Here is a 55558-nt window from a genome sequence, read left to right as displayed (position 1 = left end):
TTCGCCGGCGCGCGCGGCTTCGATGGCGGCGTTCAGTGCCAGCAGATTGGTCTGATCGGCGATGTCCTTGATGGTCTGCACAATGCTGCCGATGCGCTCGGAATTGGCGCCCAGCTGCTGGACGGTGTCGCCGGCCTTGCCGATATCGCCGGCCATGTCCTCGATTTCATGCACCGCCTGCTGCACGCTGCTCACTCCCTCGTCGGCCCAGTGGCGGGTCTGCTGCGAGGTATTGAAGGCGAAAATGGCACTGTCCTGCTCCTGCTGCTGCCGTTTCACCGCCTGGGTGACATCGGTGGCGAACTTGATGATGGAGATGACCTTGCCTTCGCTGTCGAATACCGGATTGTAAGTGGCCTCCAGCCAGCGTTCGCTGCCGTCGCGGGCCAGGCGGGTAATGCGCCCGGAAAAGAACTGGCCGCTGCGCAGATTGTTCCACAAGCGCTGGTAGTCTTCGCTTTGTACCAGATCGCTGGGGCAGAGCTGGCGGTGATGCCGTCCGATCAGCTCATCCCTGCTGTAGCCCATGGTGCTGAGGAAGTTGGCATTGGCGTTGGTAATGGTGCCGTCGGGCTGGAATTCGATCACCGCCATCGAGCGGTCGATGGCGGTGAGTGCCGCCTGGTTTTTCTGTGCGGCCAGCACCTTGTCGGTCACATCACTGGCGAACTTGATAAAGCCGACCAGCTTGCCGGCACTGTTGCGCACCGGGTTGTAACTGGCTTCCAGCCACACCGGCGTGCCATCCTTTTTCAGCCGCTTGACCTGGCCGGTGAACGGCTGGCCGCGCTGCAGGCTGTCCCAGAAGCTGGTGTACTCGCGCGAGCTGGCATAGGCCGCCTCGCAGAAGTTGCGGTGATGCAGGCCAGGCAGTTCTGCCGCACTGGCATAGCCCATGGTGCGGGCAAAATTTTCGTTGGCATGCACTACCTTGCAATCCAGATCAAAACGGATGATGGCGGTGGAGGCACTCACCGCATCCAGCAAGGATTGAAGTTCTTGCTGGGTTTGTTTTTGGGCATCAAGTTCGGCCAGCAGCTTGCGATTGAACATGGGTTTCTCCCTGGTAACACGGTGTGTGGGCATATCCTTCCGTTACCGACTGTCATCGCTCCTGCTGACGGGGTCGTCTGCTCTGCCGGCATCGGAAAATCTGTTGTTGTGCTGATGTATAGACTTGATAGTGATGTTAGCCCGTGTTTGTACTGGTAATAAAGCCAGGGCGGTTCGCCGTGTTCTTGACAAAAAATCCAGCCTGCCCGGCTGCCGGCCAGTGCCGGTCAGCTGCGGCTGGGCAGGGGGATGAATTCGCTTTCTCCCGGTACGGCGGCAAAGCGGCCCTGCTGCCAGTCATCGCGCGCCTGGCGGATGCGCTCCATGCGGCTGGAAACGAAGTTCCAGTCCAGGATGCGGTGGGCATCCGGCGTGGGACCTGCCAGCAAGGCTAGCCGACTGGCTTGCCCGGCATGAATGCGCGCTTCCGGCATCTCCGCCGCCAGTAGTCCCAGTTCGCCGGCTTGCAGCGACTCGCCGCCCAGGCTGATGCTGCCGCTGGCCAGATATATGCCGCGTTCGGCAAAGCCGGCGGGTATCACCAGCTCGGCGCCGGCGGCCATCTCGATGACGGCGTACAGGGCCTCGCCGGGAAAGGCTACCGGCGAGCTGCGTCCCCAGGCCTTGCCCAATACCAGTTGCACATGGCTGCCATCCTGCTGCCATGCCGGCAGTGCCGTGCTGGCATAGTGCATGAAGGCGGGCTCGCACTCTTCCAGGGCCAGCGGCAGTGCCAGCCACAGTTGCAGGCCTTCCACCGCCTGGCCCGTGCTGCGGATGTCGTCCGGAATCCTTTCCGAATGCACGATGCCGCGGCCGGCCACCATCAGGTTGGCGGCACCCGGCTCGATGCGCTGCACGCTGCCCAGGCTGTCGCGGTGCAGCATGGCGCCGCTGAACAGATAGGTGAGGGTGGCCAGCCCGATATGCGGGTGTGGCCGTACATCATTGCTGCGCTCGTTCAGGTTGAAGTGGGCGGGACCCATGTGGTCGAGAAAAATGAAGGGGCCGATGTGGCGGGCCTGCCTGCCAGGCAGCAGGCGGCGCACCGGAAAGCCGATATCGCTGGTTTTGGCGCTGATACGCGCGCTCCATGTATTCATCTGTCTACCCTTTGTCATTCACCGGAAACGGGCCAGCCTGCTGGCTGGCCCGTTGCGGGTGCGTGGTGAAGTGCCGGCAACAAAAACGGCTGTTGCCTGCGTCGACGCGGTTTGCCCCGGCGACGCCAGGCTATTTTGCTGGCCGCTTTAAAAGCGCCCGTTGCGGAAGTCGTCGGCGGCGGCTTCCAGTTCGGCACGGGTATTCATCACGAACGGTCCCCACTGGGCAATCGGCTCGTTCAAGGGCTTGCCGGCCACCAGCAGGAAGCGGGCAGCTTCGCTACTGCTGACGCGGATGCCACTGGCAGCGCGGTCATTGGCCAGAATCGCCATTTGACGCTGGCGCACCACTTGCTCATGGCTGCCAGCCTGCAGCTCACCCTGATAAACATAGATGAAGGCATTGTGTTCTGCCGGAATGGCGAGAAATTCACTTTGCCCACCGGCCAGATGCACGTCCAGATACAGCGGCTCGCTATCCGGGCGCTGGATGGCTGCAAGCTGCTCGCCTACCTGTCCGGCAATCAAGCGCAAGTGGCTGCCATGCCCGGTTTGCTGTTCCGGAATCTCGGCACTGGGGATGTCGCGATACCACGGCGCAATCATCTTGTTCTTGGCCGGCAGGTTCACCCACAATTGAAAGCCGTGCATCAGGCCGTCTTGCTGCTCGGGGATTTCTGAGTGCACCAGGCCGCGACCGGCAGTCATCCACTGCACGCCGCCCGGTCCCAGCAGCCCCTCTTGGCCGGTGCTGTCGCGGTGGCGCATGCGGCCATCCAGCATATAGGTGACGGTTTCAAAGCCACGGTGCGGGTGGTCGGGGAAGCCGGCGATATAGTCATCCGGATTGTCCGAACGGAATTCATCCAGCATCAGGAAGGGGTCGAGCCGGCGTTGCAGGTCGTGGGTCAGTACCCGCAGCAGGCGGACACCGGCACCGTCTGAAACCTCCATGCCATTGACCAGGCGTTCTACTTCGCGGCTGATGGTGTGCATGCTCATCTTGCATCTCCTTGTCGGGGCCGGCGTTGCTGGGCCTGGCCGTTGATCATGGACTGCATTATTGCAGTGGATATTTGGATAAAAAAGCGCAAAAATCAGTAGTAATCAATCTGAAAATCAAATATATGAAACAGGCCAGAACCACCTGGGAGCAATGGCAGGTCTTGCAATGCATTGTCAGTGAGGGCGGTTTTGCCCAGGCGGCCAAGGCCATGCACCGCAGCCAGTCATCGGTCAGTTATATGGTGGCGCAATTACAGGAGCAGCTGGGAGTGGCGCTATTGCAGGCGCAGGGGCGACGCATGGTGCTGACCGCGGCGGGCGAGGTGCTGTTGCGCGACGCTCAAAACGTGCTGGCGGCATCATTGCGACTGGAAGAGAAGGCGCGCTCCTTGCTGCAAGGCTGGGAAGCCGAAGTACGCCTGGCGGTGGACAGCCTGTTTCCCACGCCGGCGTTGTTGCCTGCGCTGGGGCAGTTTGCCAGTCATTGCCCGAGTACCCGCTTGCAAATGCATGAGGTGGTGATGTCCGGCGCCGATGATGCCCTGCATGGTGGGCAGGTGGAGCTGGCGGTGGCGGGCCGGGTGCCGCAGGGTTTTCTGGGCGACTGGCTGCTGGATGCCGAGTTTGTCGCCTGCGCCGCGCCACAGCATCCCCTGCATGCACTTGGCCGGCCATTGGGCATGGATGACCTGCAACAGCAGGTGCAAGTGGTGTTGCGCGATTCCGGTCAGCGCCAGCCGCGCGATGAGGGCTGGCTGGGCGCCTGGCAGCGCTGGACGGTATCACAGCCGGAAACGGCCATTGCCGCAGTGGAGCAGGGCTTTGCCTTTGGCTGGCTGGCCTGGCACCGCATTGCCGATAGTGTGGCGGCGGGCCGGCTCAAGCCCTTGCCGCTGGCGCATGGGGCCTTGCGCAAGGCCGGTCTTTACCTGGTACTGGCCGATCCGCCGGCGGCCGGACCGGCCACCCTGCAGCTGGCGGACTGTCTGCGGGCAGAGGCTGCACGCTGGCGCGCGCAGTACCAGGCTTATCCCGCTACACAGGGCGCCAAATAAAACGACCAGCATTGCTGGTCGTCATGGCGGGGAGTGCGCAGCCGGCTCAGTGGCCTTGCTGGCCTTGCAGATAATGTTCCAGCGCATGTCCGGCGGACAGGATGTGGAAGCGGATGAATTCGGCCGCTTCTTCGGCAGCTCCCTGCTTGCACAGTTCCAGCAGCCGGGTGTGCTCCTCGTGGGCGCGCTCCATGGTGCGGGTAAACAGGATCTGCATGCGGGTGTAGCGGTCGGTCTTGTTGTGCAGCTGCTCGATCAGCGCCAGGGTATTGGGCCGCTTGGCGGCACGATACAGCGCCAGGTGAAAGCGCGAGTTGAGTTCGCCCCAGTGGCGGACATCGTTTTTTTGCAGGGCCACTTCGAATTCGTGCAGGGTCTGCTCGGCCAGCGTGATGTCGGCCGGGGTCTGACAGGGAATGGACGCCTTGAGCACCGAGCTTTCCAGCATGGCACGGATTTCCAGCAGTTCCAGCACATCATCCAGCGATAGCTTGGAGACGATGGCGCCCTTGTGGTCGATGATCTGGATCAGCCCTTCGGCCTCCAGCTGGCGCAGTGCTTCGCGCACCGGCACCCGGCTGACGCCGTATTCATTGGATAGCGCTTCCTGGCGCAATTGCTGGCCGTCGACGAATTCTCCCGAGAGAAGGCGCTGGCGAAGCGATTCGGTCACGGCACTGGTCAGCGTCTGGCGCTTGATCGGCTGCAGGGTAGTCATGGTTTTTAGTGTCTGTCAGTCAATCGGATAAATGCAAATGTATTCGATTATACGGGGCTTGTACTGTCAGACAAGAGGACATTGCGTAGGTTTTTGTCGCAAATGTGAAAGATTTTGCTGAAAACAAAAGAAAAACCCGGCCGAAGCCGGGTTTTTCTTATCAGACTGGGGTGGATGATGGGGCTCGAACCCACGACAACAGGAATCACAATCCTGGACTCTACCAACTGAGCTACATCCACCGCTGAAGCGGTGCGACACATCAGCGCGGGGCTGACTGTCTGAATAGGGTGGGGTGGATGATGGGGCTCGAACCCACGACAACAGGAATCACAATCCTGGACTCTACCAACTGAGCTACATCCACCACAGGGTACTGCATTCTACAACAACTTCGGTTACTGGTGCGCCCGACAGGAATCGAACCTGTAACCCCCGGCTTAGAAGGCCGGTGCTCTATCCGGTTGAGCTACGGGCACTCACATATCGGGCTTTGTCTGGTCGGGGCGGCGGGATTCGAACTCGCGACCCCCTGATCCCAAATCAGGTGCGCTACCAGGCTGCGCTACGCCCCGACGACAGAGAACGCAAATATACGGATTGGGCTTGAAGCTGTCAACACTGTGTTGCAATTTTTTTTGCCGTGCTGCGGGCGGTCCTTGGCCGGGTGCGCCAGCCGGCTGTCACGGGCCGGCAAGTAACTACATGATATATAGATGCTTATTTTGTGAATTTTGCTTTACGTGAAATTATTCCTAATGTATTTTTGTGGTTTCGTAAAAATCCAAAAAATGAGAAAATTGCCGCCTCTTTTCAAGTTCCATACGGAATCAGGCATGGCAGCGCAACTCATTGATGGTAAGGCAGTAGCAGAACAACTCATCGCCAAGGTTGGCGAGGGCGTGCAGGCCCGGGTGGCGGCAGGCAAGCGGGCACCGGCCCTGGCGGTGATCCTGGTGGGCAACGATCCTGCTTCCAGCGTTTATGTAGGCAGCAAGAAGCGCTCCTGCGAAAAGGCCGGCATCCGCTCGGTGGCTTATGATCTGCCGGCGGAAACCAGCCAGCAGCAGCTGCTGGACATTATCGATACCCTGAATGCCGACGCCACGGTAGACGGTATCCTGGTGCAGTTGCCGCTGCCCAAGCAGATCGACCCGCAAGCGGTGATCGAGCGCATCGATCCGAAAAAGGATGTCGACGGCTTCCATCCCTATAATATGGGCCGTCTGGCCATCAAGATGCCGCTGCTGCGTCCCTGCACGCCGCGTGGCGTGATGACGCTGCTGGAAGAATATGGCATCGATCCCAAGGGCAAGAAGGCGGTGATCGTGGGTGCATCCAATATCGTCGGTCGCCCGCAGGCGCTGGAAATGCTGCTGGCCCGCGCCACGGTGACGGTTTGCCACAGTGCCACGCAGGACCTGGCGCGTGAAGTGGGCGAGGCGGACATCGTGGTGGCTGCCGTGGGCATGCCCGGCTTTATCAAGGGCGAATGGATCAAGCCGGGCGCGGTGGTGATCGATGTGGGCATCAATCGCCTGGACACCGGCAAGCTGGTGGGGGATGTGGAATTCGCCGCAGCCGCCGAACGCGCCAGCTTCATCACCCCGGTGCCGGGTGGTGTGGGTCCGATGACCGTGGCAACGCTGTTGCAGAATACGCTGGATTCGGCCAATCTGAACGCCTGATCCCGTTTACCGGCAAGCAGCGCCACAGGCGGCAGGGGCAGTTTCCCTGCGGCATGTGGCGTTTGTCATTTTGCGGGCAGCGCGGACCAACCGTATTTGCAAGTGGTGGCCAGTTGGCCGCCGTTGATTATGTAAAGAAAAGAGACTGGATAATGAGCAATACCCGACAATCGGCCACGCTGCTGATCAGCGCTCCGGACAAGAAGGGCCTGGTAGCGGCCCTGGCCAATTTCCTGATGACCTATAACGCCAACATCATGCATGCCGACCAGCATCAGGACACCAGCGAAAACCTGTTCCTGATGCGCATCCAGTGGGAGCTGGATGGCTTTACCCTGCCGATGGATGCATTTGCCGCGGCTTTCCAGCCGATTGCCGCCGAGCACAACATGACCTGGAAGGTGTCGCTGTCCAGCCGCAAGCCGCGCATGGCCATTTTCGTGTCCAAGTACGAGCACTGCCTGGTGGATCTCTTGCACCGCTGGCGTATTGGTGAGCTGAACTGCGATATTCCGCTGGTGATCTCCAATCACGAGGATTGCCGCCGTCTGGTGGAATTCAATGGCATCCCCTTCCATGTGGTGCCGGTGACGCGTGACAACAAGGCCGAGGCCGAGGCCGAGCAGTTCCGCCTGCTGGAAGAGGCCGGTGTCGATTTCATCGTGCTGGCGCGTTACATGCAGGTGCTGTCCGGCGAGTTCGTCAAGCGCTACCCGGACCGTGTCATCAATATCCACCACAGCTTCCTGCCGGCATTTGATGGTGCCAAGCCTTACCACCGTGCCTTTGCCCGTGGCGTGAAGCTGATTGGGGCCACCAGTCACTATGTGACAGAGGATCTGGACGAAGGTCCGATCATCGAGCAGGAAGTGACGCGCATTTCGCACCGTGACGATGTGGAAGACCTGATCCAGAAAGGCCGCGACCTGGAAAAAGTGGTGTTGTCGCGCGCCGTGCGCTGGCATGTGGACGACCGCATCCTGTCCTACTCCAACAAAACCGTCGTTTTCGACTGAGCCGGCACCATGCATCGTCTGATTGATGATTTCATCGGCCTGCTGCGCTTCCGGGTCGGCCCGCTGGAGCAATACCAGTATCCACGCTGGTTGGCAGCCCTGCTGCTGACCGTGCTGGGGCTGGTGGCCAGCGGTGGCACCGCGGAGCTGGGCAATGATATTGCCGGGCGCATGGGTTTCATGCTGCTGTTCACCTGGCTGGAAACGCTGCTGTTCACCCAGTTCATGACCATCTGGCTGCGGCTGGCCAAATGGCAGCCCACGGCTTCGCTGTTCGGGCTGATCGTACTGTGCAACAGCCTGCAGTTTTTCGAGCCGCTGACCAGCTGGCTGCCGGACGATGCTGCGCTGGGGGCTGACCTGGCACTGTCGCTGCTGACCATCGCCCTGCTGGTGAATGGCCTGGCGGTGGTGTCCGGGGTGGGCCGGGTGCGTGTGCTGTTGGGGGTGATGCTGTTTGCCCCGGTGGCCATGCTGACCCTGGCCATGTGTTTGCAGCTGTCTGCATCGCTGGGCTGGGTCACCATTCCGCAGGACATGCTCAGCTCGGTGAGCGAGGCGACCGCGCCGGCTGCCGATGCCCCGGTCGACGGCGGCAAGAGCGATCTGTAAACCCCGGCCTGGCCGGTGGGCAGTAACAACAAGGGCAGCCCGCGGGCTGCCCTTGTTGCGTGGCAAGGCTAGATGGGCAGGGGCTGAAGTGCTCTGGAGCGCGTGGTGCGGTGGGGTGTCAGGGCTCTTCTTCTGCCGCAGTGGCCAGCAGGGCGTCCAGTGCCTGCTTGAGGGCCTGGGCCTGCAAGGGGCTGTGCAGCTGGCCGTGATACTGGCCATCGACAAACAGCAGCAAGGTGGGCAGGTGGAAGATGTCGAACTGGTGTGCCAGTGCCATGGATTGCTGCACATCGACATAGGCCAGTTGTTGCAGCGCAGGCGGCTGCCACTGGCTCAAGGCTTGCCGCCAGCTGCGACAGGCGGAACAGCCCGGCTGGCCGAACAGCACCAGTGTGTTGCCGGGCAGTGCCGGCAGGCGGTGATGGAAGTCGAATTCGTCCAGCGTCAGCCAGACGGGGGCGCTGGCTGGCATGGTCCGGTTCAGTCTACCTTGGCGATGTAACGCGCCAGCCCCAGGATGGCACGCAGCGCCTGACCCTTGGCGGTTTCCTCGCCGCGCAGCCGTGCATAGCGCCGCAGGATGGCTCGGCCCTCGACAAACAGGTCGACATCGGTATCCGGAGAGGAGACCAGGGCAATGCGTTCGATTTCCCCTTGCGGCTTGGGTTGGCCCTGGGCAATGCACAGGTAAACCTTGTGGGCGTTATGCGGGGTGATGTGGTCAAACAGGTAGAGCATGGAATTGATGCGCAGGCCGGTTTCTTCGCGGATTTCGCGAATCAGGGCCTGGGAGCGCAGCTCGCCCCGGCTGGCCTTGCCGCCCGGCAGATTGTAGCGACCGCCGCGTGCTGCCGTGACCAGCACGCCATCCGGCAGCTCGATGATGGCGGTAGCGCGTCTTGCCAGATCAGCCGGCAGCCGTTGATCCGGTTTTTTGTCGTCCAAAGTTCTCATTCGTCTCTATTAACAGATACGGGCCGCAAAATGGCGGCCCTTTTCTGCAATCTATTCTAATTGAAGGAACTGGCAGGAACAAACAGTCAATGCTTCTTTATGTCAGATGGCAGTTAAATAAACGTCAATCATACCAAAGTCGCTTTATTTTTTTAATTTAAACTTTCAACAGTTTAAATTAAATAAATTTCATCAGCAGGCCGCCAATGCCCAGCGCCAGGCAGTACAGGCCGAATGGACGCAGTGATTCGATTTCGGTTTTCTTGAAATAGCGCATCAGAAACCAGGTGCTGGCATAGGCGCACAAACCGGCGAGCGCGCCGCAGGCCAGCAGCAGTCCCCAGGGCTGGGCATGGCCGGCATGGGCCAGCTTGGGAATCTCCAGCACGCCGGCCGCCGCGATGATGGGGGTTGCCAGCAAAAAGGAAAAGCGCGCCGCCGAGGCATGATCCAGCCCATGGGCCAGACCGCTGAGCAGGGTGACCCCCGAGCGGGAAATGCCGGGCAGCAGCGCCAGCGCCTGGCCGCTGCCGATCTTGATGGCCCCCAGTATCGTCAGCTGGTCCAGGTCCTTGTGCGGCTGGCGTTTGCCCAGTCGCTCGCCCCACAGCAGTAACAGACCGTTCAATGCCAGGAAAACCAGCACGGCGGTGGCGCTGCTGAACAGTACGCGCAACTGCTTTTCCAGCAGCAGGCCGATCAGGCCGGCCGGGATGGTACCGGCAATCAGCCGCCACATCAGCCTGGCCTCGGCATTGTCCGCCCGGCCGCGCGCACGCAGAAAGCCGCCGATCAGTTGCTGCCAGTCACGGTGGAAGTACAGCAGCAGGGCAATGGCCGTCCCCAGATGCAGCATCACCATGAAGGGCAGAAAATCCGGATGGCTGCGGTTGAGCGACCAGTGCAGCCAGTCCGGAATCAGGATGCCATGTCCCAGGCTGCTGATGGGGAACAGTTCGCTGATGCCTTGGATGACGGCAAACAGTAGGGCTTCAATCGGATTCATGGTGTGGACCGGTGACGGATAAGTAAGAAAAGCAGCGTTTTAGCACGATATGATGGCAATTTGATGACATGTCATCGTTTTCTGCCTATGGCCAGCATTGTGCAATCCAGTCCGGGATGGCCGCGCCGGTCAGCGTCGGCGTACGGTAGGCGGGTGACAGGCGGGCTGCCAGGGCATACAGATAGTGGCTGGTGGCCGGCTGCCAGCTACCGGAAAAGCCGGGCAGGCCGGCTTCGCGCCGTACATAGTCGAAGCGCACGCGCGAGTTGACGAACTCCTGGTGCTGCAGTGTGCCCTCGGCATAGGGGCGCAGCCAGTCCAGCGCCTGCTGCAGGCTGCCACCCTGGCGGCCTTTGCGTTCCAGCCACTGTTCGCCGGCCTGGCGGGCGGCAATGGCAGCGCGTACCAGCGGTTCCAGGTCGTAGGTGACGTAGTGCAGGGCGTCTCTTTCCTGGAAGTCCCAGGTTTCGCCCTGGGCGCTGATATTGTTGGCGATATGCTGCAGATACAGCTCGCCGGCGGTTTTCAGCATGGCCTCATCCTGCAGGGCCACGGCACTGAGGGTGATCAGCTTGAGGCGATGGCTGTTCCAGTTATTGATGAAAGTGCCACTGAGCGGTGTTTTGGCCTGGCGGATACGCTGGATGTAGCCGCTGGCCATGGTGCGCAGGAAGGCGGCGGTTTGCTGCCGGGTGCTGGCCGGCAGGCTGCCAGCCGTGATGGCGTAGCTGTCGATCAGCGCGTCGAGGTCGGTTTCGTCGATGGGGTTGAAGGAGATCTGGTAGCTGGCCGTCCAGGCATCCAGGGAGCGGGCCAGGGCGGCCAGCAGGCGTGGGTCGGCGCTGGCCTGCCAGGCAAGGGCAAAGTCACGCATGTGCACCCAGTCCCGCTTGGCCTTGACGCTCTGGTCGAAGATGCCCTGATGCGGCAGGCTGCCTTCGGTGTGGATGTGGGCCAGTGGTGACGGCGGGATGTCCAGCTGGCGGATGGCGCGCTGTTGCAGAGAAATGGCAGCGGCTAGTCCGGGCTGGGGTGAGCACCAGTTGCCCATGTCGCGGGCCGGGGAGGCGGGGCTCCAGCCCAGGCCCAGCAAAAGCATCAACAGCCACCTGGCTGGCAGGTGCGGCAGCGTGGTCAACATGGCGCAGAGGTCCGGCACGCCAACAAGAGCAGGCTGGTCAGCGCGGTGGGGTAAGGGAAGTGAAGCAGTTGATCTGTTGAGTCTACTGCAAATCAAAGCCGTTTGCTGTCTGGCCGTACAGTTGACAATGCTGCAGCGGGCTGCGCCTAGCGTTGCTCGTCTGCCTCGTCCTGCTCCAGCTCGGCTTCCATCTGGGCACGGATGGTGGCAAAGAACTGGTAGATTTCCTGCACGGCCGGCGAAATGGCGGCCAGCCATTGTTCGCGCTGGCTACTGTCGCTGTTGTCGATGTAGGGGCGCATTTCCGGATCGGGGTGGCGTTCGAAAGCCAGTGCCATGATGGCTTCCAGCGCGCCGGCATGCTCGGCATCGTCAAACAGCAGGTTCCAGTCATCCTGCTGCAACTGCATGCCTTCGACAAAGCCTTCGGCCCAGTCATTGCCGTGTACCACGCCTTGTTCATCGGCATCCAGCCAGGGTTGGAAGTCTGCCCCCTGTTGCAGGGTGTGGGCGATGTCCAGCCAGTGGCCCATCAGCAGGCCGACAAATTTTTCCAGATCCTTTTCGCTGCGGAAGGCTTGTTCGTCATCGAAGGCCTCGCCCAGAATCAGCGGCAGGCATTCGGTGGGCTTGATGGCTTCCGGCCCGCACAGCAGGGCGGTGAAGAAGCCATCCAGTTTTTCCAGATTCATGCACTGCAGGCGCTGGAAGCGTTGCAGGGTAGCGGACAGGCGCTGGTAATCGTTATCGGTCAGCGGTGCGTGTTTCATTCTGCGGGCATCTTTCAGTGGCAATGGCGCATTATCGCCGATCGGCCATGCGGCTGACCAATCTCATTCCTGCGCCAGCTCATTCCTGCACCAGCTCATTCCTTCCAGCGCATGGGCGGCAGGGCGGCGAAGGCTTCGCGCAAGGCCTGGCCCCAGCCGGTGTGCAATTGCTGGAAGTAGGGGTCGTGCTCGGTGATGCGCTGGTGGATGCCGGGGCCGAAGTCGTCCTTGTCATACACCAGCATGTCGATGGGCAGGCCGACCGACAGATTGCTCTTCATGGTGGAGTCAAAGCTGATCAAGGCACATTTGGCAGCGTCCTCCACCGGGGTGTGGTAGTTGACCACGCGGTCGATGATGGGCTTGCCGTATTTGGCTTCGCCGATCTGGAAGTAGGGCGTGTCCTGGGTGGCTTCGATGAAGTTGCCCTGCGGGTAGATATTGAACAACCGTGGCGCTTCGCCGCGGATCTGCCCGCCCAGCAGGAAGGAACAGCCGACTTCGATCTTGGACTGGCTCAGCGCCGGGCCGTCGCGTTCGGCGATTTCGCGCAGGGTGTCGCCCACCAGGCAGGCGGCGTCGTACATGGAGGGGACATTGAGGATGTTGCGCTCGTCCCGCCCGGCGCTGGCGCGCTGGCGCAGCAGGCTGACCACGCTCTGGGTGGTGGCCAGGTTGCCGGCAGACAGCAGCACCAGCAGCCGCTCGTCCGGCTGCTGGAAGAACTGCATTTTACGAAAGGTGGAGACATGGTCCACCCCGGCGTTGGTGCGGGAGTCCGAGGCGAACAGCATGCCGGATGCCAGATTCATGGCGACGCAGTAAGTCATGATGCAGCTACTTGTGTGGTGGAGTTAACAGCAATCTAGCCGGCTTGTTACTGTCCGTCCAGCCAGACGCGCGCCTGCGCCGTCATGCTTTCGGTGCCGCCGCCAAAGCGGACGCCGCGCACCGGGCAGGCATCCAGATAGTCCATGCCGATGGCCAGCTTGAGGTGATGCTCGTTGGCGGCCACCGCATTGGCCACGTCGAAACTGTGCCAGGCGCCGTCGACCCAGGCTTCGGCCCAGGCATGGCTGGAAACATGGTCGGCCGCATGGGCCGGCGAATAGACATAGCCACTGACATAGCGTGCCGGAATGCCCAGCTGGCGGGCGCAGCTGAGAAAGACGTGGGTATGGTCCTGGCACACGCCGGCACCTTTGGCAAAGGCATCGGCCGCCGGGGTATGGCTCTGGGTTTCGCCGGGCAGGAAGGGCATGCGTTCGCGTATGCCCTCGACCAGGCTTTGCAGCTGGCTCAGGCTGGGGGTGGGCTGGCGATAGCCGGCAGCAAACTGGCGCAGTGCTGCGTCCGGGGTGGTCAGCTCGGTCTGACGCAGGAAAAACAGCGGCGGCAGGGTGTCGCACACCGGTGCGGTATCTTCGGTTTCCACCGTGCCGCTGACCTTGATGCGGATTTCCTGGTGCGGGTAGTCCAGGGTGAGGACATGCAGGATGTTGCCGTAGCTGTCGGTACTGCGATGGGCCGATTCCGGCAATTCCAGCTGCCAGTCCAGAATGCGCAGGCCATTGCCGCCCTGCGGGGTCAGGCGCAGATACTGGGTGCTGTGACGCACCGGGCTGTCGTAGCGGTACAGCGTTTCATGACTGATGGCGAGTCTCATGACCATATCCTTTGGCAGTGCCTGCGATCAGGCGGTTTCCAGATAGCTGTGGTGAATCAGTTTGCCCAGCAGATTGATGTCGTCGATCAGGCTGTCCAGGGTTTGCTCCAGCCCATCGGCAAAGATGTCCTCGATGCTGCTGTAGGTGAGCCGCGCCTGGATTTCGCTGGCGCGGCGCCGGGCGGCACGGCCGGCCTGGCCTTCGATGCGCGCCAGCACCTTGTTGATTTCGGCAAAGCAGGCGCGCAGGCTGCGCGGCATGTCATGGCGCAGGATCAGCAGCTCGGCTACCCGCTCTGGCGTGACGCTGTCGCGGTAGATGTCGCGGTAGGCTTCAAAGCCGGACACCGAGCGCAGCAGTGCCGCCCACTGGTAGTAGTCGAGGATGTTTTCCGCTTCCGGCTCGTTGTCGCTGATCTGCTTGGTTTTCACATTGAGGATGCGCGCGGTGTTGTCGGCGCGTTCGATGAAGGTGCCCAGGCGGGAGAAGTGGAAGGTGTCGTTGCGCAACATGGTGCCGTAACCCGCGCCACGGAACAGGTGCGAGCGTTCGCGCACCCATTCAAGAAAGGTGGAGGCGCTGCGGGTATCCAGACCGCGGGCATGCCATTCACGCATTTCCAGCCAGGTGCCGTTCACCTGCTCCCACATCTCGGTGGTGATTTTCACCCGCACCACATGGGCGTTTTCCCGCGCATTACGCATGCAGTTGTAAATGCTGCCGGGGTTCTCGCTGTCCAGTGCCAGATAGTGCAGCACGGCTTGCGGCGTGGGAGTGTGGTGGCGCTGCAGAAAGTCGGCGGTGCTGCCGGTGACATCCAGCGGCACCAGCAGGTCGTCCTGCGACGAAGCATGCAGCAAAGACATCTGCAGGCTGACATCCAGCAAGCGCGCGGTGTTTTCGGCGCGTTCCATATTGCGTGCCATCCAGTACAGGCACCCTGCCATTCGGCTCAGCATGTGATGTCCTCCTTGAGAATCCAGGTGTCCTTGGTGCCGCCGCCCTGCGACGAATTGACCACCAGCGAACCTTCGCGCAGGGCCACGCGGGTGAGGCCGCCGGCCACCAGCTGCACTTTCTTGCCGGACAGCACGAAGGGACGCAGGTCGATATGGCGCGGTGCAATGCCGGCCTCGACAAAAGTGGGGCAGGTGGACAAGGACAAGGTGGGCTGGGCGATGAAATTGGCCGGGTCTTCCAGAATGCGCAGGCGATAGGCGTCGATTTCGGCCTGGGTGGCGGCCGGGCCGACCAGCATGCCGTAGCCGCCGGCACCGTGCACTTCCTTCACCACCAGTTCGGGCAGATGTTCCAGCACATAGGCCAGATCCTCCGGCTTGCGCAGCTGCCAGGTGGGCACATTGTGCAGGATGGGTTCCTCGCCCAGATAAAAGCGGATCATGTCCGGCACGTAGGGGTAGATGGACTTGTCGTCCGCCACGCCGGTGCCCACGGCATTGCATACCGTGACGCGGCCTTCGCGGTATACCGACATCAGCCCCGGCACGCCCAGCATGGAGCCGGCATTGAAGGCCAGCGGGTCGAGATAGGCATCGTCCAGCCGGCGGTAGATCACATCCACCCGCTGCGGGCCGGAGGTGGTGCGCATGTAGACATGGCCGTTTTTCACGAACAGGTCCTGCCCCTCCACCAGTTCCACTCCCATCTGGCTGGCGAGGAAGGCGTGCTCGAAATAGGCGCTGTTGTACTGGCCGGGGGTGAGCACCACCACGGTGGGGTTGTCCACCTCGGCCGGCGCCACGGCGCGCAGGGTGTCCAGCAACATATTGGGGTAATGCTCGACCGGGGTGATGTCGTGGCTGGCAAACAGCTCGGGGAACAGCCGCATCATCATCTTGCGGTTTTCCAGCATGTAGCTGACGCCGGAAGGGGTGCGCAGATTGTCTTCCAGCACGTAAAAGCCGCCATCGCTGTGACGGATGATGTCCACCCCGGCGATATGGGCGTACACCTGGCGTGGCAGGTCTATGCCCTGCATGGCCAGCTGGTAGCCGGCATTGGTGAGGATCTGCTCTGCCGGAATGATGCCGGCCTTGAGGATGTCCTGCTCGTGGTAGATGTCGTGCAGGAAGCGGTTGAGCGCGGTGACACGCTGGATGCAGCCGGCTTCCAGGGTTTTCCATTCGGCCGCGGAAATGATGCGGGGAATGGTATCGAAAGGAATCAGCCGTTCGGCCCCGCTTTCGTCGCCGTACACGGCAAAGGTGATGCCGACGCGGCGGAACAGGGTGTCGGCCTCGGCCTGCTTGTTGCGCAGCCAGTCTGGCGTTGCCTGGTTCAGCCAGCTGGCAAAATGCTGGTAGGACGGTCGGACTTGCTGTCCGGCAGCCAGCATCTCGTCGTAGTGGGTGTGGTCCAGCGGTGTGATCTGGTGCATCGCGCATTCCCCCTTGGTGGCTTGTACTGAACACTAGGCAATAAGCGTGCCTGTCAGCGTGGCCTGCCACTGTTGCGCCAGATGGTTGAAATCAGGGGGTGCCGTGGCGCCTGCGCATGGTGTGATTGATTAGTTATTGCTTACGGCAGGCGTAATTGAAAGCCTGGGTATGGCAGGCTGCACCGTTTTGACGCCAGGGGGCCGGCGTGGTGCGTGTACAGGAGTGAGAATGGTGCAGATCCGGACAGTGGCGCCCATGCACGTCACTGTCCGGCTGGCTTGGCGGCCGGGGGCTAGAGGATTTCGGCAATATTGCGCGCGGCGCGCTTGGCATCGAGGAAAATCAGCCCCAGCTTGGCTTCGCGGCGGGCAATCACCGTGAGCACGGCATCGCGGCCGGCATAGCTCATCAGGATGTAGCCGTTGTCACCCTTTACCATCACCTGTTCCAGTTCGCCGCGGGCCAGTTCCTTGGCGGTGCGTTCACCCAGTGACAGCATGGCGGCAGCCATGGCGCCCACCCGGTCTTCGTCCACATCCTGCGGCAGCAGGGCGGCCATGGTCAGGCCGTCGGATGAAATGATGGCCGACGCTTCGATATCGGCTGATGCGCCGTTGAGGTCACTCAGGATGGACTTGAGCATCTGTTCACGCATGGTTTTCTCCAGTGGGTATTCTTGGCCCGCGCGGCGGGCTGCTTCTTGTTCAAGCGTAACGACGACTGAGGAGCTCGATCAGCGTCACGAAATGTTCGTCTTGCAGGCGAGGGGTGCCACCGATCACCAGCACGAAGGATTGCTGCCCGACATGCAGCGGGTAAAACGCCAGCTCGCTGTGGCCGGCCGGATTGCTGATGGCCCAGGCCAGGTTGCTGATATTGAGATTGTTTTTCAGCAGCAGGGCGTGGCGGCGGCTCAGCGAAATGATGTCGCCGGCCAGCGCGGCGATTTCCTCGGCCGATTCGTGGTGAAAGCCGGCAGTGGCGTAATACAGGCCGTTGTCGTCGGCCAGCAGGGCGCGGCCGTTGCCGGACAGCGCCGCCAGCAGCGTGGGCAGCTGGCTTTCCAGATTGATGGCCAGTGGCGGGCGCGGCTGTTCGGTGCCGTGCACGAACTCCAGCCGCTGCAAGCGGTACAGTGTTTCCAGTCCCTTGCCCAGGTCGTTGCCGCTCCATTCTTCCAGCAGGGCCTCGGTCAGCGGTACGGAGTGGCCCAGCCGCAGGATCTGGGTCAGCAGTACCCGCGCGGCGTCCTGCTCCGGGCTGGATACGGCATAGTAGGCACCGGCGGGGCTGGCGATGGGGTAGAGCGTGTCCTTGAGCGAAAGGTGGTCGGACATGATCAGCTTTCCAGCCCGGGGTCGATGGAGAACAGCAAGGCCAGTACCAGCTTTTTCACGTCCTCGCGCGAGCGGGCATCGATTTCGAAAATGGGTGGGCGCATGTCGAATTTTTCCAGCAGCGCGGCATAGGTTTCAATGCTGGGGGTGGCGCGCAGATCGGTCTTGGTGACGCCGATCACCAGTGGTGCCGCCTTGAGCATGTCGCGAAAGGCATTGAGGAAAAACTGCAAATCCTTTACCGGATTGCTGCGGGTATTGTCCAGCAGCAGGATCAGGCCGATGCCGCCCTGGCTGAGGATGTCCCACATGAAGTCGAAGCGTTCCTGTCCCGGCGTGCCGTACAAATGCACCTTGGTGGCCTCGTCCAGCATCAGCACGCCGTAGTCCAGTGCCACCGTGGTGGTGTCCTTGCGGTTCAGCGTCATGTCGGAGGCGCGGGCATCGGTGGTCACCGGCGCGATATCGCTGATGGCGCCGATGGCCGTGGTTTTGCCGGCGCCAACCGGGCCGGCGAAGATGATCTTGTTATCGTAAGCGCGCATGGGGTTCCGTATTCCTGGTTACAGGCCAATGACCTTTTTCAGCAGGCGCGACAGCAATCTGCCGCCGCCCTGCACCGGTTTGGCCGGGCTGCTGGCCGGGGCGGGGCTGCTGTCTTGCGGCCGGCCGGGAGCTGCCACGGTTTCTGCTTTGCTGGCGGGACGTACCGGTTCGGAGGAGATGACCGACAGCTGCGGGCTGCGGCTGGGCAGGTCGAGAATGCCGATGCCGTAGGCTGCTGCCAGATAATTGAACAGATCTGCCGGCGGCACTTTGAGCAGGCGGGTGATCAGCTTCAGGTTGACTGGGGTACGGGTCAGAAAAGCGGTGATGCGCATGGCCTCCGGAATGGGCGGCAGCCGGGTCAGGTTGGGCCAGTACCGCAGCCGCAGCGGAGTGTCGGCGGCGATGCCGCGCATCAGCCGGCCGCGGCAGGTCCAGATGGCCAGCTGCCAGGCCAGGGTTTGCGGCCGGATTTCCTGCTGCACGGCGCTGACCGGGCTATTGCCATAGGGCTGCTGGTCCACTTCGTGGCTGGGGACGCTGCACAGCGGCTGCAGGGTTTCCAGTGGCTGCAGCAGCAGCGCCTTGTCCTGTGCCGGCAGCAAGACCAGTACCGGCACTTCGCGCACCCGGACCACGGCGGCCGTGCGCTGGCGCAGCAGGCGCGCCACCAGGCCGAACAGGCCGGCGCTGGGGTCGAAGCGTTCGACGCTGATCCTGCCTCCGGCGCTGGCCGCTGCGCTCTGTGCGGCGGGCAGCATGCTGCGTACCACCGTGGCCGCGGCGGCGGGGGCGCCAGGCACGGCTTCCGCGACGGGTTCCGGCAGGTCCATCAGCTGTGGCAGATCGGACGGGGCCGGGTCTTGCTGGTGTTGCTGGGCGGCCGTGGCGGCACGGTGCGCCTGTTGTGACTGGGTAATCACCTGGTCCAGCGTTGGCGCCACGCTGGCCACATAGGCGGCAGCTGCGCTGTGGTCGCCGGCAGCACTGGCCGCACTGGCCGGCAGCGTCACGGTGGCTGGCACGGTGACGGTGGCGGACGGCTGCGGCATGGTCGTGCCGAGCCGGATGGCGGGGGCGCGCTCATGGGCCAGCAGTTCGCGCATTTGCGGGAACAGGGTTTCGATGCGCACCGGCTTGCGCAGTACCGCGGCCGGCGCTTCGCCGGCCTGCGGCGGGGTGGTGGTGACAATCAGGGCCGGCAGATCGGGGTGGCTGGCACGGAAGTCATGCCAGGCATTCCAGCCGTCCACGCTGTCGACATCGACAATGGCCAGGTCCGGCACATGGCCGGGGGCTTCGTCCAGCAACTGGTACAGCTGGTGCGAGTGGTGCATGCGAAAGGCCATGCGGAACACCGACAGCTTGCGCGGGTCCATGCCCACCGGCATGACGGTGATGAGCTGTTGTTGGGGTGCGTTGCTGAGCATCATGATCCGGTTTCTCAGGCCGCAAGCCGGTGCTGGTTGAGGCGTTGTTGCATGGTCTGGACAAAGCGGCCGAGCATGCCGGTGATTTCCTCCGGCGGTGTCGCCAGCCGGTCGCGTATCTGCCGGGCCAGCCAGGTGAAGCGGGCCAGGTCGCCCAGGTGTTCGTACAGTTTCAATAGCGGCGGATACAGCTGGGCCTCGGCCGGGCTGGCGAGAATGGCCAGTTCCAGGGTCTGGATGGCCATGTCGATCTGGCCGAATTCGATGAACTGCTCGGCTTCGCTCAGGGCATTGTCCAGCGGGGTGCTGCTGGATGGCGCGTGATTCGCCGTCACCAGCGCTTGCCACTGCGGCGGGGGGCTGGCCGGCGGGATGTAGGCAAAGCGGCGGCCCAGTTCTTCCAGTGCCAGCCGGTCGGGCTGTGCTTCCAGTGCCAGCAGCAGCGGGTGCTGCCCCAGCTGGCAGCCCAGCTGTAGCAGCTGCTGCTTCAGCTGATGGCCGAAATTGCCCACGCTGACATGAAACTGCCACAGGTAGCGGCAGTACAGTGGCAGATTGCGTGTCATATAGCAGGCGCGCAGGGTGTCGATCAGCCGCGCCAGGGCGGCGTCCGGTGCGTTGGCCAGCTGCTGCAGGGCGGGCAGGGCAGCGGCTGGCTGGTGGCAGGCCAGCAGGATGCGTGCCTGGCGTTCTGCCGGCAGCAAGCTGGTCAGCAGCGTGATTTCGCGCTGGCTTAGCGGGGCCAGTTCGGCCTCGCCTTCCAGCAGCGGGACCCGTGGCAGCTGGCTGGCCTGCTGCACGGCTTCCTCGGCGCTGATGGCCGGCTGGCCGGGGGCTTGCATCACGGTGCGCAGCAGCAGCGCTTCATTGCTGGTGGCCGGCAGCGGATCACCCAGTTGCCGGTTGACCTCCTCGATGCCCAGCCCCAGCCGGCTTTCGGCCAGTACGCGCAGTGCCAGGTTTTGCGGGTCTTGCTGCAGGCCGGCGAATACCGCCTCGCTCAGTTGCTGGCGATCCAGCAGGCTGCGTTCGTGCAGGCGCTCCAGCATGTCGCTGTAGTCGTCTATCCAGTGCAGTTGCAGATAGAGTTCGGCCAGGCGGCGGATATGGGCCGGTGCATTGCTGGACGGGCCATCGACATAGGTGCGCAGGGCGAGGGCGGCCTGTTCCAGATAGCCGAACTCGAGAAAGACCTCGATTTCTGCCAGCGTATCCAGATCGTCCACCTCGTAGGACAGTGTCTGGTCTTCGCTGTCTTCCGCTTCGGCAGGGGCCGTGGCAGCAGGCTGCGGCGGGCTGGCCGGGCGTGGCGGCTGGCGGATGACGGCTTCGGGCAGCAGCACTGGCTGGCGCGGCATGCTGCTGCCGGGCTGGCGACGCAGCAGGGTGCGCAGCATCATGCCGATGAGCAGCAGCAACACGGCCACGGCGGCCAGCGCCTCGGGCGAGGCGCTCAGCTGATCAAACAGGGGGGCGTAACGGTCCATGCGCGCCGCCGCTCAGTCCAGGGTGAAGTCGGCGGCGGTGATCAGGTCCGTGCCACACTCCAGGGTTTCAAACCAGTCGAGGAAGCGTTTGACCATGTCCTTGCCTTTGAACGAGCCGCCATGCTGCGGCACGATCCATTCCACATCCAGCTGGCGCACCATCTGCACCCACAGCCGGCAGGCCTTGTTATTGGTCATGTAGCGCTTGTGAAAGCCCAGCATGTGGCTGTCCACCAGGTGGGCATCGAAGTCACTGACCGGCTTGCCGGCCTCATGGCCGTCCATCAGCGAGGCGCCGATGTCGCCGGAAAACAGGATCTTGCTGATCGGGTCGTATACCTGGAAAAAGCCCACGGTATGCAGATAGTGTGCCGGTACCACCTTGAGGGTGGATGCACCCAGGGTGACATTCATGCCGCGTGGCGGAATGGGAATCAGCCGGCCTTCGGTCACGCCGCGGATGCAGAAGTGCGGCAGGAAGCGCACCCATTCCTGGGCGATGATGATCTGGGCATCGGTGATCAGCAGCCAGCCATTGGCCGAGGCGATGATGTCCGGGTCCTGATGCGAGGCGAAAATATAGCGGGTGTGCGAGGGCAGGAAGTAATCGGCCAGTTCGGCGATCAGGTGCTTGTAGGTGAGGTTGCCACCGGGGTCCAGCAACATGCCGTCACCCTGGTCGATGATGGCGAACTGATTGGACTGGATGCCTTCACCCTGAACCAGTTCGGTAAAGGCGACGCATTTGTGATTGCCATCATCGTAAAGCACCAGAGCCATGGCTGTTCCTTGCGTGAAAATTGCCGTCAGAGCGCAAGTCGGTCGGGCAATTCTGCTGACGCGGGCTGACCCGGCCAGGGCCTGTTGTCAGCCGTCATCAATACTTGTGAGAAGGTGTTTATTATTTTCGTTTCGATATAAATCGTTTTGATATGAGTCAAGGATGGCAGAAATGCGGCCTGAATATTTGAATGGAATATTAGTTTTGCGAGCAAGAAGAAATCTGCATTGAATATCAGAGGCTTCGGGCAAGGCGGCTCACCGCGCCTGTTGCGTGGCTTTGCCGCTGGCATGAGGAGCGCAGCCAGCTGGCCACAGGGGCAGCAGCAGCCCGCTAACGGACTTTCAGCTGGCGCATGGCCTCGGTGATGGCCCGGACGACGGCCGGGTCGGTTTGCGGATTGGCTGCCAGGTAGAGCTCTTCGCCTTGCGGCATGCTGAGCGCCGGCTGGAACTGCTCGTCCGGTATCTTCAAGCGCGCCAGCTGGCTGTGCAGCTGCTCGGGATCGGCAATCAGCAGTTGCGCGGCACCGCTCAGCAGCAGTCGCGGGCATTCCTGCGGGCTGTTGGTGGTGAGGAACTGGCTGTTTTGCACGAAACCGGCCTTGATCAGGAATTCTTCCTGCACATCGTGATTGCCGACACAGACCTTGCAGCAGCTTTTCACCTGTTCCAGCGATTGCGGGGCCACCGTGGTTTCGCTGCTCAGCCGGTAGAACACCCGCTGCATGTGCCCAAGTGGCCCCAGCCAGACAAACTGCTTTTCGCGCGTGCTGGTGCGGGCGATGGAGTAGATCAGGGTGTTGGGACGGGTGGCGGCAATGCGATAAGCCCTGGCCCAGGGCAGGACCTGGATATCGGCCTTCAGCCCGGCGCGCGCCAGAATGTCCTTGACCAGCTGGGTATTGCGCCCGGCCACATTGCCCTGGCTGTCGATGGTGCTGAGCCAGGACGAGTTTTCAGTGACCACCAGCAGTTTGCCGTCAGCCAAGGCTATTCCGGGCAGGCAGTTACACAGCACCAGCAGCAGGGTGCGGCAGAGCCAGGCAAGGGTAGAGCGGCAGCTTGTCATGTTCAGGCTCTCCGGTGATCACTTATTCATTCAGTAACAAATTATAAACGCTGAAAATGACAAAAGCCGCAGGGTAGGCCCCTGCGGCTTTGTCCTTGCGGGCTGCGGCGGTTTACAGCTTGCCTTCCAGCCAGGACGGCAGGCTGGCCAGTGCTGCGGCCAGGTTTTCCGGCTGGGTGCCGCCGGCCTGGGCCATGTCCGGACGGCCACCACCCTTGCCACCTACTTGCAGGGCCACCTGATTCACCAGCTCACCGGCCTTGACCTTGCCGGTCAGGTCCTTGGAGACGCGGGCAATCAGGCTTACCTTGCCATCGGCCACGCAGGCCAGCAGGGCTACGCCGCTTTCCAGCTTGTCCATCAGCTTGTCGCTCATGTCGCGCAGGGTGGCGGCATCGATATCCTCGATCTTGCTGATCAGGCAGGACACGCCCTTGATGCTTTGCTGCTGGCTGGCCAGCAGCTGGTCGAGCTGACCCAGCGCCAGTTGGCCCTTCAGCTGCTGTGCCTGTTTCTGCGCGGCCTTCAGTTCGGCCTGCAGCTTTTCCAGCTTGGACAGCAGTTCGCCCGGCTGGGCCTGGGCGATGGCGGTGGCGGCTTTCAGTTCGCCATCCTGTGCCTGTACCAGTGCCACGGCAGCTTCGCCGGTGACGGCTTCGATACGGCGCACGCCAGCAGCCACGCCGGTTTCGGCGATGATCTTGAACAGGCCGATGTCACCGGTGCGCTTGACGTGGGTACCGCCGCACAGTTCGGTGGAGAAGTCGCCCATCTTCAGCACGCGCACGGTGTCGCCGTACTTTTCACCAAACAGCGCAATGGCGCCGGCCTTGATGGCGTCGTCGTAGGACATGTGGCCCACGCTGACTTCCACGTTGTGGATGACCACGCGGTTGACCACGCGCTCGATCTCGGCCAGTTGCTCGGCGGAAACCGGTTCGTTGTGGGCAAAGTCGAAGCGGGCACGTTCCGGGTTCACCAGCGAACCCTTCTGCGCCACGTGTTCACCCAGTACATGGCGCAGCGCGGCATGCAACAGGTGGGTGGCGGAGTGGTTGCGCGCGGTGGCGGCACGCTGGTGCAGGTCGATGGTGGCAGTCACGCTGTCGCCCACCTGCAGGCTGCCACGTGCCAGACGGCCCTTGTGACCGAATACGGCGGCTTGTACTTTCTGGGTGTCGGCCACGTCGAACAGTGCAGCCACGCCGCCCTGGGCGGAGATTTCACCCACATCGCCCACCTGACCGCCGCCTTCGGCGTAGAAGGCGGTATTGTCCAGCACCACGATGCCTTCGTCGCCGGCGTCCAGCTGCTGCACGGCTTCATTGCCCTTGTACAGTGCCAGCACCTTGGCCTCCACACTGGTGGATTCATAGCCGTTGAACACGGTGTCGGCACCGCTGTAGTCGACATTGCCGGCCATCTTGAAGGACGAGGCGGCACGGGCGCGCTCGCGCTGGGCTTCCATCGCCTTGTCAAAACCGGCCTGATCCACTTCCACTTCGCGTTCGCGGCAGATGTCGGCAGTCAGGTCCAGCGGGAAGCCGAAGGTGTCGTACAGCTTGAAGGCGGTTTCGCCATCCAGCACCTTGCTGTTGGCCGCCAGGGCGGTTTCCAGCAGCGCCATGCCCTTGTCCAGGGTTTCGGCAAAGCGCAGTTCTTCCTGACGCAGGGTGTCTTCGATTTCGGCCTGCTTCTGACGCAGTTCCGGATAGGCCTGGCCCATTTCCTCGGCCAGGTCGGCGACCAGCTTGTGGAAGAACAGACCCTTCTGGCCCAGCTTGTAACCGTGGCGGATGGCGCGGCGGATGATGCGACGCAGCACATAGCCACGGCCGTCGTTGGACGGGATCACGCCATCGGCAATCAGGAAGGAGCAGGCGCGGATATGGTCGGCAATCACCTTGAGCGACGGCACGTCCATGCTGAAGGGTACGCCGGTTTCACGCGCAGCGGCTTTCAGCAGGTTCTGGAACAGGTCGATCTCGTAGTTGGCGTGTACGTGTTGCAGCACGGCCGAGATGCGCTCCAGGCCCATGCCGGTGTCCACCGACGGCTTGGGCAGCGGATGCATGGTGCCGGACTCGTCGCGGTTGAACTGCATGAACACGTTGTTCCAGATTTCGATGAAGCGGTCGCCGTCTTCTTCCGGGCTTCCCGGCGGGCCGCCCCAGATATGGTCGCCGTGATCGTAGAAGATTTCGGTACACGGGCCGCAGGGGCCGGTGTCGCCCATTTGCCAGAAGTTGTCCGAGGCGTAGGGCGCGCCCTTGTTGTCGCCGATGCGGACAATCTTGTCTGCCGGAACGCCGATTTCCTTGTTCCAGATGTCAAAGGCTTCGTCGTCGGTGGCGTATACCGTCACCATCAGCTTGTCCTTGGGCAGGGCCAGCCATTGTTCGCCGGTGAGGAATTCCCAGGCGAAGTGGATGGCGTCGCGCTTGAAGTAGTCGCCAAAGCTGAAGTTGCCCAGCATTTCGAAGAAGGTATGGTGACGCGCGGTGTAGCCGACGTTTTCCAGGTCGTTGTGCTTGCCGCCGGCGCGTACGCATTTCTGGCTGGTGGTGGCGCGGGTATAGGGGCGCTTGTCAAAGCCGAGGAACACGTCCTTGAACTGGTTCATGCCGGCATTGGTGAACAGCAGGGTGGGGTCTTCCCACGGTACCAGCGAACTGGAAGCTACTACCTGGTGGCCTTTGGAGGCGAAGAAATCCAGGAATTTCTGGCGAATTTCGGAGGTTTTCATGTCGTTTTCGTCGAGATTGAATTCGTTGGCATCGGCGTGGGGGCTGATGCTGAGCATGCTGGATTGTGTCAAGCCGCAACCGGGCTGGCAAGGGCTACGGCTCCGGCCACGCTCAGTCTGCGCTGTCCGGCGGGAAATCGTCATCCATGGCGCTGCCGGCCATCACCTGGCGGATGATGTCCATGCCAAAGCCGCGCGCGGCCAGAAAGCGCATCTGGCGGGCTCTTTCCTGCGGCGTGTCGGCCACGCTGCCAAACTTTCTTTGCCACTGGCTGCGGGCCAGGCTCAGGTCGTCGCGATCTTCCAGCACCTGGGCGATGTCTTCCTTGCCCACGCCACGCTGACGCATTTCCTGTTGCAGGCGGCGGCTGCCGTATTTCTGGCCCTTGATGTCGGCAAACTGCTGGGCAAAGCGGCTATCGGACTGCCAGTTGCGCTCGGCCAGTTCGTCCAGCAGGGTGGCCAGCTGTTCCGGGCTTTCGGCAAACGGCGCGAGCCGCCGCTCCAGTTCCCGCCGGGTGTATTCCCGGCGGGACAGGAGATCGACGGCTCGCGCCTTCAGGCTTTTTTCCATCGGCAAGCCGGTGCGTTTCACGCGTCCAGCATGTCGTCGGCCAGTTCCTCGTCGTTCTCGGTAATTTCTACCTTGATGCCGACGGCGTCACGGATCTTGGCTTCGATTTCCTGGGCAACTGCCGGATTGGTTTTCAGCCATTCGCGGGTATTGTCCTTGCCCTGGCCGATTTTCTGGCCGTTGTAGGCATACCAGGCACCGGACTTGTCGATAAAGCCATGCTTGACGCCCAGTTCGATGATTTCGCCTTCGCGGCTGATGCCTTCGCCGTACAGGATGTCGAAATCAGCCTGGCGGAAGGGCGGCGATACCTTGTTCTTCACCACCTTGACGCGGGTTTCGTTGCCGATGACTTCGTCACCCTTCTTGATGCCGCCAACGCGGCGGATGTCCAGGCGCACCGAGGCGTAGAACTTCAGGGCATTACCACCGGTAGTGGTTTCCGGGTTGCCGAACATCACGCCGATCTTCATGCGGATCTGGTTGATGAAGATCACCAGGGTGTTGGTGCGCTTGATGTTGGCGGTCAGCTTGCGCAGCGCCTGGCTCATCAGGCGGGCTTGCAGGCCCACGTGGCTGTCGCCCATTTCGCCTTCGATTTCCGCCTTGGGTACCAGGGCAGCCACCGAGTCGATCACGATCACGTCCACGCCGCTGGAGCGCACCAGCATGTCGCAGATTTCCAGCGCCTGCTCGCCGGTGTCCGGCTGGGAAATCAGCAGGTCTTCCACCTTGACGCCCAGTTTTTGCGCGTAGATGGGGTCCAGTGCGTTTTCCGCATCGATATAGGCGCAGGTGCCGCCCAGCTTCTGTGCTTCGGCCACGGCCTGCAGACACAGCGTGGTTTTACCGGAAGATTCCGGGCCGTAGATTTCCACGACACGGCCACGCGGCAGACCGCCGATACCCAGCGCCAGGTCCAGGCCCAGCGAGCCGGTGGACACCACCTGCAGGTTTTCATTGATCTGGTTGTCGCTCATCCGCATGATCGACCCCTTGCCGAACTGCTTTTCGATCTGGGCAAGGGCAGCCGCCAATGCGCGGCTCTTGTCTTCTGACGCCATGCTGTCTCCAATTGCGTGTAGTGGGACCAATAGATGGGGGATTATCGCACAAAGCCAAGAGCCGACAAATGCGAATGGCCGCTTGAAATGATGTCAACACGCGCAACATGATATTGAGGGAGAGGCTGGCCGGAATCGTCTGGTCAGGTAAAATGAGAGCATGATGAACGAGCGCGCACAACGTCTGCTGAAAACGCTGATCGAACGCTACATCGCCGATGGTCAGCCGGTGGGATCGAAAACCCTGTCCATGCTGTCCGGCATGGAGCTGTCATCCGCGTCCATCCGCAACATCCTGGCCGACCTGGAGGGCATGGGGCTGATTGCCTCGCCGCATACCTCGGCCGGGCGTGTGCCCACGGCCAAGGGCTATCGCCTGTTTGTCGATCACCTGCTGACCATCCAGCCGCTGGAAGAGCTGGCCATGCGCGAGCTGGAAAGCAGCTTGCAGCCGGACAGCCCGCAACGCATTGCCCAGGCGGCCTCCACCTTGTTGTCCGATCTCACCCACTTTGCCGGCGTGGTGGTGACGCCGCAGCGCTCCGACGTGGCCTTCCGCCAGATCGAATTCCTGCGCCTGTCCGAGCGGCGCATCCTGATGATTCTGGTGACGCTGGATGGCGATGTGCAGAACCACCTGCTGACCACCGAGCGCGACTACAGCCCCAGCGAACTGATCGAAGCCGGCAATTTCATCAGCCAGCATTACGCCGGCCAGGGCCTCAGCGCCATTGCCAGCCTGGTGGCCAGCGAGCTGCGCGAATTGCAGGGCAATATCACCGAGCTGATGACCGCCGCCGTGCGCTTTGGCCAGAACTCGCTGGGCAGCCCCAGTGATGCGGTGGTGATTGCCGGCGGCATGAATCTGCTGAATGTGCGCGACCTGTCGGAAGACCTGTCGCGCCTGCGCGAGCTGTTTGCCACTTTCGAGCGCAAGACCGAACTGTTGAAACTGCTTAACCAGGGCCAGGATGCCCAGGGCGTGAACATTTTCATTGGCGAAGAGTCTGGTGTGATGACGCTGGACGAGTGTTCGGTGGTGACGGCACCTTATCGCATCAACGGCCTGGTGGTGGGTACACTGGGTGTGGTCGGCCCCACCCGCATGGCCTACGAGCGGGTGATCCCCATTGTGGACATCACCGCCAGACTGGTGTCCAGTGCGCTCTCCTACTAAGCCGCCACGACGGCACCTAACGGAAACCCCTGATGAAACGATTGTTGATGGCTGCCGCCCTTGCCGGCGGCGTGATGTCCTCCCTGGCGCAAGCCGATGCCGCCTTTCTGGCCCGCCCTGATGTACAGCGCTATATCGACGAGCAGGTAGCCAGCGGCGTGTTCAATCGCCCGGAGCTGGAAGCGGTGTTTGCCAATGTGGAAATCAAGCCCAATATCATCGCCATTCTCGACAAGCCGTCCACCGCCCGGCCGTGGTATCAGTTCCGCTCCAGCTTTTATAACGAGCGCCTGCTGAAGAACGGCGTGGCCTTCTGGCAGCAGCATGCCGCCACCTTGCAGCGCGCCGAGCAGGTGTACGGCGTGCCGCCGGAAATGGTGGTGGCCATCCTGGGCATCGAAACCAATTACGGCCGCAATACCGGCAGCTTCCGTCTGGCAGACGCGCTGTCCACCATCGCCTTCAACTACCCGCGCCGCGCCGAGTACTTCCGCGGCGAGCTGACCGAATTCCTCAAGCTGGCCAAGGAAGAGCGCATCGACCCGCTGTCGCTGAAAGGCTCTTACGCCGGCGCCATGGGCCTGCCGCAATTCATGCCGTCCAGCTTCCGCAAATGGGCGGTGGATTTTGACGGCAGCGGCCATCGCGACATCTGGAACAATGTCGACGATGCCATCGGCAGCGTGGCGCATTACTTCCAGCTGCAAGGCTGGCGCCATGGCGACGACGTGATCGTGCCGGCAGCCGTGCAACCCGGCGTGGATGTCAGTGCGCTGGTGGCCGACAAGTTCAATCTGCACCTGACGGTGGGCGAACTGAAAGCCCGTGGCGTGTTGCCGCAGGCCCAGGTAGCCGACCATGTGCAGGCAGTGCTGGTGCCGCTGGAAACCGCGCCGGGGGTTACCGAATACTGGCTGGGGCTGAATAATTTCTACGTCATCACCCGCTATAACAAGAGCACCCTGTATGCCAAGGTGGCACAGGAACTGGCCGATGAATTGCGTTTGCGCTACCTGAACACCCAGGCGCTGCAAGCAGCCCAGCCGGCTGCCACGCCAGCAGAGCCCACCCCGGCCCCGTAAGGCCGGGCCAGCCGGCAGGCGGCTCCAGCCAAAAGGAGTCGCCTTGCCGGCCAATTGCCATTAAAATCCGCCCCCATGAGCTATCAAGTCCTTGCCCGCAAGTGGCGCCCCAAACGCTTTGCCGATCTGGTCGGTCAGGAGCATGTGGTGCGCGCCCTCTCCAATGCCCTGAAAGAAGAGCGGCTGCACCATGCCTATCTGCTGACCGGCACCCGTGGGGTGGGCAAGACCACCATCGCACGCATTCTGGCCAAGAGCCTCAACTGCGAAACCGGCACCACCGCCGAGCCTTGCGGCGAGTGTTCCGCCTGCCGCCAGATTGACGCAGGGCGCTTTGTCGACCTGCTGGAAATCGACGCCGCTTCCAATACCGGCATCGACAATATCCGCGAAGTGCTGGAAAACGCCCAGTACGCGCCCACTTCCGGCCGCTTCAAGGTCTACATCATCGACGAAGTGCACATGCTGTCCAAGAGTGCCTTCAACGCCATGCTGAAGACGCTGGAAGAGCCGCCGGCCCACGTCAAGTTCATCCTGGCCACCACCGACCCGCAAAAAGTGCCGGTGACCGTGCTGTCGCGCTGCCTGCAGTTTTCCCTGCGCAACATGACGCCGCAGCAGGTGGCCGGCCATCTGGCCCATGTGCTGGAAGTGGAGCAGCAAAGCTTCGAACCGGCCGCGCTGGCCCTGCTGGGTCGTGCCGCCGCCGGCTCCATGCGCGATGCCTTGTCGCTGCTGGATCAGGCCATTGCCTATGGCATGGGCGAGGTCAGGGAAGACGGCGTGCGCGCCATGCTGGGTGCGGTGGATCGCCGTTATCTGTTCGTACTGCTGGAGGCACTGGCGGCCGGTGATGGCCCGCGCCTGATGGCCGAGGCCGAACAACTGGCGCAGCGTGGCATCGGCTTTGACAGTGTATTGGCCGAAATGGCCGTCTTGCTGCAGCAACTGGCCATGGCGCAGACCGTGCCCACGGCTATTGCCGACGACGAGCCGGAGCGCGAAGCCCTGTTTGCGCTGGCCAGCCTGATCGCGCCGCAAGATGTGCAGCTGTACTACCAGATCGCCATTCATGGCCGTAAAGACCTGGCACTGGCACCGGATGAGCACGCCGGCTTCAATATGACCCTGCTGCGCATGCTGGCCTTCCATCCGGCCCAGGCCCAGCCAGACAGCGCGGCCGCACCGCGCAGCAATACTGCGGCGGCGGCCACCCGGCCAGCGCCAGTGGCCATGCCGGCGCAATCCGATGCCGGGGCGGATGGTTCGGCTGCCGCACGCGCCTTGCTGGCCGGCCTGGGGAATCGCAAGCCAGCCAGCCGACCCGCTGCGCAAGAGCCTGCCGCGGCGGCTGACGCCGAACCCGAACCTGCCCCTGCGCCACCGCAGCCTGTCACGCCTGCGCTAGCTGCTGCACCTGTCGCGTCAGCCGAGCCAGTGGTGACTGCGCCAGCCCCGGCTGCCATTGCACAGGCCGCCCCGCTTGCCGCCGCCGATGACGAGGAGGGCGACGACGAGGATGAGGCCGAGCTCGACAACACGGCACCATGGGACGAGACCGAGGCCGAAGAAAGCATGCCGGCCTATGCCATGGCCGAAGAGGCTGCCGTGGCGGAGGCGTCGCCTTATCAGTTTGATGGCGACTGGGGGGCGCTGGTCACCCAGCTGGGTACCCGGCTGGGCGCCGCACGCATGCTGGCACACAATGCCGTGCTCAAGGGCTGGAGCCAGTCGCGGCTGGAACTGGCGGTGCCGGACAGCTTCCGCCACATGGCCACCCGCGATTATCAGGAAAAACTCAAGGCTGCGCTGACCGAGCAATTCGGTCAGCCAGTCGAACTGGTGGTGACGATAGAGGAACTGGGGCTGGAAACACCGGCCATGCAGGGCGCCCGTCATCGTCAGGAACAACTGGCCCAGGCCCGACTATGCCTGGAAAACGATCCGGTGATTCAGCAGCTGGTGCGCGATATGGGCGCCACGCTGATGACGGAAACGATTCAACCTTTGCAGGAGTTGTGACATGTTCGGTAAAAACGGTATCGCTGGTCTGATGAAGCAAGCCCAGCAAATGCAGGAAAACATGAAAAAGGCCCAGGAAGAACTGGCCACGGTGGAAGTGGAAGGCCAATCCGGTGCCGGCCTGGTGAAAATCGTCATGACCTGCGCCCACGACGTGAAGCGTGTGTCCATCGACGACAGCCTGCTGGACGATGCCAAGGAAGACAAGGAAATGCTGGAAGACCTGATCGCTGCCGCCGTCAACGACGCGGTACGCAAGGTGGAAGCCACTTCCCAGGAAAAGATGTCCGGTTTCACCAATGGCCTGAACCTGCCGGCCGGCATGAAGCTGCCCTTCTGATCCTGTCTGCATGAGCTGGCGCACCACGGCCCGCTGGTGAGCCATGGCGGGGCGGCATGGCTCCGCCGCCAACAGGGAGTTGCCATGGAACAGGTATTGCACGGTCATTGTCTGTGTGGCGCGGTACAGTACCAGTGCCAGGGCCACCCTCTTGGCGTGTCCTACTGCTATTGCAAGACCTGCCAGCTGGCAGCCGGCGCGCCGGTTTATCTGGGGGCGCTGTTTGCCCGCCATGCCGTCAGCTGGCAAGGCCGCACCACGGCCTATCGCTCCTCGCCACTGGGGCTGCGGCATTTCTGCCCGGTCTGTGGCAGTACCCTGTTTTATGAATGCACCGATGGCAGCCAGCGGCTGGAAATTACCGTCGCCACGCTGGAGCAGCCGGAACGGCTGCCGCCCGATTGCCACGAGTGGACCGACAGCGCCATCCCCTGGTTTCACCTGGACGATGCCCTGCCGCGTTATCCGCAGGGCGGGCCGGACTGAAGCCTGCCGGTCTTCCCTTATCCTTTGCTGCCTGCTTGCCCATGAAAAACCCACCCGCGCTCGACCAGCTGATTGCCGCCCTCAAGGTATTGCCCGGTGTCGGTCCCAAGACCGCCCAGCGCATGGCCTTCCATTTGCTGCAACGCGACAAGACCGGCGCTGACAAGCTGGCCCGCGCGCTGGACCGGGCCTTGACCAGGCTGACCCATTGCGAACGCTGCAATACCTTTAGTGAAACCCCGCTGTGCAGCATCTGCGCCGATCCGGAACGGCGGCCGGATCAGCTGTGCGTGGTGGAAATGCCGGCCGACCTGATGACGCTGGAGCAGGCCAAATGCTATCAGGGCCTGTATTTCGTGTTGATGGGCCGTATTTCGCCGCTGGACAATATCGGCCCCAAGGAAGTGAACCTGGACAAGCTGATGGTGCGGGCGCTGGACGAGGTGGTGGAGGAGGTGGTGATTGCCACCAACTTTACCGCCGAAGGTGAAGTCACCGCGCACATGATTGCCGAGCTGCTCAAGGGCCGTGGCCCCAAGGTGTCGCGCATTGCGCGTGGCATGCCGGTGGGCGGCGAGCTGGAATATGTCGACCTGAGCACGCTGGCGCAGGCGGTGTACGAACGCAAAGCGCTGACCGCCCAGTCCGACCCGTCCACGCCGCCGGGCTGAGCGTCACGCCAAGCCCTGTCATTCCATGGCTTGTCGCAGCAGCGCGCCTAACAGGGCAACCCCCTCGCGCTGGTGCAACGGGTCGAAAAAACTGAAGTTCAGCCGCAAGGCATTGGCCGGGCCATGGTGCGGATGGAACAGCGTGGACGGCGCATAGTGAATGCCCTGTTCGATGGCCAGCGGCAACAGCGCGGCACAATCCAGCCCCTCCGGCAGGATCACCCACTGAAAATAGCCACCCTCCGGCTGCAATAAGCGGCTGCCCGCCGGAAAACTCTCTTGTATCTGTTGCTGCATGGCATCGCGCCGCTGGCGCAGGCTGGCGCGCAGCCTTGTCAGCATGTCGCCGTGCTGGCCGGAAGCCAGCAGCCGCGCCAGCGCCATCTGGCTGGGCAGCGGCGTACCGAGCGAGCTGCACAGTTTCAGCCCGCGCACGGTATTGCTCAGCCGTCCGGCGGCGATCCAGCCCACCCGGTAGCCGGGAGCCAGCGATTTGCTGAAGGACGCGCAATGCAGCACCGTGCCGCTACGGTCAAAAGCCTTGAGCGGGCTGGCCCCCTGTTTGCCGAAGTACAGCTCGCGGTAGGTGTCGTCCTCGATGATGCACACGCGGTGGCGCTCGGCCAGTGCCACCAGCGCGCGTTTTTGCGCTTCCGGCATGATCAGGCCGGTGGGGTGCTGGAAATTGGCCATCAGCACGATGCCGGCCGGGCGTTCCGCCTGCAGCAGGGCCGCCAGCGCATCCAGGTCCAGGCTGCCTTGCTCGGACAGCGCCAGCGGCAGCATGCTGATGCCCAGATGGCGCAGCTGGTCCAGTGCCGCGGGAAAGGCCGGGGTCACCACCACCATGCTCTGGCTGCCAGAGGCGCTGACCGCAGCGCGCATGGCCAGCGTCAGCGCCTCCATGCCACCGCAGGTAATCAGCAGCTCATCGCCCGCCAGGCTCACGCCCTGGCTCAGATAATGCAGGCCCAGTTCGCGGCGCAAGCCGGCGTAGCCCTCGACCGGCGTGCTGGACAGCGCGGCGCGGTAGTCTTGCAAGGCACGGCTGAGCGCACGGTTCATCTGGGTGGTGTTGATCAGCGCCGGATTGATGAAGGGACAGCCCCAGGGCATGGGCAGGGCGGTGGTCAGGTGCTCCATGCGCAGCACGCCGTCACTGGCCGGTTCGGCCGGGCGCAAGGCGGCGGGCGGTGTGCAGACGCGAAAGCCGGAGCGCGGCAGCGCTTGCAGCAAGCCCTGCCTTTCCAGTTCGGCGTAGGCGCGCTGGGCCGTGGTCAGGCTGACGCCGTGATCCTGGCACAGCCGGCGCAAGGAGGGCAGGCGGTCGCCAGCGCGCAGCTGGCCCTGTTCGATGGCATGGCGGAACAGCTGCGCCAGCTGCAGGGTTTTGCTCATGAATGAAGGACTCGCATGGTAGGGGGCTCAGTCGCCGATAAAGCTGCTTTTTTCCTGCAGCACATGAGCGGGCTGGTCGAGCGAGCGGATGACAAAGCGGATGTCATGCGCGCCCCTGGCAGCGTACTGCGGCTCCACCTGGACTCGCAAGCCTATGGTTTCGGTGGCGGTAGCCGCCAGGGCCACCGGCTGGGTACTGGCCGCCAGCCGGATGCCCGGCAGGCCCTCCACGCTGATGACAAAGCGCTGCGGCCGCTCGCTGCTGTTGATCAGCCGCACACTGTAACTGTTTTCCAGCCAGCCATCGTCGGTTTCCCGCACCAGGCTGGCGCGGTCGCGCAGGATGTCGGCCTTGAACGGAATGCGGTTGAGAAAGCTGACCACCGACAGCAGGCTGATGCCCAGCAGCAGGCCGCTGTAAAACAGCACCCGCGGCCGACGCCAGGCCGGCTTGCTGTCAGTCTGGCCTTCCAGTGCGGCGGCGCTGGTGTAGCGGATCAGCCCGCGCGGCGCATGCAGCTGGTCCATCACTTGATCGCAGGCATCGATGCAGGCGGCACAGCCGATGCATTCGTATTGCAGGCCGTGGCGGATGTCGATGCCGGTAGGGCAGACCTGCACGCAGATGCCGCAGTCGATACAGCCGCCGGCAGACTTGTCCGCCTGCTTGCCGCGCGGTTCGCCGCGCTGGCTGTCGTAGGAAATGATCAGCGTGTCGCGATCGAACATGGCGCCCTGGAAGCGGGCATAAGGGCACATGTGCGTGCACACTTTTTCCCGTAGTTGCCCGGCCAGCAGATAGGTAAACGCGGCGTAGAACAAGATCCAGAAGCTTTCCCACGGCCCCAGCGTTCCCTGCCACAGGCTGCCGGCCAGCTCGCTAGCCGGCGTGAAGTAGGCCACCAGCGAAAAGCCGGTCCACAGTGAAAACAGCAGCATCAGGCCGTGGGCCAGCCCTTTTTTCGTGAGTTTGCCGGCGCTGTTGGGGGCGGCGTCCAGCTTGCGCCTGGCTTTGTGATCGCCCAATACCAGCCGTTCCACCCATAGCATGAGCTGGGTATAGACCGTTTGCGGACAGGCATAACCGCACCACAATCGACCGGCCAGCGTGGTCCACCAGAACAGCCCCAGCGCGCTGACCACCAGCAAAGCGGCCAGATAGACGAAATCCTGCGGCCAGAAGCTGGCACCGAAGATGAAAAACTGGTGGCGATCCAGATCAAACAGCACCGCCTGGCGCTCATTCCAGCGCAGCCAGGGCAGGCCGAGGAAAAGCAGCTGGGTGAGGATGACCAGTGCCACGCGGATGTTGTTGAAACGGCCACGGGTCAGGCGCGGATAAATCTTGATGGGGACGGGCTGGGTCATGGTGCGGGGTCCGGAAAGATAACCCGCACTTTGTAGGCGCTGTCACCATGACAGACAATGCACAGTTGCCAGCCTGTTTATATGCACAGATGGCAGATGGTCTTTTTATATCAATGGCTTGCCCTGTCCTGTCAGACGCTGGTCATGGCCGGGTGATGACAGATTCGATACAGATGGTTTGCGCCAGATCAAGTGCGCCAGATGCGGCCAATCTGGCGGGCACTTTAGCGTGACAGCTGCGGAAACAGCCGGTACAGCCCATCGACGATGATTTCCACCGACACTGCCGCCAGCAACATGCCCATCACGCGGTTGACGATATTGATGCCGGTCTGACCCAGCAGGCGGCTGATGGGGGAGGCCAGCACCAGTGCGCCATAGCAGGTGATGGCCACCAGCAGGCTGCTGATCAGCAGATACACCACCTGCACCCAGGAGTGGGCGGTGGAGGCATAAATGATGACGGTGGAAATGGTGCCGGGACCGGTGAGCAGCGGAATGGCCATTGGCACCACCGCGATATTGGTCTTGGCTTCGGCTTCCGACTGTTCTTCCTTGGTGGTCTTGGTGGGTGCCGGCTGGGCATTCATCAGGGCGATGGCAATCAGCATCACCAGCATGCCGCCCCCCACCTGGAAGGAACCGATGCTGATGCCGAGAAAGTGCAGCAGGGTTTCGCCCACCACGGCAAACAGGCAGAGCACCACCGCCACCGCCAGCGTGGTGGTCTTGGCGATGCGCTTGCGCTCCAGCTGGTTGGCGTTGGGCGTCAGGCTGATGAAGATGGGAATGGCACCCAGCGGATTGACCAGCACCAGCAGGGCGATGAAGATTTTGGCGATTTCGAGTTCCATGGTGGCCTTATGGTAAATCTGCGTGAGCCCGCTGGCATTCATGGCCGGGACGCAAAGCTGCAGGCTTGCGCCAGGGATGGCCTGCCATGCGGTTGGTCATCCTGTGCCGGCCGGCGGGACGGTCAGTGCGGGCAGCCGGTCCTGAAAGCGCAGCAGCCGTCCGGCATTGGCCATCACCAGCAGGCTGCTCAGATTATGCAGCAGTGCCGCCAGCAAGACCCCGGCCGTACCCAGCAGGCCCAGCGCCGCCAGCAAGGTGAGCAGGGCGGTCCAGCCCAGGCCGAGTGCCACATTGAGCGACAGGGTGCGGCGACACTGCCGGCTCAGGCGGATGGCGGTGGCCAGCCGGCGCAGATCCTTGCTGATCAACACCACATCGGCTGCCGCCACCGCAATGTCGGCCGCCTGCGCCCCCATGGCAATGCCGACGGCACCGGCCTTGAGCGCCAGCGAGTCATTGATGCCATCGCCCACCACCAGCGGGCGGTAGCCGGCGCGGATTTCCGCCTGTACCGCGGCCAGCTTGCCTGCCGGCAATACCTGGGCGACCACCCGTTCTATCCCCAGTGCCTGCGCCAGCGGTTCGGCCGCGGCGGCGTGGTCGCCGGTCAGCAAGAGCTGGCGTTGCAGGCCCAGCTGCCGCAGCTGGCGCATGGCCTCTGCCGCTTCCGGGCGCGGGGTGTCCGCCAGATGAAACCAGGCCAGCAAGCGGCCATCGAGCGCCAGCCCGACCAGCGAAGCCGCGCCGCGTGCCGGCGGCAGATGGCCGATGCCCATCTGCTGCAGCAGGGCCGGCCGGCCCAGCACCGCCGGGCCCCACGCGGTGTCGGCCTGCACGCCCATGCCCGCTCTTTCCTGCACGTTGCGCAGTGGCAGCAGCGGCTGTGTCCCGGCCTGTGCGGCCAGCGCGCGGCTGACCGGATGGCTGCTGCTGGCGCCCAGGCTGGCCGCCAGCAGATACAGATCCGGCCCCGGGCCGGCATCGAGCACATCCACCCGCTGCAGGCTGAGCTGGCCGCTGGTGAGGGTGCCGGTTTTGTCGATCACCAGCGCCGAGACATCGGCCAGTTCTTCCAGAAAAGCCGTGCCGCGAATCAGGATGCCATGGCGTGCCGCCACCGCCACGCCGGCGACGGCGGCGGCCGGTGTGGCCAGCACCAGCGCGCAGGGGCAGGCGGCCACCAGCACCGCCAGCATGGCCTGGGTGTCGCGGCTGATAAACCAGCTGAGTGCGGCCAGTGCCAGCACCAGGCCCAGATAAGCGCCGGCATGGCCTTCCACCAGCCGGGTGATCGGCGGTTTGGCCATTTCGGCCTCGCGCATCAGGGCGGTGATGCGGCCCAGTGCCGACTGCTCGCCCACCTGGCTGATTTCCACCAGCAGCCGTCCTTGCAGATTGAGCGCCCCGGCATACACCTGGCTGCCTGCCGTCACATCCTGTGGCAGGGATTCGCCGGTGATGGCCGAGGTGTCCAGGCTGGAGTGGCCCTGGCGTACCATGCCGTCGGCCGGGATGCGGTCGCCGGGGCGGACTTCCACACAGTCGCCGCTACGCAGCTGGCTGTTGTCGACGTCCTCGTGGCGGCCATCGGCCAGCAGGCTGCGTTCTTCCAGCACATGGCCCAGTACCATCAGGATGGGCAGCAGCGCGGCACCGAGGGTGTCGCCACTGGCCCAGGCACCGATGATGGCCAGCGCCACCAGCAGGTCGGTCATGCCATGCAGGTCGGGGTGTTGCAGGCTGCGCCAGGCGGCGCGCAAGGCTGGTCCCGCCATCAGCAGGGCGGCGGCGGCGGTCAGCCATTGCGCCAGTGCGCTGCCATTGTCCACGGCAAAGCGCCAGTACGCTGCCAGCAGCAACAGTCCGACCGCGCTCATGGCCAGCAGCAGCTGCCGGCCCAGCCCCTTTTGCTCGGCCGGGCTGAGCAGGCCATTGCCGCCCGGTGTGCAGCACAGGCTCATGGCCGGACTCCTGGCAGGATCAGCCGGCTGCCGCTGTCCGGGTCAATGGTGCTGAGCTGGCCGGCCTTGGCCAGCACGCCCTGTATCCGGTTGCGGTAGAGCTGGCGCAGCAGCTCTGGCCCGTCTGGCTGTTGCATGTGGCTGGCCAGTGCGCTGATTTCACTGGTTTCGCTGCGGGCCAGTGCCAGCCGTTCATTGGCGCGGGCGCGGGCGTTGTTGAGCATGCTGCTGACGGCGGCGCTGGCCTGTTGCTGTTGCTGGGCGGCCGCGGTGCGCGCCAGTGCCAGCTGCCGTTCCACGGTCTGGTCGGCGGTCAGTACCGCATCAAAAGCCGCCTGCGCCTGGTGGGGCAGGGCGGAGAGCAGGTCGATGCGCACGATGCGGATGCCCAGTGCCACACCGCGCTGGCGCAGTGACTGCAGGCGCTGGTTGGCGGCCGCCACCAGTTCGGCGCGCAGCCGTTCGCGCTGTATGGCCAGCTGGCCGGAGGCGGTACTGCCGCGGCTGACCAGAATGCTGTCCAGATCGCGCCCGGCACTCAGTTGCAGGGCGGCGGCACTGACCAGCCGGTCCAGCGCCGGCAGCGCCTGTTCGCCCTGCACGGCATAGGCCATGGCATCGTCAATCTGGTAGTAGACCGTGGCATTCAGCTGCACCACGCCCAGGTCGCCACTCAGCAGATAACCCGAGCCGGCCAGTTCGTCGCCCATCTGCCGCAGCGCGGTGCCGGCGCCATCCAGTGCCAGCGCATGGGCGTTGCGTGCCAGGCCGCTGATCTGGCGCTGCTGCAGCCGTTCGCCGGCCGGCAGCAGCAGGACTTCCTCGATGGGGCTGGGCCAGGCCAGCAGCAGCCCGGCATGCTGTACCCGCTCGACCGCGCCAAAGCGCAGGACAACAGCCTGGCTGTCGGCCGGAATGGGCCGGATATGGCCAAACAGCCAGGCCAGTCCGGCCAGCAGCGTCAGGCCCAGCAGCAGGCGGTAGCTCAGGCGCAGCGATTGTTCCAGCGGGCTGGCAGTGTGCTCGGCATGCGACATCAGCGGCCCTTTGCACTCTTGCTGGCGCTCAGCCCCGGCGGGCCGTCCACCAGTGCGCGGAAGGGCGCGGCATCGGTGCGCAATACCAGCTGGGTCGAGTTGTTGACCACGCCGTTAAGGGTGTCCAGCGAACGCAGTGTCTTGTAAAGCTCGGGTGCGCGCTGGTAGGCCGCGGCGTAGATGCGGGCTGCTTCCACCCGTGAGCCGGCTTCGATCTGGGCGGCGGCCACGCTGGCATCGGCCTGACGGATACGCGCATCACGTGCGGCATTGGCGCGGATGGCGGCGGCTTCTTCATTGCCGCTGGCCGTGCGTTCCGCCGCGATGGTGTCGCGCTCGGCCCGCATGCGTGCCACGGTGGCATCCAGCGTGACTGCCGGCAGTGTCAGCCGCTCCAGCCCGACATCCACTACCCGCACGCCATAACTGGTCAGCAGTTGCGGCGCCAGCTGCTGGCGCAGCCGCTGTTCGAGCTGGCTGATGCGCAGCTGGCTGGCATCGGTATTGACCAGGCTGGACAGGGCAAAGCCGCTGCTGCCGGTTTCCATGGCCGAACCGGCAAAAGTGGCAATCTGGCGCGCGGCTTCTTCCGGCTGGTTTTGTACCGCCCGCAGGAAACGGGTGATGTGGGTGGCATCGGCCGGCACTTGCCAGGCCACATAGCTTTGCATGATGACGCGCAAGCCGTCGCGGGTGCCGACATCCTGCAGGCCGCTGGAGGTGGTGCGCAGGCGCAGGTCGACCGCGATGGCGCTTTCCAGCGGCGGTGGCAGTCGCCATGCCAGGCCCGGTTGCAGCAGCACGCGTACCGGGTCGCCAAAGCGGGTGATGACCACGGCTTCGCCGGAGTGGACTTGCAGCAGGCTGCTGGCCAGGGCTGCCAGCAGCAGCACGGCCACGGCAGCCAGCTGCCGCCAGCGCAGGCTGCGGGGTGGCAGCGGCGGCGTGTTGTGATGATGATGGTGAGCGGAATGGTCCAAGGCGGACTCCTATGGGTGCGGCACCGCCGCACGGGCGGCAGCGCCGGTAGCAGGTGGTGGCTTGACTTCGACGCCGGGCAGCGTCGGCGCAGTGCCGGCCGGCCGCAGGTCGATGGTGGGCAGCGCGGCGGCCGGGATACGGTGGTCGATGATCAGCGGCCGGGTATGACTCAGCCCGTGTGCCAGTGCATGCAGATAGCGCTCCAGCAAAAAGGTCTGGCCCGCCAGCTGGTAGGCTTGCTGGTCGGCCTGGAAGGCAATGGCATCCGCACGGCTGGCGGCCAGCTGCTCGGCGGCAGCCGCACTGGCGGCGGCGCTCTGGCGCAGGGCGGCCTGCACGGCGGCACTGTGGCTGCGCACCGCCTGGGCGCGCTCGGCCGCCACATTGGCCTGGGCCAGAATCTGCGCGGCCTGCACGCCATGATAGGCATTGGCGGCGGCGGCCGGCGGGTGGATGGCCTGTATGACCACGGCCAGCAGCTCGATGCCGGCGGCAGAGCGGTCCAGCTGCTGCTGGATGCGGTTGCGCAGTTGCAGCGAGGTGGCCGATAGCCCCTCGCCCAGTAGCTGATCCAGTTGCTGGCCGGCAAAGTAATGCAGCATGGTCTGCTGTGCCAGGCTGTGCAGCAGTGCCGGCGCATCGCTCAGCCGGTACAGCGCCAGCGCGTCTTCATCGCGCAGCCCCTGGCGGTAGACCAGCCGCACATCCAGACCCATCAGCTGGATGGACTGGTTGCTGCCGCGGCCGCTGGCAATCAGCTGCATGCTTTCGGCGCGGTGCTGGCCATCCCACAGGCGGTTATTGCCGGCGCTGACGTTCTGGCCGCCATCGTCGGGCAGCAAGGTGCTGGCCTGCTGATGGATCTGGCCGTTCTCGATAAAGCTGACGCGGCCCAGTGGCCACGGCAGACCCAGGTGCAGGCCGGGCTGCCACACCGCCACGGCGGCGCCAAAGCGCTGATAGATGCCGCGCTGGTCGGTGCCAATGATGCTGAGGCTGCTCAATAGCCAGGCGCACAGCAGCAAGCCGGCGGCCAGCGGGCGCAGGGCACTGCCGAGAAAGCGCAATGCCCAGCTGTGGCGCAATTCCAGCCCCAGCCCCAGCCCCTGTTGCAGCTGTCGGCGCAGCCGCTGCGCCGGGTTGCTGCGCTGCATTAGCGAGGCCAGCAGGCTGTTGAAGGCCGGCGGTGTGGCCTGCTGCCGGTGGTAGGGGCGGAATCCGCTGAGCAGGGCGCGTAGCAGCAGTTCGGCACTGAGCAGCAGCAGCCAGCAGCCAGCCAGCGGCAGGCCCGGCAACAGCCAGTCCAGCCCCAGCATCAGCCCCAGCCCGCACAGCGCAGGCAGCAGCAGGGCAAGAATGATGGCGCGTGACAGGGTAAGCAGCAGCGGCGCCTCCGGCCAGTCGGTGGCGCTTTCCTGTGCCAGCCTGCGTTCCAGCAGCAGGCAGGCAAAGGCGGCCAGCAGTCCGCACAGCCCCGGCAGCAATAGCGACGGGCGGCTGATGCCGCTGGTCGTGGCGGCACTCAGGTCGGCCTGCACCAGCAGCAGCGACAGCAGCAGGGCCAGCAGGCTGCCCAGTGCCTGCCAGATGACCGGCCAGCCGCAGTGGCGGCCGATCAGCCGCCGCAGACGTGGCCACAGCAACAGCCGGCGCAGTGGCTGGTGCTGCTGGTAGGAAGTGGTACTGCGGCGCGGGTGGAGGGCTAGCCAGGCGGGCCGGGCAAAGGGCAGCACAGGCAATGCGGCAGCGCCCTGGCGGCGCCGGCGCCAGCCCGCCCGGCTGGCCGCCGCATTGAGCAGGCCGGCCAGCAGGCCGAGTGAGGCTGCGTCGCTCAGCCACAACAGCCGCGCCGGCCACTCGGCTAGCAGCAGGCTGCACAGCAGGCAGGCCAGTGCCGCCAGCATGGCCAGCAGGCTGCCGCCGCGACTGCGCCGTTCGTGGTGGCAGTCGGCAGAAACGGGTGGAGGGGTGGCTGGCGTCTTCATATTCCGGCTTGGGGGGCGATCTGGGCTGCTGCTGGTGTTGGCAATGCTACACTGTGCGGAATGATAGGCCGAAAAAAAGTGAGCGAATCATGACACAGGCGCACTACCACAGCGTGTGTTTCCTGCTGCTGGCCGGTGGCGCATGCGCGGCCAGCCTGCCTGCGGCACCACCGCCGCAGCAGGTCGGGCCGGCCGCGGTGGCGCAGCCGGCGGCGGCAGCATCATACCAATGTCTCAACCCTTCCGGGCAGTTGCACCGTCTGCTGAGGCAGTACGCGCTGAAATGCGGTAATCCGGCGTGCCCGCTGTGCTATCCGGCTGCGCCGCCGCCCTGAGCGATGCGCTACGCTGGCTGTTTCAGTTTGGCAGCAGCTGTTCCAGTGTGCGCTGGTAGATGGCTGCCAGCGGCTCCAGGTGGGCCACTTCCACACACTCGTTCAGCTTGTGAATGGTGGCATTGACCGGGCCAAACTCAACCAGCTCGCGCGCAATGCGCTTGATGAAGCGGCCGTCGGAGGTGCCGCCGGTGGTGGAGAGCACCGCATTCTGTCCGGTGACCTGGTGGATGGCGCTGCTGAGCGCATCGGTCAAGGCACCGGGGGCGGTGATGAAGGGCAGGCCGGACAGCGACCAGTGCAATTCATAGCCCAGGCCGTGGCGATCCAGAATGGCATGCACTCGGTCTTTCAGTGACTCCACCGTGCTTTCCGGGCTGAAACGGAAATTGAAGCGGATTTCGCACAGGCCGGGAATGATGTTCACCGCACCGGTGCCGGCGTGGATATTGGACACCTGCCAGCTGGTGGGCGGGAAAAATGCATTGCCCTGGTCCCATTCGGTGGCGGCCAGCTCGGCCAGCGCCGGGGCCATCAGGTGCACGGGATTCTTGGCCAGATGCGGATAGGCAATATGGCCCTGGATGCCGTGGATCACCAGCCGGCCTGACAAGGAGCCACGGCGGCCGTTCTTGATGGTGTCACCCAGTTGCTGGTCCGAGGTGGGTTCGCCAACGATGCAGTAATCGATCAGCTCGCCGCGTGCTTCCAGTGTATCCACCACCTTGACCGAACCATCCGTCGCCACGCCTTCTTCATCCGAGGTCAGCAGCAGCGCGATGCTGCCGCCGTGCTGCGGGTGATCCGCCACAAAGGCTTCGATGGCGGTGATGAAGGCCGCCAGCGAGGCTTTCATGTCGGCGGCACCGCGGCCGTACAGCAGGCCGTTGCGCTGGCGCGGTTCGAAGGGCGGGCTGTCCCACTGTTCGGTCGGGCCGCTTGGCACCACGTCGGTATGGCCGGCAAAGCACAGCAGCGGGCCGCTGTTGCCGCGGCGCGCCCACAGATTGTCCACCTCGCCAAAGCGCATGTTTTCAATGACAAAACCCAGCGCCTGCAGGCGTTCGGCCAGCAGTGGCTGGCAGCCGGCATCGCGCGGGGTGACCGAGTCGCGGCGGATCAGTTCGCAGGTCAGCTCCAGTGTCTTGCTCATGCGCCAAACTCCTCGGCCCATTGTGCTTCGTTGAAACCCACGCTGACCTTGCCCGGGCGTTCCAGCACCGGACGCTTGATGATGGACGGCTGTGCCTGCAGCACGGTAATGGCCCCTTCAGCGCTGCTGGCCTGGGCTTTCAGTTCGTCGGACAGGCCGCGCCAGGTAGTGCCCTGGCGGTTGATCAGCTTGTCCAGGCCGATGGCGTCGATCCAGGCTTGCAGCTGGGCTGCGGTCACGCCCTGTTTCTTGAAGTCGTGAAAGGCAAAGTCGATGTGATGATCGGTCAGCCACTGGCGGGCTTTCTTGACCGTATTGCAATTGGGGATGCCGTAGAGGGTGATCATGTGTGTGTGCTTGTTTTATAAATCCAGGGTGAATCCGTCAAAGCTGGTGGCAGTGTGGTCGCTGTCCTGCCGTTCCGGCTGTTGCTTGCGGGCTGTTTGCGTTTCCGCCTGCTTGTTCTGCGCATGGTTGATCAGCCAGTACAGATTGGTGGGCGAGTCGGCATTTTTCAAGGCATCGTCCAGCAGGATGCGGTCTTGCTGGTAGAGCCGGAACAGTGATTGTTCGAAAGTCTGCGCGCCTTCGCTCATGCTGTTTTCGATGGCTTCCTTGATCTGGTCCACCTCACCGTTGCGGATCAGCTCGGCGATATGCGGGGTATTGATCAGGATTTCCAGCGCCGGGATCTGCTTGCCGTCCTTGGTGGGGATCAGCCGCTGTGAAATCACCGCGCGCAGGGAGACCGACAGGTCCATCAGCAGGGCATTGCGGCTTTCGGTGGGGAACATGCTGATGACGCGGTTCAGCATGTGATAGCTGTTGTTGGCATGCAGGGTGCTCAGGCACAGGTGACCGGACTGCGCATAGTTGATGGCGTGGGTCATGGTTTCCGCGTCGCGGACCTCGCCGATCATCAGCACGTCCGGTGCTTCGCGCATGGCGTTCTTGAGGGCGTTCTGGTAGGAAAAGGTATCCACGCCGATTTCACGCTGGTTGACGATGGATTTCTGATGGCGGTAGACGAATTCGATCGGATCTTCCACGGTCAGGATATGGCCGGACTGGGTCTGGTTGCGATGTTCCAGCAAGGAGGCGACGGTGGAGCTTTTGCCGCTGCCGGTGGCACCCACCACGATGATCAGGCCACGCTTTTGCAGCACCAGCCCCTGCAGCGTATCCGGCAGGTTCAGCTCGGCCAGCGACGGAATCCTCGGGCGGATGAAGCGCACCACCATGGCCACCGTGCCGCGTTGCTTGAAGATGTTGACGCGATAGTTGCCCAGGGTGTCGACCAGGCGGCCGAAGTTCATTTCCAGTTCGCGCTCGAAGGTGGCGATTTCCACCTCGTTCATCAGGCTGTAGGCCAGCTGGCGCACGATGTCGGCGGACAGCGGCTTGTCGTTGATCGGCAGGGTCACGCCATCGATCTTGATCTGTGGTGGTGCGTCAGCGGTGAAAAAGATGTCGCTGGCCTGTTTGTCGGCCATCAGCTTGAAGAACGGCAGCATCAGCATGGTTGGGTTTCCCGATAGGCGAATGATTTGTTGTGGCGGACAGCACGCTGTCCTTGTTATAGCCGTATTGTGCCTGCAGTCGGCGCCGAGCGACAGCCAGCAAGAAAAAAGCCCGCCGGGGCGGGCTGGGATGGCTCAGGCCTGTTTGCCGACTTCCTGGTCGCGCAGGGCGCGGCGTAGTATCTTGCCGACATTGGTCTTGGGCAGCTCGCTGCGGAACTCCACCATCTTGGGTACCTTGTAACCGGTCAGGTTTTCGCGGCAATGATGGATGACATCCTTTTCCGTCAGCGCCGGGTCTTTCTTCACCACGAATACCTTGACCACCTCGCCGGACTTGTCATCCGGCACGCCGATGCAGGCCACTTCCAGCACGCCGGGGTGGCTGGCGACGATGTCTTCCACTTCATTGGGGTAAACATTGAAGCCGGATACCAGAATCATGTCCTTCTTGCGGTCCACCAGCTTGACGAAGCCGTCCGGCGTCACCATGGCCATGTCGCCGGTGGCCAGGAAGCCACGCTCGTCGATGACCTTGGCGGTTTCGTCCGGACGGTTCCAGTAGCCCTTCATCACCTGCGGGCCCTTGATGCACAGCTCGCCCTGTTCGCCCTGCGGCAGTGCCTGGCCATCGGCACCGCGAATCTCGATGTCGGTGGAGGGGACGGGCAGGCCGATGGTGCCGTTATAGGCCTTGATGTCCAGCGGGTTGATGCAGGCGGCCGGGCTGGTTTCGGTCAGGCCATAGGCTTCGGCCAGCGTGACCCCGGTAACCTGCTTCCACTTGTCGGCCACGGCTTTCTGCACGGCCATGCCGCCGCCCAGCGCCAGCCGCCAGCTGGAGAAGTCGACCGTCAGGAAGTCCGGATTGTGCAGCAGCGCATTGAACAGGGTATTCACCCCGGTTATGGCGGTGACGCGGTATTTCTTGATTTCCTTGACGAAACCCGGAATGTCGCGCGGATTGGTGATCAGCACGTTCAGCGCACCCAGCTCGGTGAACACCATCAGGTTGGCTGTCAGCGAAAAGATATGGTACAGCGGCAGGGCGGTGATGATGACTTCCTGCCCCTCGCGCGCCACCGCCTTCACCCAGCTGCCGGCTTGCAGCATGTTGGCGATGATGTTGCGGTGAACCAGCATGGCACCCTTGGAGATGCCGGTGGTGCCGCCGGTGTATTGCAGGAAGGCGATGTCTTCGTGGCCGATCTGCACCGGCTTGAAGCTCTGTGCCGCTCCGGCGGCCAGGGCATCGTTGAAGCGGATGTGGCCGGGCAGATTCCAGGGCGGCACCATCTTCTTGATCTTGCGCACCACGAAATTCACCAGCAGCCGCTTGGGGAAGCCCAGCATGTCGCCAATCGAGGCAATGATGACGTTCTTGACCTTGGTGCGGCCGATCACGTCTTGCAGCACATTGGCGAAGTTCTCCAGGATGACGATGGTCTCGGCACCCGAATCATTAAGCTGGTGTTCCAGTTCGCGCGGGGTGTACAGCGGATTGACGTTGACCACGGTGCCGCCGGCACGCAGTGTGCCGAACACGGCCACCGGGTACTGCAGCAGATTGGGCATCATCACGGCCACGCGGTCGCCTTTTTGCAGCTGCAGCGTGTTTTGCAGGAAGGAAGCGAACTGCACCGTCAGCGCTTGCAGCTCGCCATAGCTCAGCACCTTGTCCATATTGGCCATGGCTGGCCGGTCGCGGAACTTCGTTACACTGCGATCAAACACCTCGACAATCGACTGAAACTGGTTGATGTCGATCTCGTGTGCTACCCCCGGCTGGTAATTCTTTAGCCAAACCTTTTCCATATCTAGGGTTTCTCCATCGTGCTGATTCGAGAGTGCCGCGCCGGCGCTGGTCGTGCTGGCGAGCGTCTTCTATATATTTGTTTCTGAATTTTCGACCGGACATTGCGCCCGTTCTTATATACCCGCACTCCGTCGGGTTGCGGCTAATTTACAGTATGTGAAAAACTCGCGCAAAGCACAGAACCTGTGCGCGACGGCGGCGGGTAGGGGCTTGACAGGCTTCGGTTTTCTTTTTCGCGGGAATGGGTTACAATCGCGATGTTTAGGGATGGGCGTTTCGCCCATTTTTTATTTGTGGAAAGAAGCAATGGATGTTCGTTTGCTGCTGGAAAACACCCTGCCAGGTCTAGGCTATGAGCTGGTCGATTTCGAAATGACCCAGGGTGGCGGTTATCGCGTGTTTATGGACAAGCCCGGTGGTATCACGGTGGAAGACTGTGTGCTGGTAAGCAACCACCTGACCCGTCTGTTTACGGTTGAAAACGTTAATTACGAACGGCTCGAGGTTTCCTCCCCGGGGCTGGATCGTCCTCTCAAGAAAGAGGCCGACTTCGTGCGCTTTGCCGGACAGCTTGCCAAGATCAAGACGCGCATGCCGGTCGAGCAGCAAAAGAAGTTTGCCGGTCGTCTTGCCGGGGTTGAAGATGGCGCCGTCAAGCTGGAAGTGGACGGCGGCCGCATCGTGGCAATTGCCCTGACCAATATCGACAAAGCCAGGCTGGAGCCTGAGTTTTGAGCGGAGGCGGGCTCTGACGCCACGCATAAGGACAAAAATTCGGAGGAATGCATGAGTCGCGAGATTTTGTTGCTGGTTGATGCCCTGGCAAGCGAAAAGAACGTCAGCAAGGACGTGGTCTTTTCCGCCCTTGAAATGGCGCTTGCTTCGGCAACCAAGAAGAAGTTTACCGATGACGAAATGGATGTGCGTGTCGAAATCGACCGCCATACCGGGCAGTACCAGACTTTCCGCCGCTGGACGGTGGTGCAGAACGAGCTGATCGAAAACGAAAGCCGTGAAATCACCATCACCGACGCGCGTGACGATGATCCGCGCATCGAGGTGGGTGCCGTGATCGAACAGCCGATGGAAGCGGTGGAATTCGGCCGTATTGGTGCGCAGACCGCCAAGCAGGTCATCCTGCAGCGCATCCGCGACGCCGAGCGCGAACAGCTGCTGAATGAATTCCTGCAGCGTCGCGAACACCTGGTCAGCGGCACCATCAAGCGCATCGAGCGTGGCAATGCCATCATCGAATGCGGCAAGCTGGAAGCCGTACTGCCTCGCGATCAGATGATTCCGAAGGAAAACCTGCGCGTGGGCGACCGCGTCAAGGCCTTCCTGCTGCGCATCGACCGCATGGGTCGTGGTCCGCAGCTGGTGCTGTCGCGGACGTCCAGCCAGTTCCTGATCAAGCTGTTTGAGCTGGAAGTGCCGGAAATCGAAGAAGGCCTGCTGGAGATCAAGGAAGCCGTCCGCGATGCCGGTCTGCGCGCCAAGATCGCCGTCAAGGCCAACGATGCCCGCATCGACCCGCAAGGCACCTGCATCGGCATGCGCGGTTCCCGCGTCCAGGCCGTTACGCAGGAGCTGGCTGGCGAGCGCATCGACATCGTGTTGTGGGCGCCGGAACCGGCACAGTTCGTGATCAACGCGCTGTCCCCGGCCGAAGTCAATCGCATCATGATCGATGAAGACAACCACAGCATGGATGTGGTGGTCGAGGAAGACCAGCTGGCGCTGGCCATTGGCCGCAGCGGCCAGAATGTGAAGCTGGCTGCCGAGCTGACCGGCTGGTACCTCAACATCATGACGGTTACCGAAGCGGAAGAGAAACACCAGGCGGAAGACGCGCAATTGCGTGATCTGTTCGTCAAGTGCCTGAGCGTGGACGAAGCAACCGCCACGGTGCTGGTGCAAGAGGGTTTCGCCACCCTGGAAGAGGTGGCATATGTGCCGATCGCCGAGATGCTGGAGATCGACGGTTTTGACGAGGAGTTGGTGAATGAGCTGCGTAGCCGTGCACGTGACGCCATCCTCACCCAGGCCATTGCGTCCGAAGAGAAAGTCGAAGGTGTGTCCGAAGACCTGAAGGATATCGAGGGTCTGGACGCCGAGCTGGTTCGCAAGTTGGCCGAAAACGGCGTGTCCACGCGAGATGATCTGGCCGATCTGGCCGTCGACGATCTGGTGGACATGACCGGCATTGAAGCTGAAGCTGCACGTGCAATCATCATGAAAGCGCGCGAACACTGGTTCAACCAGTAAGGCTTCTTCGGGAAGTATTTACGGAATTTGGGAAGACGCATGGTATTGACGAATGTAAAACAGTTTGCCGGTGAGCTGAACCTCACGCCTGAACGATTGCTGGAACAGCTTCGTGCAGCGGGTGTGGCCAAGCGCACGCCGGATGATATGCTCTCCGAGCAGGATAAATCCCAGCTTCTTGACTACCTGAAGCGTTCGCATGGCGCCCGTGATGAGTCGCGTATTACGCTGACCCGCAAGTCCACCAGTGAAATCAAGACCGCCGACGGTAGTACGGTAAAAGTGGAGACGCGCAAGAAGCGTGTCGTGGTTCGTCCGGAAGACACTCCGGCAGCTGCTCCGGCGGAAGTTGCGCCGGTTGCCGCTCCGGTAGCCAAGGCCGCCGAACCTGTTTCTGCCCCCGCTCCGGCGGCAGAGACCAAGCCGGCTGAAGTCAAGCCGGAAGCAAAGCCGGAACCGCAAGTAAAGGTTGAACCCAAGGTGGAATCCAAGCCCGCCGCACCGGCAGCACCGGTTGCGGAAGCCCCGGCCAAGGAAGCCGCACCTGCTGCCAAGCCGGCTCCGGCTCCGGTACGCACCGTGGCCTCCATTCTGTCGCCGGAAGAAGTAGCCTCCCGCGAAGCGGAAGAAAAGCGTCAGGCTGCTTTCCGCGCCCGTCAGCAAGAGCTGATGCGCGAAAAGATCGAACGCGAAGAGCGCCGTCAGGCGGCTCGTCTGGCTGCCCAGCAGCCGGCACCGGCACCGGCTCCCAAGCCGGTTGAAGCGCCGAAGCCGGTGGAAGCACGCAGCGACGAGCGTGGTCCGCGTCCGGCTGGTGCCGACAACCGCGGCCCGCGTCCGGCTGGCGACAACCGTGGCCCGCGCCCGGCTGGCGACAACCGTGGTCCGCGTCCGGCTGGTGACAACCGTGGCCCGCGCCCGGCTGGTGCCGACAACCGTGGTCCGCGTCCGGCAGGTGCCGACAGTCGTGGCCCGCGTCCGGCCGCTGCGCCGGGTGCACCGGTCGTTCCTGCTACGGTAGCCGGTCGTCCGGATGCCAAGAAGGGTGGCGCCAAGAAGGGTAACGAGCGCTGGGAAGAAGGCAAGAAGGGCGGCCGTGGTCTCAAGACCAAGGGCGGCGATGCCGGCAGCGACTGGAAATCCCGCGGCGGCAAGGGCAAGCACAAGCAGAACAATCAGCATGCTTTCCAGGCCCCGACCGAGCCCATCATTCATGAAGTGCTGGTGCCGGAAACCATCTCCGTGGCCGATCTGGCTCACCGCATGGCCGTCAAGGCCGTCGAGGTGATCAAGGTCCTGATGAAGATGGGCATGATGGTCACCATCAACCAGGTACTGGACCAGGAAACCGCCATGATCGTGGTGGAAGAAATGGGCCACAAGCCGCGTGCGGCACAGGCGGACGATCCGGAAGCCTACCTGGAAAAACCGGAAGGCGAAGAAGTGGAAGTGGCCGTGTTGCCGCGTCCGCCGGTGGTTACCGTCATGGGTCACGTCGACCACGGCAAGACCTCGCTGCTGGACTACATCCGTCGCGCCAAGGTGGCGGCGGGCGAAGCCGGTGGCATTACCCAGCATATCGGTGCCTACCACGTGGAAACCCCGCGCGGCATGATCACCTTCCTGGATACCCCGGGTCACGAAGCGTTTACCGCCATGCGTGCCCGTGGTGCCAAGGCCACCGACATCGTGGTGCTGGTGGTGGCGGCCGACGACGGCGTGATGCCGCAGACCATTGAAGCCATTCACCATGCCAAGGCTGCCAAGGTGCCGATGGTGGTGGCGGTCAACAAGATCGACAAGATGGGTGCCAATGTAGAACGCATCCGCCAGGAACTGGTATCGCACGAAGTGGTGCCGGAAGACTGGGGTGGCGATACCCAGTTCGTCGAAGTGTCTGCCAAACAAGGCACCAATATCGACGCGCTGCTGGAAGCCATTCTGCTGCAGGCCGAAGTGCTGGAGCTGAATGCGCCGATCGACGCCCCGGCCAAGGGCATCATTGTGGAAGCCCGTCTGGACAAGGGTCGTGGCCCGGTTGCCACCCTGCTGGTACAGTCCGGCACCCTGAAGAAGGGCGATGTGGTACTGGCTGGTACGGCATTTGGCCGCGTTCGCGCCATGATGGACGAAAACGGCAAGGCCATTGACACCGCTGGTCCGGCCATCCCGGTGGAAATCCTGGGTCTGTCCGACGTACCGCAAGCCGGTGAAGACGCCATGGTGCTGACCGACGAACGCAAGGCGCGTGAAATCGCCCTGTTCCGTGCCGGCAAGTTCCGTGACGTCCGCCTGGCCAAGCAGCAAGCCGCCAAGCTGGAAAACATGTTTGCCCAGATGGCCGATGGCAGTGGCGAGGTGCAAACCTTGTCCATCATCATCAAGGCCGACGTACAGGGTTCCTACGAAGCGCTGGCTGGCAGCCTGCAAAAGCTGTCCACCGACGAAGTGCGCGTCAGCATCCTGCACTCCGGCGTGGGTGGCATCTCGGAATCGGACATCAACCTGGCGATTGCTTCCAAGGCCATCGTGATCGGCTTCAACACCCGCTCCGATGCCGCAGCGCGCAAGCTGGCCGAAAACGAAGGCGTGGACATCCGTTACTACAGCATCATCTACGATGCCGTGGACGAAGTGAAAGCCGCCTTGTCCGGCATGCTGGCTCCGGAGAAGAAGGAACAGATCCTGGGTACCGTCGAGATCCGTCAGGTGATCCCGGTGTCGAAGGTAGGCAATATCGCGGGTTGTATGGTGACCGACGGTGTGATCAAGCGTACTGCTTCGATCCGTCTGATCCGCAACCACGTGGTGGTGCATACCGGCGAACTGGACTCGCTCAAGCGTTTCAAGGACGACGTGAAGGAAGTGAAGCAGGGTTACGAATGTGGCCTGATGCTGAAGAACTTCAACGACATCCAGGAAGGCGACCAACTGGAAGCTTTCGAAATCGTGGAAGTGGCTCGCTCGCTGTAAGCGGCAGCTCCCCGGCGGGCGCGCTTCGGGCTCAGGCTCGAAGGCGCTCGCCTTTTGCATTCAAGTCGGCTGACACAAGGCCGGGTCCATGCCCGGCTGGCTGTTGGCCGCTTTTATACCGACAGGATGGAAATCATGGCCAAAGCCAGAAAAGGTTTCTCCCGCGCCGACCGCATTGCTGAACAGATTCAGCGCGAGTTGGCCGAACTGGTCCGCACCGGTCTGAAAGACCCGCGCGTGGGCTGGATCACCATTACCGCCGTACAAGTGACCCGTGATTACTCGCATGCCAAGGTGTTCTACACCGTGATGGACGAGAAAACCCGCGAAGTCAGCCAGGAAGCACTGGAGCACTCTGCCGGTTACCTGCGTTCCGAACTGGGCCGCAGCATCAAGATGTTCACCACCCCGCAGCTGCACTTTGTCTACGACGAATCCGTATCGCGCGGCATGCACATGACCAGCCTGATCAATCAGGTGGCACGGGAAGATGCCGAGAAGTTCGGTGCCGCCGAAGGCGAGGGCGCAGCTGCCGGGCAAGAGCAGGAAGGTAGTGCCGAATGAGCAAGCCGCGCAGCAACCGCCGCCAGATTGATGGCGTGCTGCTGATCGACAAGCCCTACGATATTTCCAGCAATAATGCGTTGCAAAAGGCGCGCTGGCTGCTCAATGCCGCCAAGGCCGGGCATACCGGTGTGCTGGACCCGCTGGCCACCGGCCTGTTGCCGATGTGCCTGGGGGAAGCCACCAAGTTTTCCTCCTATCTGCTGGATGCCGACAAGGGCTACCGCGCCACCGTACGCTTTGGTGCCGCCACCAGCACGGGCGACATCGAGGGCGAGGTGGTGCGCGAGTGCCCGGTTGCCTTCGACCAGGCCCGCCTGTTGCAGGTGATGCAGCAGTTTGTCGGCGAGATCAGCCAGGTGCCGCCGATGTATTCGGCACTCAAGCACCAGGGCAAGCCCCTGTACGAATACGCCCGCGAAGGCATTGAAATCCATCGCGAAGCGCGCCAGATCACCATTCATTCGCTTCAGCTGATCAGCTTTGATGGCGTGGAAGCGGTCATCGATGTGCTGTGCAGCAAGGGCACGTATATCCGCACCCTGGCGGAAGATATTGCCATTGCGCTGGACTGCGCCGCCCACCTGACCGGCCTGCGCCGCACCACCACCGGTGGTTTCCAACTGTCCGAGGCACACACCCTGGCAGCCGTCGAGGCGCTGGATATGGCCGGGCGGGAGGCCTTGCTGCTGCCTGCCGATGTGTTGGTGCAACATTTTCCCGCCACCACGCTGGATGAAACCATGGCCGGGCGTTTTATTCATGGACAGGCCGTGCGTTTTGCCGGCAACTGTGCGAGAATGACGCGCTTCCGGGTTTACAGCGATGCAAACGCGGAGTTTCTTGGTCTGGCCGAGGTGCGTGATGATGACATGCTGCACCCGATCAGACTGCTGGCTGTCAAGCAGACAGCCTGCTAGCGAAGTGCGGATGGGTTGGGCAACCGGCTCGCTGCACTTGTCGGATCGCAAGATCCTTACCTGATTTGGAGTTACCCAAAATGGCAATGACCGCCACCCAAAAAGCAGAAATCGTTAAAAACTTCCAACACAAGGAAGGCGATACCGGTTCGTCCGAAGTGCAAATCGCACTGCTGACCGCCCGTATCAACGATCTGACCCCGCACTTCAAGGCCAACACCAAGGATCACCACAGCCGTCGTGGTCTGCTGAAGATGGTGAGCCGTCGTCGTCGTCTGCTTGACTACCTCAAGCGCACCGATGCTGACAGCTACCGCGCCCTGATTGCCCGTCTGGGTCTGCGCAAGTAATTGGTTCAGGTTTGAAAAAGTCGCAGCAAGTCTGCGACTTTTTCACGCTGGCCTTCAAGCACGCTGTATTACTGTGACAACGGGGGGAGCCTCTAGAAATTTTGATCGCGGCCGGTCTGAATTTTTAGGGGTTCCCGTTGTGTTTTCAGCTTGAAAAAACATATTTTGACTAAGGGATACCCTGTGTTCAATAAAATTACCAAATCGTTTCAGTATGGTAACCAGACCGTTACCCTGGAAACCGGCGAAGTAGCGCGCCAGGCTTCCGGCTCCGTTATTGTTTCTGTTGATGAAACCGTAGTTCTGGTCACCGTTGTCGGTGGCAAAAATGTCAAGCCGGGCCAGGATTTCTTCCCGCTGACCGTCGATTACCTGGAGCGTACCTACGCGGCCGGTAAAATCCCGGGTGGCTTCTTCAAGCGCGAAGGCAAGCAGTCCGAGAAGGAAGTGCTGACCAGCCGCCTGATCGACCGTCCGATCCGCCCGCTGTTCCCGGAAGGCTTCTACCACGACGTACAGATCGTGGCCACCGTGCTGTCGCTGAACCCGGAAGTGGATTCCGACATCCCGGCCATGATTGGTGCTTCTGCTGCGCTGGCCATTTCCGGCCTGCCGTTTGCCGGCCCCATCGGTGCTGCCCGTGTGGGTTACGCCAATGGCGAATACATCCTGAACCCGACCAAGAGCGAACTGGCCGGCTCCGCAATGGACCTGGTGGTTGCCGGTACCGAACGTGCCGTGCTGATGGTGGAATCCGAAGCCAAGGAACTGTCCGAAGCCGTGATGCTGGGCGCCGTGGTGTTCGGTCACGAGCAGATGCAGGCTGCCATCAAGGCCATCAACGAACTGGCTGATGAAGTCAATCCGGTGATGTTCGACTGGGCCGCTCCGGCCAAGAACGAAGAGCTGATCGCCCAGGTGCGTGGCATTGCCGGTGACAAGCTGGCCGCTGCCTTCCGCCTGCGCCAGAAGCAAGCCCGCACCGTGGCCATCAACGACGCCTGGAGCGACGTCAAGGCTGCGCTGATCACCGAAGAAACCGACACCCTGCTGGCCAACGAAATCAAGGGCATCTT

At 62.8% G+C, this 55558-nt stretch carries 51 protein-coding genes and 4 tRNA genes (2 of these 55 only partly in view); 17 read left to right on the top strand and 38 right to left on the bottom strand.

The annotated features are described in order from the left end of the window. The 3 genes from DFR38_RS21700 to DFR38_RS08180 form a co-directional block, all read right to left on the bottom strand. A protein-coding gene (locus tag DFR38_RS21700; protein ID WP_059284517.1) for a methyl-accepting chemotaxis protein crosses the window boundary here: on the bottom strand, nucleotides 1–1053 show its 5' portion. 273 nt of this gene lie to the left of the window's left edge; 1053 of the gene's 1326 nt are visible here — the first part of the coding sequence; the start codon lies at nucleotides 1051–1053; the stop codon falls past the left edge of the window. Nucleotides 1054–1280: 227 nt separating this feature from the next. After that, on the bottom strand, nucleotides 1281–2156 hold the full coding sequence (locus DFR38_RS08185; RefSeq protein ID WP_059284516.1) for a pirin family protein: 876 nt from the start codon (nucleotides 2154–2156) through the stop codon (nucleotides 1281–1283). Nucleotides 2157–2303: 147 nt separating this feature from the next. Then, the gene (locus DFR38_RS08180) at nucleotides 2304–3158 is read right to left on the bottom strand and encodes a pirin family protein (RefSeq protein WP_059284515.1); all 855 of its coding nucleotides are present in this window, start codon (nucleotides 3156–3158) and stop codon (nucleotides 2304–2306) included. A 125-nt stretch (nucleotides 3159–3283) separates the two neighbouring features. Here DFR38_RS08180 and DFR38_RS08175 point away from each other — a divergent pair, with 125 nt between their 5' ends. Beyond that, nucleotides 3284–4216 (top strand): LysR family transcriptional regulator, encoded by a 933-nt coding sequence (locus tag DFR38_RS08175; protein WP_059284561.1) that lies wholly within the window; start codon nucleotides 3284–3286, stop codon nucleotides 4214–4216. 46 nt (nucleotides 4217–4262) lie between these two features. Here DFR38_RS08175 and DFR38_RS08170 read toward each other — a convergent pair whose 3' ends face one another. The 5 genes from DFR38_RS08170 to DFR38_RS08150 form a co-directional block, all read right to left on the bottom strand. After that, on the bottom strand, nucleotides 4263–4934 hold the full coding sequence (locus tag DFR38_RS08170) for a GntR family transcriptional regulator (RefSeq protein ID WP_059284514.1): 672 nt from the start codon (nucleotides 4932–4934) through the stop codon (nucleotides 4263–4265). Nucleotides 4935–5100: 166 nt separating this feature from the next. Then, a tRNA-His gene (locus DFR38_RS08165) sits at nucleotides 5101–5176 on the bottom strand. Between the two features lie 49 nt (nucleotides 5177–5225). Next, a tRNA-His gene (locus DFR38_RS08160) sits at nucleotides 5226–5301 on the bottom strand. A 35-nt stretch (nucleotides 5302–5336) separates the two neighbouring features. After that, a tRNA-Arg gene (locus tag DFR38_RS08155) sits at nucleotides 5337–5413 on the bottom strand. Between the two features lie 19 nt (nucleotides 5414–5432). Continuing rightward, nucleotides 5433–5509: transfer RNA gene (locus tag DFR38_RS08150), tRNA-Pro, on the bottom strand. A 261-nt stretch (nucleotides 5510–5770) separates the two neighbouring features. Here DFR38_RS08150 and folD point away from each other — a divergent pair. From folD to DFR38_RS08135, 3 genes are all read left to right on the top strand, one after another. Further along, complete coding sequence (gene folD / locus DFR38_RS08145) at nucleotides 5771–6622, top strand: bifunctional methylenetetrahydrofolate dehydrogenase/methenyltetrahydrofolate cyclohydrolase FolD (RefSeq protein WP_059284513.1); 852 nt, start codon at nucleotides 5771–5773, stop codon at nucleotides 6620–6622. Nucleotides 6623–6774: 152 nt separating this feature from the next. Further along, a complete protein-coding gene (gene purU / locus DFR38_RS08140; protein WP_059284512.1) occupies nucleotides 6775–7638 on the top strand; it encodes a formyltetrahydrofolate deformylase in 864 nt (287 codons plus the stop codon). Nucleotides 7639–7647: 9 nt separating this feature from the next. Further along, nucleotides 7648–8250, top strand: a complete 603-nt coding sequence (locus DFR38_RS08135; RefSeq protein WP_059284511.1) for a hypothetical protein — start codon at nucleotides 7648–7650, stop codon at nucleotides 8248–8250. A gap of 118 nt (nucleotides 8251–8368) precedes the next feature. Here DFR38_RS08135 and DFR38_RS08130 read toward each other — a convergent pair whose 3' ends face one another. The 19 genes from DFR38_RS08130 to recA form a co-directional block, all read right to left on the bottom strand. Then, on the bottom strand, nucleotides 8369–8722 hold the full coding sequence (locus DFR38_RS08130; protein WP_059284510.1) for a thioredoxin family protein: 354 nt from the start codon (nucleotides 8720–8722) through the stop codon (nucleotides 8369–8371). An 8-nt stretch (nucleotides 8723–8730) separates the two neighbouring features. Next, entirely contained in the window at nucleotides 8731–9204 is a 474-nt protein-coding gene (locus DFR38_RS08125; protein WP_059284509.1) for an NUDIX hydrolase, read from the bottom strand. A gap of 178 nt (nucleotides 9205–9382) precedes the next feature. Beyond that, nucleotides 9383–10210, bottom strand: a complete 828-nt coding sequence (locus tag DFR38_RS08120; protein ID WP_059284508.1) for an undecaprenyl-diphosphate phosphatase — start codon at nucleotides 10208–10210, stop codon at nucleotides 9383–9385. Nucleotides 10211–10295: 85 nt separating this feature from the next. Continuing rightward, nucleotides 10296–11351 carry an alginate lyase family protein gene (locus DFR38_RS08115; protein ID WP_059284507.1) on the bottom strand — a complete coding sequence of 352 codons (1056 nt, stop codon included), beginning with the start codon at nucleotides 11349–11351 and terminating at the stop codon, nucleotides 10296–10298. 146 nt (nucleotides 11352–11497) lie between these two features. Next, nucleotides 11498–12121 (bottom strand): YecA/YgfB family protein, encoded by a 624-nt coding sequence (locus tag DFR38_RS08110; RefSeq protein ID WP_059284506.1) that lies wholly within the window; start codon nucleotides 12119–12121, stop codon nucleotides 11498–11500. A 95-nt stretch (nucleotides 12122–12216) separates the two neighbouring features. Further along, nucleotides 12217–12951: a proteasome-type protease gene (locus tag DFR38_RS08105; RefSeq protein ID WP_059284505.1), complete on the bottom strand. Its 735-nt coding sequence runs from the start codon at nucleotides 12949–12951 to the stop codon at nucleotides 12217–12219. A 47-nt stretch (nucleotides 12952–12998) separates the two neighbouring features. Continuing rightward, nucleotides 12999–13787 (bottom strand): transglutaminase family protein, encoded by a 789-nt coding sequence (locus tag DFR38_RS08100; RefSeq protein WP_059284560.1) that lies wholly within the window; start codon nucleotides 13785–13787, stop codon nucleotides 12999–13001. Nucleotides 13788–13814: 27 nt separating this feature from the next. Then, a complete protein-coding gene (locus DFR38_RS08095; protein ID WP_059284504.1) occupies nucleotides 13815–14747 on the bottom strand; it encodes an alpha-E domain-containing protein in 933 nt (310 codons plus the stop codon). Beyond that, the gene (locus DFR38_RS08090; protein ID WP_059284503.1) at nucleotides 14741–16186 is read right to left on the bottom strand and encodes a circularly permuted type 2 ATP-grasp protein; all 1446 of its coding nucleotides are present in this window, start codon (nucleotides 16184–16186) and stop codon (nucleotides 14741–14743) included. The genes DFR38_RS08095 and DFR38_RS08090 overlap by 7 nt, the downstream gene beginning before the upstream one ends. A 293-nt stretch (nucleotides 16187–16479) precedes the next feature. Then, nucleotides 16480–16842, bottom strand: coding sequence for a roadblock/LC7 domain-containing protein (locus DFR38_RS08085; RefSeq protein WP_059284502.1), 363 nt, complete (start codon nucleotides 16840–16842; stop codon nucleotides 16480–16482). A 49-nt stretch (nucleotides 16843–16891) separates the two neighbouring features. Next, nucleotides 16892–17524 (bottom strand): hypothetical protein, encoded by a 633-nt coding sequence (locus DFR38_RS08080; RefSeq protein ID WP_059284501.1) that lies wholly within the window; start codon nucleotides 17522–17524, stop codon nucleotides 16892–16894. A 2-nt stretch (nucleotides 17525–17526) separates the two neighbouring features. Beyond that, complete coding sequence (locus tag DFR38_RS08075) at nucleotides 17527–18069, bottom strand: GTP-binding protein (protein WP_059284500.1); 543 nt, start codon at nucleotides 18067–18069, stop codon at nucleotides 17527–17529. 18 nt (nucleotides 18070–18087) lie between these two features. Continuing rightward, nucleotides 18088–19503 carry a hypothetical protein gene (locus DFR38_RS08070; RefSeq protein ID WP_110313252.1) on the bottom strand — a complete coding sequence of 472 codons (1416 nt, stop codon included), beginning with the start codon at nucleotides 19501–19503 and terminating at the stop codon, nucleotides 18088–18090. Nucleotides 19504–19514: 11 nt separating this feature from the next. Continuing rightward, nucleotides 19515–20987 carry a hypothetical protein gene (locus DFR38_RS08065; RefSeq protein WP_110313251.1) on the bottom strand — a complete coding sequence of 491 codons (1473 nt, stop codon included), beginning with the start codon at nucleotides 20985–20987 and terminating at the stop codon, nucleotides 19515–19517. A 12-nt stretch (nucleotides 20988–20999) separates the two neighbouring features. Then, nucleotides 21000–21767, bottom strand: coding sequence for an oxygen-binding di-iron domain-containing protein (locus DFR38_RS08060; RefSeq protein ID WP_110313250.1), 768 nt, complete (start codon nucleotides 21765–21767; stop codon nucleotides 21000–21002). Nucleotides 21768–22101: 334 nt separating this feature from the next. After that, a complete protein-coding gene (locus tag DFR38_RS08055) occupies nucleotides 22102–22839 on the bottom strand; it encodes a substrate-binding periplasmic protein (RefSeq protein WP_059286994.1) in 738 nt (245 codons plus the stop codon). A 112-nt stretch (nucleotides 22840–22951) separates the two neighbouring features. Next, nucleotides 22952–25585: an alanine--tRNA ligase gene (gene alaS, locus DFR38_RS08050; protein ID WP_059286998.1), complete on the bottom strand. Its 2634-nt coding sequence runs from the start codon at nucleotides 25583–25585 to the stop codon at nucleotides 22952–22954. A 112-nt stretch (nucleotides 25586–25697) separates the two neighbouring features. Then, nucleotides 25698–26159, bottom strand: a complete 462-nt coding sequence (gene recX, locus DFR38_RS08045) for a recombination regulator RecX (RefSeq protein ID WP_059286999.1) — start codon at nucleotides 26157–26159, stop codon at nucleotides 25698–25700. A gap of 17 nt (nucleotides 26160–26176) precedes the next feature. Continuing rightward, nucleotides 26177–27223 (bottom strand): recombinase RecA, encoded by a 1047-nt coding sequence (recA, locus tag DFR38_RS08040; RefSeq protein WP_059286995.1) that lies wholly within the window; start codon nucleotides 27221–27223, stop codon nucleotides 26177–26179. A 160-nt stretch (nucleotides 27224–27383) separates the two neighbouring features. Between recA and hrcA the strand changes: the two genes are divergently transcribed. The 6 genes from hrcA to recR all read left to right on the top strand — a co-directional run bounded on the left by hrcA (nucleotide 27384) and on the right by recR (nucleotide 33001). Further along, entirely contained in the window at nucleotides 27384–28400 is a 1017-nt protein-coding gene (gene hrcA, locus DFR38_RS08035; RefSeq protein ID WP_059286996.1) for a heat-inducible transcriptional repressor HrcA, read from the top strand. A 32-nt stretch (nucleotides 28401–28432) separates the two neighbouring features. Next, complete coding sequence (gene mltB / locus DFR38_RS08030; protein ID WP_059286997.1) at nucleotides 28433–29482, top strand: lytic murein transglycosylase B; 1050 nt, start codon at nucleotides 28433–28435, stop codon at nucleotides 29480–29482. A gap of 75 nt (nucleotides 29483–29557) precedes the next feature. Then, complete coding sequence (dnaX, locus tag DFR38_RS08025; protein ID WP_110313249.1) at nucleotides 29558–31504, top strand: DNA polymerase III subunit gamma/tau; 1947 nt, start codon at nucleotides 29558–29560, stop codon at nucleotides 31502–31504. A 1-nt stretch (nucleotide 31505) separates the two neighbouring features. Beyond that, nucleotides 31506–31844, top strand: coding sequence for a YbaB/EbfC family nucleoid-associated protein (locus DFR38_RS08020; RefSeq protein ID WP_045846077.1), 339 nt, complete (start codon nucleotides 31506–31508; stop codon nucleotides 31842–31844). 84 nt (nucleotides 31845–31928) lie between these two features. Continuing rightward, nucleotides 31929–32330, top strand: a complete 402-nt coding sequence (locus tag DFR38_RS08015; RefSeq protein ID WP_059287610.1) for a GFA family protein — start codon at nucleotides 31929–31931, stop codon at nucleotides 32328–32330. 41 nt (nucleotides 32331–32371) lie between these two features. Beyond that, nucleotides 32372–33001: a recombination mediator RecR gene (recR, locus tag DFR38_RS08010; protein WP_059287611.1), complete on the top strand. Its 630-nt coding sequence runs from the start codon at nucleotides 32372–32374 to the stop codon at nucleotides 32999–33001. An 18-nt stretch (nucleotides 33002–33019) separates the two neighbouring features. Here recR and DFR38_RS08005 read toward each other — a convergent pair whose 3' ends face one another. From DFR38_RS08005 to DFR38_RS07950, 11 genes are all read right to left on the bottom strand, one after another. Further along, a complete protein-coding gene (locus DFR38_RS08005; protein ID WP_110313248.1) occupies nucleotides 33020–34399 on the bottom strand; it encodes an aminotransferase-like domain-containing protein in 1380 nt (459 codons plus the stop codon). Nucleotides 34400–34426: 27 nt separating this feature from the next. Next, nucleotides 34427–35767 (bottom strand): cytochrome c oxidase accessory protein CcoG, encoded by a 1341-nt coding sequence (ccoG, locus tag DFR38_RS08000; RefSeq protein WP_059287556.1) that lies wholly within the window; start codon nucleotides 35765–35767, stop codon nucleotides 34427–34429. Nucleotides 35768–35991: 224 nt separating this feature from the next. Beyond that, the gene (locus DFR38_RS07995; RefSeq protein ID WP_059287557.1) at nucleotides 35992–36621 is read right to left on the bottom strand and encodes a MarC family protein; all 630 of its coding nucleotides are present in this window, start codon (nucleotides 36619–36621) and stop codon (nucleotides 35992–35994) included. Between the two features lie 96 nt (nucleotides 36622–36717). Then, nucleotides 36718–38583, bottom strand: a complete 1866-nt coding sequence (locus DFR38_RS07990) for a heavy metal translocating P-type ATPase (protein WP_110313247.1) — start codon at nucleotides 38581–38583, stop codon at nucleotides 36718–36720. Continuing rightward, nucleotides 38580–39620: an SPFH domain-containing protein gene (locus tag DFR38_RS07985; RefSeq protein WP_110313246.1), complete on the bottom strand. Its 1041-nt coding sequence runs from the start codon at nucleotides 39618–39620 to the stop codon at nucleotides 38580–38582. Before DFR38_RS07985 ends, DFR38_RS07990 begins: the two co-directional genes overlap by 4 nt. Further along, nucleotides 39620–40600 carry an SPFH domain-containing protein gene (locus DFR38_RS07980; RefSeq protein ID WP_110313245.1) on the bottom strand — a complete coding sequence of 327 codons (981 nt, stop codon included), beginning with the start codon at nucleotides 40598–40600 and terminating at the stop codon, nucleotides 39620–39622. Before DFR38_RS07980 ends, DFR38_RS07985 begins: the two co-directional genes overlap by 1 nt. A 9-nt stretch (nucleotides 40601–40609) precedes the next feature. After that, entirely contained in the window at nucleotides 40610–42586 is a 1977-nt protein-coding gene (locus DFR38_RS07975) for an SPFH domain-containing protein (RefSeq protein ID WP_110313244.1), read from the bottom strand. Between the two features lie 357 nt (nucleotides 42587–42943). After that, entirely contained in the window at nucleotides 42944–44074 is a 1131-nt protein-coding gene (gene dapE, locus DFR38_RS07965) for a succinyl-diaminopimelate desuccinylase (protein ID WP_059286752.1), read from the bottom strand. Continuing rightward, the gene (locus tag DFR38_RS07960; RefSeq protein ID WP_059286751.1) at nucleotides 44071–44421 is read right to left on the bottom strand and encodes an ArsC family reductase; all 351 of its coding nucleotides are present in this window, start codon (nucleotides 44419–44421) and stop codon (nucleotides 44071–44073) included. The genes dapE and DFR38_RS07960 overlap by 4 nt, the downstream gene beginning before the upstream one ends. A gap of 15 nt (nucleotides 44422–44436) precedes the next feature. Next, a complete protein-coding gene (locus DFR38_RS07955; protein ID WP_059286750.1) occupies nucleotides 44437–45594 on the bottom strand; it encodes a PilT/PilU family type 4a pilus ATPase in 1158 nt (385 codons plus the stop codon). A 135-nt stretch (nucleotides 45595–45729) separates the two neighbouring features. Continuing rightward, nucleotides 45730–47409 (bottom strand): long-chain-fatty-acid--CoA ligase, encoded by a 1680-nt coding sequence (locus DFR38_RS07950; RefSeq protein WP_059286749.1) that lies wholly within the window; start codon nucleotides 47407–47409, stop codon nucleotides 45730–45732. Between the two features lie 307 nt (nucleotides 47410–47716). Between DFR38_RS07950 and rimP the strand changes: the two genes are divergently transcribed. From rimP to pnp, 7 genes are all read left to right on the top strand, one after another. Continuing rightward, on the top strand, nucleotides 47717–48145 hold the full coding sequence (rimP, locus tag DFR38_RS07945) for a ribosome maturation factor RimP (RefSeq protein ID WP_059286748.1): 429 nt from the start codon (nucleotides 47717–47719) through the stop codon (nucleotides 48143–48145). 51 nt (nucleotides 48146–48196) lie between these two features. After that, a complete protein-coding gene (gene nusA, locus DFR38_RS07940) occupies nucleotides 48197–49675 on the top strand; it encodes a transcription termination factor NusA (RefSeq protein WP_110313242.1) in 1479 nt (492 codons plus the stop codon). 39 nt (nucleotides 49676–49714) lie between these two features. Next, nucleotides 49715–52648, top strand: a complete 2934-nt coding sequence (infB, locus tag DFR38_RS07935) for a translation initiation factor IF-2 (RefSeq protein WP_110313241.1) — start codon at nucleotides 49715–49717, stop codon at nucleotides 52646–52648. A 135-nt stretch (nucleotides 52649–52783) separates the two neighbouring features. Then, entirely contained in the window at nucleotides 52784–53212 is a 429-nt protein-coding gene (rbfA, locus tag DFR38_RS07930; protein ID WP_110313280.1) for a 30S ribosome-binding factor RbfA, read from the top strand. Further along, on the top strand, nucleotides 53209–54132 hold the full coding sequence (gene truB / locus DFR38_RS07925) for a tRNA pseudouridine(55) synthase TruB (protein WP_059286120.1): 924 nt from the start codon (nucleotides 53209–53211) through the stop codon (nucleotides 54130–54132). The genes rbfA and truB overlap by 4 nt, the downstream gene beginning before the upstream one ends. 80 nt (nucleotides 54133–54212) lie before the next feature. Next, a complete protein-coding gene (gene rpsO, locus DFR38_RS07920; protein ID WP_059286119.1) occupies nucleotides 54213–54482 on the top strand; it encodes a 30S ribosomal protein S15 in 270 nt (89 codons plus the stop codon). 183 nt (nucleotides 54483–54665) lie between these two features. Further along, nucleotides 54666–55558 carry the 5' portion of a polyribonucleotide nucleotidyltransferase gene (gene pnp / locus DFR38_RS07915; protein ID WP_059286118.1) on the top strand. The gene runs 1255 nt beyond the window's last position, so only the first 893 of its 2148 coding nucleotides appear in the window; it begins with the start codon at nucleotides 54666–54668; the stop codon falls past the right edge of the window.

It is taken from the genome of Aquitalea magnusonii (assembly GCF_003202035.1).
In the GTDB taxonomy this organism is placed as follows: Bacteria; Pseudomonadota; Gammaproteobacteria; order Burkholderiales; family Chromobacteriaceae; genus Aquitalea; species Aquitalea magnusonii.
This window is presented reverse-complemented; position numbering and strand designations above follow the sequence as displayed.

What these genes read in the sequence shown, in the direction of transcription:
- DFR38_RS08170 (WP_059284514.1), bottom strand. Translation starts at nt 4,934, where the DNA reads ATGACTACCCTGCAGCCGATCAAGCGCCAGACGCTGACCAGTGCCGTG.
- DFR38_RS08095 (WP_059284504.1), bottom strand. Translation starts at nt 14,747, where the DNA reads ATGCTGAGCCGAATGGCAGGGTGCCTGTACTGGATGGCACGCAATATG.
- ccoG (WP_059287556.1), bottom strand. Translation starts at nt 35,767, where the DNA reads ATGACCCAGCCCGTCCCCATCAAGATTTATCCGCGCCTGACCCGTGGC.
- DFR38_RS07955 (WP_059286750.1), bottom strand. Translation starts at nt 45,594, where the DNA reads ATGCTGATGCTGCCGTTCTTCAAGCTGATGGCCGACAAACAGGCCAGC.
- DFR38_RS08090 (WP_059284503.1), bottom strand. Translation starts at nt 16,186, where the DNA reads ATGCACCAGATCACACCGCTGGACCACACCCACTACGACGAGATGCTG.
- DFR38_RS08175 (WP_059284561.1), top strand. Translation starts at nt 3,284, where the DNA reads ATGAAACAGGCCAGAACCACCTGGGAGCAATGGCAGGTCTTGCAATGC.
- DFR38_RS07960 (WP_059286751.1), bottom strand. Translation starts at nt 44,421, where the DNA reads ATGATCACCCTCTACGGCATCCCCAATTGCAATACGGTCAAGAAAGCC.
- DFR38_RS08015 (WP_059287610.1), top strand. Translation starts at nt 31,929, where the DNA reads ATGGAACAGGTATTGCACGGTCATTGTCTGTGTGGCGCGGTACAGTAC.
- DFR38_RS08065 (WP_110313251.1), bottom strand. Translation starts at nt 20,987, where the DNA reads ATGGACCGTTACGCCCCCCTGTTTGATCAGCTGAGCGCCTCGCCCGAG.
- hrcA (WP_059286996.1), top strand. Translation starts at nt 27,384, where the DNA reads ATGATGAACGAGCGCGCACAACGTCTGCTGAAAACGCTGATCGAACGC.
- nusA (WP_110313242.1), top strand. Translation starts at nt 48,197, where the DNA reads ATGAGTCGCGAGATTTTGTTGCTGGTTGATGCCCTGGCAAGCGAAAAG.
- DFR38_RS08125 (WP_059284509.1), bottom strand. Translation starts at nt 9,204, where the DNA reads ATGAGAACTTTGGACGACAAAAAACCGGATCAACGGCTGCCGGCTGAT.
- DFR38_RS07995 (WP_059287557.1), bottom strand. Translation starts at nt 36,621, where the DNA reads ATGGAACTCGAAATCGCCAAAATCTTCATCGCCCTGCTGGTGCTGGTC.
- rimP (WP_059286748.1), top strand. Translation starts at nt 47,717, where the DNA reads ATGGATGTTCGTTTGCTGCTGGAAAACACCCTGCCAGGTCTAGGCTAT.
- dnaX (WP_110313249.1), top strand. Translation starts at nt 29,558, where the DNA reads ATGAGCTATCAAGTCCTTGCCCGCAAGTGGCGCCCCAAACGCTTTGCC.
- DFR38_RS08180 (WP_059284515.1), bottom strand. Translation starts at nt 3,158, where the DNA reads ATGAGCATGCACACCATCAGCCGCGAAGTAGAACGCCTGGTCAATGGC.
- alaS (WP_059286998.1), bottom strand. Translation starts at nt 25,585, where the DNA reads ATGAAAACCTCCGAAATTCGCCAGAAATTCCTGGATTTCTTCGCCTCC.
- DFR38_RS08020 (WP_045846077.1), top strand. Translation starts at nt 31,506, where the DNA reads ATGTTCGGTAAAAACGGTATCGCTGGTCTGATGAAGCAAGCCCAGCAA.
- DFR38_RS07975 (WP_110313244.1), bottom strand. Translation starts at nt 42,586, where the DNA reads ATGAAGACGCCAGCCACCCCTCCACCCGTTTCTGCCGACTGCCACCAC.
- mltB (WP_059286997.1), top strand. Translation starts at nt 28,433, where the DNA reads ATGAAACGATTGTTGATGGCTGCCGCCCTTGCCGGCGGCGTGATGTCC.
- recA (WP_059286995.1), bottom strand. Translation starts at nt 27,223, where the DNA reads ATGGCGTCAGAAGACAAGAGCCGCGCATTGGCGGCTGCCCTTGCCCAG.
- DFR38_RS08055 (WP_059286994.1), bottom strand. Translation starts at nt 22,839, where the DNA reads ATGACAAGCTGCCGCTCTACCCTTGCCTGGCTCTGCCGCACCCTGCTG.
- DFR38_RS08110 (WP_059284506.1), bottom strand. Translation starts at nt 12,121, where the DNA reads ATGAAACACGCACCGCTGACCGATAACGATTACCAGCGCCTGTCCGCT.
- DFR38_RS08070 (WP_110313252.1), bottom strand. Translation starts at nt 19,503, where the DNA reads ATGATGCTCAGCAACGCACCCCAACAACAGCTCATCACCGTCATGCCG.
- rpsO (WP_059286119.1), top strand. Translation starts at nt 54,213, where the DNA reads ATGGCAATGACCGCCACCCAAAAAGCAGAAATCGTTAAAAACTTCCAA.
- DFR38_RS08005 (WP_110313248.1), bottom strand. Translation starts at nt 34,399, where the DNA reads ATGAGCAAAACCCTGCAGCTGGCGCAGCTGTTCCGCCATGCCATCGAA.
- DFR38_RS08130 (WP_059284510.1), bottom strand. Translation starts at nt 8,722, where the DNA reads ATGCCAGCCAGCGCCCCCGTCTGGCTGACGCTGGACGAATTCGACTTC.
- DFR38_RS08085 (WP_059284502.1), bottom strand. Translation starts at nt 16,842, where the DNA reads ATGCGTGAACAGATGCTCAAGTCCATCCTGAGTGACCTCAACGGCGCA.
- DFR38_RS08135 (WP_059284511.1), top strand. Translation starts at nt 7,648, where the DNA reads ATGCATCGTCTGATTGATGATTTCATCGGCCTGCTGCGCTTCCGGGTC.
- recR (WP_059287611.1), top strand. Translation starts at nt 32,372, where the DNA reads ATGAAAAACCCACCCGCGCTCGACCAGCTGATTGCCGCCCTCAAGGTA.
- DFR38_RS08115 (WP_059284507.1), bottom strand. Translation starts at nt 11,351, where the DNA reads ATGTTGACCACGCTGCCGCACCTGCCAGCCAGGTGGCTGTTGATGCTT.
- DFR38_RS08105 (WP_059284505.1), bottom strand. Translation starts at nt 12,951, where the DNA reads ATGACTTACTGCGTCGCCATGAATCTGGCATCCGGCATGCTGTTCGCC.
- DFR38_RS07990 (WP_110313247.1), bottom strand. Translation starts at nt 38,583, where the DNA reads ATGAGCCTGTGCTGCACACCGGGCGGCAATGGCCTGCTCAGCCCGGCC.
- DFR38_RS08100 (WP_059284560.1), bottom strand. Translation starts at nt 13,787, where the DNA reads ATGAGACTCGCCATCAGTCATGAAACGCTGTACCGCTACGACAGCCCG.
- DFR38_RS08080 (WP_059284501.1), bottom strand. Translation starts at nt 17,524, where the DNA reads ATGTCCGACCACCTTTCGCTCAAGGACACGCTCTACCCCATCGCCAGC.
- DFR38_RS07985 (WP_110313246.1), bottom strand. Translation starts at nt 39,620, where the DNA reads ATGTCGCATGCCGAGCACACTGCCAGCCCGCTGGAACAATCGCTGCGC.
- infB (WP_110313241.1), top strand. Translation starts at nt 49,715, where the DNA reads ATGGTATTGACGAATGTAAAACAGTTTGCCGGTGAGCTGAACCTCACG.
- recX (WP_059286999.1), bottom strand. Translation starts at nt 26,159, where the DNA reads ATGGAAAAAAGCCTGAAGGCGCGAGCCGTCGATCTCCTGTCCCGCCGG.
- folD (WP_059284513.1), top strand. Translation starts at nt 5,771, where the DNA reads ATGGCAGCGCAACTCATTGATGGTAAGGCAGTAGCAGAACAACTCATC.
- purU (WP_059284512.1), top strand. Translation starts at nt 6,775, where the DNA reads ATGAGCAATACCCGACAATCGGCCACGCTGCTGATCAGCGCTCCGGAC.
- rbfA (WP_110313280.1), top strand. Translation starts at nt 52,784, where the DNA reads ATGGCCAAAGCCAGAAAAGGTTTCTCCCGCGCCGACCGCATTGCTGAA.
- DFR38_RS08185 (WP_059284516.1), bottom strand. Translation starts at nt 2,156, where the DNA reads ATGAATACATGGAGCGCGCGTATCAGCGCCAAAACCAGCGATATCGGC.
- dapE (WP_059286752.1), bottom strand. Translation starts at nt 44,074, where the DNA reads ATGAGCAAGACACTGGAGCTGACCTGCGAACTGATCCGCCGCGACTCG.
- DFR38_RS08060 (WP_110313250.1), bottom strand. Translation starts at nt 21,767, where the DNA reads ATGGCTCTGGTGCTTTACGATGATGGCAATCACAAATGCGTCGCCTTT.
- DFR38_RS08075 (WP_059284500.1), bottom strand. Translation starts at nt 18,069, where the DNA reads ATGCGCGCTTACGATAACAAGATCATCTTCGCCGGCCCGGTTGGCGCC.
- truB (WP_059286120.1), top strand. Translation starts at nt 53,209, where the DNA reads ATGAGCAAGCCGCGCAGCAACCGCCGCCAGATTGATGGCGTGCTGCTG.
- DFR38_RS08120 (WP_059284508.1), bottom strand. Translation starts at nt 10,210, where the DNA reads ATGAATCCGATTGAAGCCCTACTGTTTGCCGTCATCCAAGGCATCAGC.
- DFR38_RS07950 (WP_059286749.1), bottom strand. Translation starts at nt 47,409, where the DNA reads ATGGAAAAGGTTTGGCTAAAGAATTACCAGCCGGGGGTAGCACACGAG.